Below are 57,671 nucleotides of genomic sequence, written 5' to 3' on the forward strand. Positions count from 1 at the left end.
TTAGCAGTTTCTTTAAATGGGAAATACATCTCGATTTTTGACTCTTCAAAACATCTTTATTGTCATATTTTAAAATGGTCTGTATTTCATCTAACTTTTTGTTTTCAAAATAAAATAGATTTAAAATCTGTTGGCATTGTTCTCCTAATGTTTCATAGGCTTTTTTTAATGCTATTTCTTTGGTGTTCAACGCATCTTCATTGGTAGTAAAATAGTCATCATCATTCATTTCAAGGGCATTACTATCTTCTAAGCGTATTTTTTTTACAAACTTTAAATGGTTGTAAATCATAAATTTACCTATTCCTATAAAGTAGGTATTAATACTACTTTGTAAATTGTCTATTTTGTTCTTTCTAACATTTTCAATTAATGCGACCATACTGTCTTGATAAATGTCAAGAACAACATCTTCGGGTAATTGAAATTGATTGGCAATTTTAAAAAAAGACAATTTGTTATCTAAATAAATCTTTTTCAACAAAGCTTCATCATTATTTTTTATACGTTCAATTATGGATTGATTACTCATTAGTAGAAAAAAAATGTTTTGGTAAACTTAAAAATAAAAAATTAAATAGTGAGGGTTTACTTTTTTATTCCTGCTATACCAATGGGAAATTAAAATGAACAATTATGAAATTATTCAAAACTCACAACCAAATGAAAATTACTATTTTTTTAATTCCTTTTGCATTGTTTAGCTGTAAAGATGTTCAAGACAAAGCATCAGAATCGGTTACAAATACTGTAATCGAAAAATCCTTAGAGCAAGCTGGTGTTGCAACCGAGAATATTGAAAGAGCCAATAAAAACCAAGCCACTGTGCAGCTTTTCCTAGACGAAAAAAATATTTTTGAAAAAGATGTTTTTAGTGGAATTGCAAACGTTACAGAACGCATGATTGTTTTTTCTTTAGATAGTGAAAACGATGATGCAAAAATTAATATTACGTTTTCTGGTTTGCAAGATATGCTAGCATCAAAGCCCATTAAAGGGGTTTGTGAACAAGGCAAACTGGATCCAAAAGACTTGAATGGAACAGCGGTAAGCTTACTTTTTGCAAAAGAAAATGAGTATAGTTATAATTTTTATGACGGAGAAATTACCATAATAAAATTTCTAGAAGATGAAATTGAATTATCCATTTCAGGTAAAGTAGGCACTTTTATGGAAGCCAATGAGACATCTACTTGGAGGTCTATTGAAGGAACTATTAAAATTCAATATCCAATTATAAACAGAATTAAAGTAAGTAAAGAACAATTATACTATTAATCTAATTAAGTAATAAAAAATGAAAAAAATACTTTCAACAATGTTCGCAGTTATCACGCTATTTTTAGTTTCTTGTTCTAAGGACGACGATACTACTACTAATAGTACTCCGTCTTTAGGAAATCCTAGAAAAGCAATCTTGAATAATTATTCCGGAGGAGGGAATCTAACAGAGTCATCAATTTTTGAGTTTGGCTACAACGAGAATAAATTAATTACCTCAATCAAAGAAATTAATAATACAAGAGTTGTCAATTCAATCATTAGTTATGATAGTGAAAAACGAATCAACCAAATTATTGAAACGACTGGTAGTAATGAAGTTACAAAAACTATTTCCTACACAGGCAATCAAATTACCATTTCGGTTTCTGGACAAGCCAATCCAGCTACCCTAAATTATAATTCAACAACAGATAGTTATGATTATACAGTAGGAGGTAGTACTACAACAATAAAATATGATTCAAAGGGTAATCTAATACAATATGCTCTAGGAAATCAAGTAGTGCTTTCCAAAAATATTGACAGCTCTATAAAAGGAATTTTCACGGGGCAAGATAAGTTCTTATCGATCTTTCTTAGAACTCAAAGCCTTTCAAATCCTCTATATTTTGTCTTTTGTGATGTTAATGCATTTAACCAAGTTTTTTTAGATGGCAATACCTTAACTATTCACAATGAATCCATGAATGGAAGCATAACTTCCGCGGAGTATTTCGAGATAGGCTCACAACAAAAATTATTAGATATCAGTGTTATTTATTAATTCTAAGATGTAAATTTTAAAAAAATGAAAAATAAAAACATAAAACAAACTTTACTTTTTTTAGTATCTATTGTATTGGTAAATTGTTCAAATGATGAACCAGAGCAAGAATCATCTAGCTCTAAATATGATATTACAATTAACGGACAAAACTATAAAAATGAAGATGTGGCTACTAGTGCTGCAACTTTTACAGAAGGTATAGATGTAAACTCAGGAAACAATTTTTATTCGGTTGTAACGAATTTGGAAGATGCTAGTATTCGAATTACAGGAGGCCCATTAGTCATTGAAGGAGTAATAATGGCAATAGATGAAAATAGCAATGACAGTTCGGGTTTGGTTATTTCAACAAATGCCGAAACCTATGTTGGTATTAGTGGTTCCATAACTATAGAAAGGGATAATCGTTATCAGGAAACGAATTTAGGAAATGGAGCCAAAACAGGTAAAAATGAAATTTCGGTAAACTTTTCAGGCATATTTCGAGATACAAATTCGAATGAGGTTTCCATTTCAGGAAGCTATTTTGTAGCAAAAAAAAGCGAATAAATCAATTATTAATGATAAACCAAAATAAAAATGAAAACACTATTATTGAAACCCATCTGCCTATTATTACTATTTATTATCGGATTAGGCTGTTCTAAAAAAGAAGATACTCCAGAAACAGAAAACTTGATTAAAGGGCAATGGAAGCTGACCAAATTAGTTGTAAATGGCGAGGAAGTACCCAATGAATGTCCTATTCCGTGGAAATATAATTTTAATGACGAAGTTGTTAGTATTGCAATTACCTCTTCTGTAGTGAATAACTGCAATCCAAGTACAATTCAATACCGCTACACATTAGAAGAAAATAGACTCACTTTCAAATCGTCTAATATAATTACAGAAACTAATACTGTAAACACACTTACGTCTCAAGAATTGGTCTATACTAAAGAAAATGGGAACGTTCTCTATCTTTCTAAAGTGGAATAATATGAAAATAAAATTAGTCACTGTTTTTTTTCTAATTATGCTTGTACTTGTTAGTTGTAACAAAAAAACAGAAAACAACGCATCAGAAAATACTAAAAACGAAACAGAAGTTTTAGAAAACAAAGTCGTAACTCCCAAAAATCCTTGCGATTTATTTAATGCTGAACAATTAGTTCGTGTTTTTGACATCAAAAATGTCTCAACTATTGAGATGTATGCCAGAGATCAATATGGCAGCAAAAAGCAATGCCAGTTTATATGGACTCAAGAAAAAGGTTCTGTTGCAGGAAGTCAGATTATGATAGACATCACTTCAAAAACAGAAGATATGGGCGCTACCTTTTCTAGAATGTTAGAATTGGATTTACAAAATGGCTTATCCGCACGTGAAAATAACCAAACCATAATCATCAAACCAACGCCACTAGAAAACTTTGGAGACTTTGCTTACCATTGGGAACAACCTAGCTTTCAAAGCGTTCAAAAAATAACATTTCAAGTAAATAATGAGTATAGAGTAGATATTACCTATAATGCTCATAAATCTATCGATGCATCAACAGAACTCATCTAAAGTAGACTTGTTGAGATAGGAAAAACAATTAAAGAGAAATTATGAAAGATATTTTTAGCATTATTAGAGTAGTTGTATTTATATTAATTTTTACATCTTGTACTAATGACGATGACAACCCAATTGCAAAACCAACTAAAAAACTAACTTCTTTTGAGTATATATATAATGCAAATAACTCAGGGAAGATAACCTATTCATATAACAATTCTGAGGAATGGATTGGTGGAATAAATGCTGCAGAACAAGACTATTCGTTGCAATATGAAAATAATAAATTAGTAGGATTTTGGTATAACGATACACCAACGTACAAAACTATTTATTCCCGTAATTCGGAAGGAAATATTATTGAAATTATCGATGGAATTTCTCAAGACAAATATATTTTTAGCTATGTGAACAACAAGTTGGAGAAGATAGAAATTAGAGATGATGCGAATAATCCAATTAAAGACATATCGTTTATTTATGATGGTAATCAACTAATTAGTGTTGTTTCTGAGGCAGAGTTCGGAATAGACGGCAGTAGATTCGATTATTATTATGATAATAATGGACAAGTAACAGATGTTTGGCAATATTATAGATTTAGTAATACAGAACCTTGGATCATAGCTTCAAAAAAGAATTATACCTATACAAATCGTAAAAATCCACTGTATAAACTCTATAAAGAGCATACGGCTCAAGAAAATATTATCGTAACAAATTTGGGTTTTAATGACAATCGCAGTAAACTTTTTGAGATAAATTCTAGTTTAAAACTTTTTGAATTAGAACAACATTTAATTGAAAACGTTAAAGTTTATGATGGAGCTTCAAGTCCGACTCTTTTATCTACTTCAACCTATCAATATTCCTTTGATAATAATGGATATCCATTACAAGCTACGAAAACAGATTTTGACGACCAAAACAATGTAACAGAAACAACTATTTATAAATATACCTATGAAAACTAATCTTTTATTTTTGTTTGCATTAGTAGTAAATTTAATTCAAGCCCAAGACATTGCAGGTGCAAAGGATCACGAGCTTTTAACACGTTATCCAGGAACAGAAATCAAATATTATTTTGAACGTGATTATTATGAAACGCATTATCCTATTGCACCTGCAGAATATGATAAAGAACCCAAAAAATGGTTAGACGTTTCAGGAAAACAAACCTCTATTGTTTATGAAGCACCAAAAAATAAAAGTACCATAGAAATTATGAAAAACTATGAAGATGCTTTTAAAAAACAAAATGCCGAAATTTTATTCAAATGTAAAGGAGGCGAGTGCGATGGAACAACAACTTGGTATGCAGCCCATTTTTTTAATGCGACTTTTGGAGAAGCCAACAGAGAAAGTAATGGAGAAATCAGTCATTACGAATCGTTTAATGCCTATCACGTTTCGCAACGTTATCTGTTTGCTAAAGTAACTACATCGGCTAAAATTTATTATGTTGTTGTGGCAGCTACTCCAAAATATGATGAAAATCCAGTTAAAATCTTAGTTGAAATTATTGAAGTAGATAATATGCAAACGGGAATGATAGAATTGAATGCCGATATTTTTAAAGAAAGATTGGAAAAAGAAGGTAAAATTGCACTTTACGGAATTCTATTCGATACTGGAAAAACCGATTTAAAGCCTCAGTCTGAAAAAGAATTAGCGCTAATTGGGAATTATTTGAAACAAAATCCAAAAGCTAAAATCTATATTGTAGGACACACTGACGATATTGGAAACTTTGGAGAAAATACATTATTAGCAGAAGGAAGAGCTAGTAAAATTGCCGAAGCGTTGAAGCAATTTGGAAATTTTGAATCTCGGGTAACGCCAATTGGTGTTGGACCTGTTTGTCCAGTTGCAACAAATGAAACCGAAGAAGGAAGAGCGAAAAATCGTAGAGTTGAAATTGTTTTAAAGAAAAAATAAGGTTGGTTTTTACTATTTAGGGTTTACTTTTTAGTTGGTTTTTTACTAACGGAGAAAGTAAACCCTATTTTTATGAGAACAACTACATTTATCATGTTTTTTTTAAGCATTTTTTCGGTTACTGCACAATACCAATTTGAACAAGTAGCCGATATTTGGACAGGTACAAACAACAGTTCTCCAAGAGATTTTGTTGAGTATAATGGCGAAATCTACTTCAGAGCCACAAATCAATTTCAGGAAGAACTGTATAAATCAAATGGTTCAGTTGGTAATATTCAAATGGTAAAGAATATTAATGGAGGAGCTTCATCTGTGCCAAAACCGTTATTTGTTTTTAATAATCTATTATTTTTTAAAGCTACCACAACAGCAGAAGGAGAAGAACTTTGGGTAACCGATGGTACGGAATTAGGTACCCTAATGCTAAAAGATATTTGGTCAGGAAATGCAAGTTCTCAAGTTTTTGAAACACCAAGACCATTGCATCAATATTTTATAAAAAATGGTGAATTGTATTTTACTGCAAGAGACCAACCAGCAGCTTTTTCACTTTGGAAAACTGATGGAACGCCTACAGGAACTGTAAAAGTGTTTGATCCAGTTGGTTTTGTTTTTGGTGATAATTTTATAGAGTTTAATGGAAAATGGTATTTTACAGGTAAAAATACAGATGGTATGAATCCTGAATTATATGTTACAGACGGAACTGAGGCAGGAACCAACTTATTTGCTGAAATTAATCCGAGTACAAGTAATACGCTTGCAGCAGGTTCAAACCCAAGACATTTTCAAGTGTATGATGGCTATTTATATTTTGCAGCAGATAATGGTGCAATAGGTGAAGAGTTATATAGAACGGATGGCATTACAGTGGAATTAGTTGCTGATATTTTTCCAAATAATTTAAATCCAGCTTTTGGTAAAAGTAGTTCTCCAAATGGTTTTTATATTTATAACAATGATCTATATTTTTCGGCTAATGTGTATGATGTAGGTTTAAATCAAATTTTAGGAAGAGAATTATTTCGTTATAATGCTACAGACGGAATCGTTTTTATTAAGGATATTTTTCCAGGAAATTTAAATGGAAGTTTGTCATATGTACGTAATTATTTCTTCGAATTAAACAACGAACTCCATTTTGCTGCTTGCGATGGGAGTAATGGAACTACTATTTATGAAATTTATAAAACAGATGGTACAGCTTCTGGCACAGTAAAAGCAGTTGACTATTCCGCTTTGGGAAACACAAGTTTTTCTTCAGGTTTAATAGATAACAAACAGTATGCTATTATAAATAATAGAATGTATTTTAATCATGGCAGTCAACAAATTTGGGTTACAGACGGCACAAACTCTGAAACGCAACAATTAACCAATACTGGTATGCCAAACGTTCCTGTTTCAAATCTTAATTTTAAACCAATTGTATTGAACAGTAGTCTCTATTTTGGAGCAAACACCGCTACAGGAGGTGTTGAGTTATGGAAATTAACAGAAACAGCTTTAAGTAATACTGATTTTGAATTGAGTAGCAATACTACAGTGGCTTATCCCAATCCAACAAAAGATTTTATTAATATTGGTGTTCAAGATGAAGCTGTCACTACAGAGGTTTATGATGTTAGAGGTAAATTGATACTACAATCAAAAGAAAAGAAAATAGATATAAGCCATCTTGATAACGGAATTTATATTTTGAAATTAACGTCTAATTCGAGTTCAAAAATTCAAAAAATTAATAAATATTAAGCGCATCCAAAAAGTTCTCAACGTCTAGTTTGTTATTTTTGTAAAGGTTAATTCATTCGATCAAAGGGAGAAATCACATTAATAGTATGTGACTTCTCCCTTTGGTCAAAATGATAGAGTCACAGACTTTTTGCAATGAAACGAATCATTAATTGCTTTGAATATCTTAAATTTGATTTCAAACCAAATTAAATTTGATGCTTTTATATCGTTTTTTCAATAATTTTAAATATTTGCTATCTATTGGTTTTTTATTGATAGCACAACTTTTGTTTTCCCAAAATCCCAAAATAGACAGCTTAAAAATAGCACTGCAAAAGCATAAAGCTAAAGACACTGTTCGTGTAAATATGCTTAATCAATTAGCACTTCTGTCTTATAAAGAGAATCCCAAACAAGCCGTTTCCTATGCAGAAGCTTCTTTATTAATTGCAAATGCTATTCACTACAAAAAAGGAGGAGCAAAAAGTTGGCACCTGAAAGGTAAAGCAACATCTGTTTATTCCAATTATACAGACGGATTTCAGTATTATTCTGAAGCGTTACAATTATATGCAAAAATTGATTTTACGAGTGGTTTAGCCGAATGCTATAATGATATGGGAACATTTTTTTATTATGAGGGAAAATATAACGATGCAGTAAAATACTATTTAAAATCGATAACACATTATCAAACATTAGCGAATAGTCAAGGCGTATCTAGTAATCTACTTTTTATTGGATCGTCTTATCTTCAATTAGGAAATTATCCAAAGGCAGTTTCCTATTATGAAAAATCTTTAACAATTTGCAAACAAACAAATGATCAAAAAGGAATGTCACGTGCCTACAATAGTTTAGGAGCTGTTCATTCCTATCAAGCGAATTATCATTTAGCTCTAAAATATCATAATGAATCTTTATCTATCAATAAAGCGATCAAAGACACACTCAGCATGTCATTTTCACTAACTAATATTGGTGTAATTCACTTTAGTATTAAAAACTATGATAAAGCAATAAATTACTATAATGAGTCAATTAAATATCACAGAAAAAAAAGCAACAAACAAAGCACTGCTGAATTACTGAATAATTTAGGTTTAGCCTATAAAGAAAAAAAAGAGTTTAAAACGGCACTTGAAAAATTTAAAGAAGCTTTAGAAATTTTTAAGGAGCATAATATAAAAGCATACATTGGAATATGCTTAAACAACATTGGCGATATTTATTTTCAGCTGAACGATGTTGTAACAGCAAACTACTATTTTAAGGAAGCCATTAAAACGAATTTAGAGTTAGACAATGCATTGGGTTTGTGTAATTCTTATCTGGGTCTTGCAAAAGTTTATTTTAAGCAAAAAAAATATACTGATGCATTAACCAATGCCATGAAAAGTAAAGAAATATCCAAAAAGCTTAAACTTATCAATTATCAAAGTGAAGTGACACATTTATTATCTGCTATTTATAAGCAACTTGAAGATTATCCAAACGCACTAGAAAATCATGAGCAATATAAAATTTTAAGCGACAGTCTTTTAAATGAAGAAAATATTAAAAAAATTGCAGCAATAGAATATGAATACAAATACAAAAAAGAACTAGACGATGCTGAAAAAAGAGAAACAAAACTCACCAAAACTGTTGAAACAACTACAAAAGATTTAGAAAAATCGCAACGCAATTTATTACTAGGTATTATTAGTTTTTTAGTGATTGCTTTGGTATTGGGAAGTGTTATTTTCTACTTGAAGTTGAGAAATTCTAGAGCAAAAACCCAAAACATCATTACCGAACAAAAATTGTTGCGCACGCAAATGACACCGCATTTTATATTCAATTCGCTTTCAGTATTGCAAGGCATGATTTTGAATAAAGAAGAATCGAAATCGGTGAATTATTTGTCTAAGTTTTCAAAACTGTTGCGTATTACTTTGGAAAACTCAAGAGATAAAACGGTTTTGCTTTCGCAAGAATTAGAAGCTATTGAAAATTATTTGTCCTTGCAAAACATTGAGAACGAAAAGATTACTTTTCAATTAGATGTCGATAAGGCTATAGAAACCAATACTATGAAAGTGCCACCGATGCTCATTCAACCTTTTGTTGAAAATGCTATCGAACACGCTTTTAAAGAACAAAAAGAAGATTGTAAAATTGAAATAAAGCTTACTTTAGTAAATGCGAAATTAATTTGTGTCATTTTAGATAATGGAATGGGTATCGATTCTAGTGAACGAAATACCAATCAAAACAAAAAATCGTTGGCAACAAAAATTACAAAAGAACGTTTAGACTATTTGTCAAAAGATTTTAAAATGGAAAGTTCTATTAGCATTGAAGATAGAAGTAAGTTTAATGAAAAAGGAACACAAGTAACCATTCAAATCCCTTATAGTAAAACAGTATTATGAAATCAATAATAGTAGAAGATAAAGAATATATTAGAAAAGGATTATTAAATCTTCTTTCAATGATTGATGCCAATGTTGAGGTTATTGGTGAATGCGAATCGGTGCAAGAAGCAGTGATTGTTACCAAAACTTGTAAGCCAGAACTCGTATTTCTAGATATTAATTTAGCTGATGGTACTGCGTTTGACTTTTTAGATAAATTAGATGCTATTGATTTTAAAATTATATTCATTACCGCTTATGAAGAATATGCACTAAGAGCTTTAAAAATTGGAGCTGTAGATTACTTGCTAAAGCCTGTTGACATTGAAGAGTTAAAAATTGCCTTGCAAAAAATAGCAAAGCATACGGCAGAAGAACAGCAGGCTAAAATTGCTAAAACAAAACAAGTCTATAATAATGAAGGCAACCATATTATTTTATCTTTTCAGGACAGCTATCAAGTAATCAATTTAGACGAACTCATTTATTGCGAATCCGATAAAGGTTATACTACTTTTTATTGTAGTGATGGCAATAAACATTTGGTTTCAAAAACCCTTAAAGAATTTGAAGATCGCTTGTTAGCAGCCAATTTTCAGCGTCCGCATCAATCCTTCATGATAAATATGAAGTTTGTTGATAAATACGATAAATCGGGGACTATTTATTTAAAAAACGGTACAAAAATACCTGTTTCTAGTCGCAAAAAAGAAAGTTTTCTTTCTTCTTTATTCCATTGGAATAGGAAATAGTAAAATTTCCTAAATCAAATTTTTATTCACATTTAACGAATATCGATTGTAATGTATCAGATATTGGTTGGGTGTTTCTTGTTGTGTAAGTAACAGCTACTTTTGGTTAATATCATTTAAAAAATCACAACATGAAAAAACAATTACTTATTTTAATCGCTTTGAGTTATTCTACAATTGGACTATCTCAGGCATTTACAGTCGATTTTATTACTTATCAGGTAACATCTACAACAAACAACACCGTTAGTACTAACGATTATAATGTATCTGGAGGAACTTCAGTTGTAATTCCATCAACCGTGATAAATCCAAACACAAATATTTCTTATACTGTAACAGAAATTGGAACTTCATCTTTTAGTCAAGACAATCTAACAAGTGTAATTATTCCAACTAGTGTAACTAGCATTGGAAGTTTTGCTTTTACTAACAATACAAATTTGTCGAGTGCTCCATTACATAATGGAATTACTAGTATAGGTCAATATGCTTTTAATAATTGCGCTTTGACAAGTGTTACTATTCCAACAAGTATGACTTTGATTGAACAATGGACTTTTAATACTAATAACATAAGTAGTCTTATAATTCCAAACAATATAACATCTATAGGAAGTAATGCTTTTAGTTACAATCTCGATTTAATAAATGTACAATTGCATAATGGAATTACAAGCATTGGTCAATCTGCATTTTCCAATTGTGCATTAACTAGTATTAGTATCCCAACGGGTATTTCTTCTATTAATGCTTTTACATTTGCTTTTAATGATATTACTAGTGTTACAATTCCAAATAATGTAACTAATATTGGAAATAGTGCTTTTACTTCAAATAATTTAACAACTCTTACTTTATCAAATAATATTACAAGTATTGGTTCTCAAGCATTTATTGGTAATCAATTGAATACAGTTACCATTCCAGAAAATGTAACTTTTATAGGGAGTGGTGCTTTTCTTTCTAATCCATTAACAGATGTTTTTTCTGAAGCGATAACACCTCCTTCAATTACCACAGATCCTATAGGTCAATTTGATCAAGATTCTTTTGCACAAAATAGAGGTACCATTCATCTTCACATTCCACCTAGCACTAGTGGAGCATACGTTACAGATAGTGGTGCTTTATGGACTGGCTTTGCACCTGTAACTGAAGATGCTTTACTTAATTCTTCAACTTTTGAATTAGAAAACGATATTAAAATAATTGCAACTGAAAATAGTATTAAAGTGTTGGCAAGTAGCCAATTGCAATTAGAGCGTTATGCTATTTACAATTTATCTGGTCAAGAAATAACAAAAGGAAATGAAAGCGAAATAGCTACTATTTCCTATTCGAAAGGGATTTATATTCTAGTATTACACTTTGATAAAGGTTCGATTGCGAAAAAAGTTCTAATTGAATAAAACTAAATAATTATGAGAAAAATTAACATTGCAATTTTACTGTTATTTTTAAGCATATTCCTTATTTCTTGTGGAGGAGGAGCTTCAAAACAGGAAGCCACAGCTGCTGGTTTCACTACAATTGAAAATCAGATTAAAAACAAATTTGGAAACAATGCATACTATACCGATTTGTCTATTACCTATAATGAAGCCATTGGGAATATTCTTGGTGTAACCGTCACAGAAAACCCAGCGTCTTTAAAAATGGAGCAATGGAACCAAACACAAGACCATTGGAACCAAACGTCTGACGTTACTATTGAAATTCCAGAAGATACAAATGCTTCTGATTTTATGTTTCAATTGAACGAAACTATTAATTTGAAAAAATTGGGTGAATTAGTAGAAAAATCCAAAGCCCAGCTTACTAAAGAGAAAAATATTGAAGATTCTAAATTGCATATCGCTTTTATTAATTTTCCAGATAATGGAGATATTTCAAAAGCTTATTATGGAGTGAATTTAGAACCCAAGAATGGAGGAACAAGGTTTCGTTTTTCGTACACTTTAGATGGAGAATTAATTAAAATGGATTATTAAAATAATTAAAACTATAAATCAAATTACATGAAAAAAGTATTGCACACACTAGGCGTTTTTCTAATAGGGATTCACTCTATTTTAGCTCAAAGTTATGAAGCTTGTAATTTCTATCCGTTCTATGCTACAGATTATATTGTTTCGGGGAATTTCTCTCAAGATAACTCTAATGATAAAGTTATTAACGATGTTGTTATGCTACGATATAGCAATGTTATAAATCAATTTAAACTTTATACACTAACCAGTGATGGTAATGGCAATAGAACATTAAATGAAAACTACAACTTTTTTAATTATGACTTAGCCAATGTTAGTGGGAGAATGGTTAAAGGAGATTTTGACAACGATGGTCATATAGATGATTTTATATTAATAAATAAAACAGGTGCTTCTAGCATGCGTTTCGATTTGTTTAAAAGTAATGGAGCGTCTCAACCAGTATTTACTCAAAGTAGTGTCTATTCTCTTAATGGATATGATCCTGATAAAATAACGGGAAGAGTAGTTTCTGGTGATTTTGATGGGGACGGCAATTGGGATGACATAGCTGCTTTTTATGATTATGGAAATGGAGAAACTCGAATTCATGTATGGTTATGGACAGGAGCAACTTTTTCATATCAGTATTCTACAGGTTGGTGGAATAGTACAGGTTATACTGCTGGTAGAGTAACCGATCGTGTTGTTTCTGGTGATTTTGATAAAGATGGTAAGGTAGATGATATAGCAGCTTTTTATGATTATGGAGGAGGAGAAATTAGAATTCACGTATGGTTATCAACAGGATCAAGTTTCTGGTATCAAGGATCAAACGGATGGTATAAAAGTCACCCTAATGAAAATTTTATAGCTGAGAATATATCAAAACGCGTGCTCTCATTAAATATAGATAGGAGAGGAGAAAACTATGATGATATTGTTGCATTTTATAAAAGACCTATAAACAATGGAGTTACCCGCATGGAAGTTTGGACGTCGAATGGGACTTCTTTTGACAATGATGAAAATATACAACACATACCTAATTCAGATTGGCAACTTGATTTAAATCCAGACCAAATATCGGGTAAAATAGTTGAATATGATTCAAGAACCTCAGGTTTAACCCAAGGAAAGCCATCCGATATTATAGGGTTTAGTAACCAATTTTTTCCAACACGATACCATTTTTGGAAGTCAAATAAAACAATATCTAGTTATAAGATTGAATATTCTACACCTTATTATTGTGACTCAAAAAGTGCTAATAAAGCCGATTTTGATACAACGGAAGCGACGACAAACATTATTGCATATCCTAATCCAACAAAGGGTTTATTCACTCTTGAAGTACCTAATCATTGGTTAGCTACATCTACAGTAATTGAGATAAGAAACCTTTTAGGTGTAGTAGTTTATTCTAGTACAATAGATTCGTCTTTACAGAAGATTGATTTGTCTAATGAAGCCTCGGGCATATACTTATTAAAAATTAGTAATAGTGAGCAAACAGTGACCCAAAAAATCATTAAAGAATAAACAAACCTTTACAGCTGTGAGAAATTAGAAGTTGGGTTACAACGTGGATTTAAAAGTGTTACATTTGTAGCACTTTTTTTTTGACAAGCGTTGCACAAATTAAGGACTAATTCATTGCTCATAATGCGCTCCAAGTTTTTAGAACGAGAAAAAGAAAAACACAAAAAGACATGATTTCTAAATTTATTTGAAACAATACAATATCTACATATGAAAAATCTCAAAAAAATTGCGCTACTATTATTTTTAGGAAACGTGATTAGTTATGCACAAAAGAATAGCGTAGCAGCTTTTATTCCAAAAGGATATGTTTTACACGATACTATTTTTGGGGATTTAAATAAAGACAATCAAGAAGACTGCGTACTCATTATAAAAGGAACCGATGCAGAAAGTATTGTAAGCAACCGATTTGATGAAATTGTTGATCGCAACCGTAGAGGCATTATTATTCTATTTAATAACAAAAACAATTATCAAAAAATAACAGAAAATTTAGATTGTTTTTCTTCAGAGCATGAAGACGGAGGCGTTTATTTTGCTCCAGAACTTTATTTTGAAATAAAAAGAGGTAATCTAATAGTGCGTTATGGTCATGGAAGATATGGTTATTGGAGTTATACTTTTAGGTATCAAGAATCAAAATTTAAATTAATTGGTTATGACGAAACAAATGGAGGTGTAGTTATAAGGAATCAAACCAGCATTAATTTTTTAATCAAAAAGAAATTAGTTAGAGAAAACACCAATGAAGATGCAGAAGGAGGCGATGAGGTTTTTAAAGATACATGGAGTAAAATTAAAATAGATACATTGCTTGATCTTTCTCAAATTGAAGATTTTGACGAGTTAGATGTGGATTATTAAATCCAAATTAAGCATATCAATTCTATTAGATATAACATTGATAAAAAAAGTCGTTTTTAAAACGGCTTTTTTTATGTTTAAAAATCACCTTTTTTGGGTGAAAACTTGTGCTGTTAAATTATAGAAATTTGCCGAAACATAAATCACAAAAAAATGAGAAAAGCTTTACTTATTATCTCTCTAATTTTAGCAAATTTAAACATTGCTCAAAATGTAAATATTCCCGATACGAATTTTAAAAATGCACTATTGGCACATGGTGTAACAATTACAGGGCCTGGTATTTCAAAAATAGACACCAATGATGATGGAGAAATACAAGTTACTGAAGCATCAGCATATACGGGGCTTGTAAGTGTTGGTTCTAAAAACATTTCTAGTTTAACGGGTATTGAAGCTTTTGAGAATATTACAAAATTATATTGTAATTCTAATTCATTAACGAGTATAAATGTAACTCAAAATACGGCTCTAATATATTTATATTGTTATAATAATCAATTAACAAGTTTGGATGTTTCTCAAAATGTAGCTTTGACGGATTTAAGATGTAGTTCTAATTCATTAACGAGTATAAATGTAACTCAAAATACGTCTCTAATATATTTAAATTGTAATGATAATCAACTAACCAGTCTAGATGTAAGTCAAAATACGCAATTAACTGAGCTAACCTGTTATTCTAATCAACTAACTAGTTTAAATGTAACTCAGAATACAGCTTTAATACAACTAATTTGTTCTTCTAATCAGTTAACAAATTTAGATGTCACTCAAAATGTAACATTGTCTGTGCTTTACTGTGGGAGTAATCAACTAACCAGTCTAAATGTAAGTCAAAATACGCAATTAACTGAGCTAGCCTGTTATTCTAATCAACTAACTAGTTTAAATGTAACTCAGAATATAGTATTAGAATTTCTTAACTGTGATGAGAACCAATTAACAAGTTTAGATCTAAGTCAAAATACAGAATTAAATTCGGTTACCTGTGAAAATAACCAATTAACAAGTTTAGATCTAAATACAGCCATGACAATTTTATATTGTAACAATAATCAATTAACGAGTTTAGATATAACCCAATGCACAGGATTAATAAGGCTTTATTTATATTTTAATCAATTAACAAGTTTAGATATAAGTCAGAATGCTGCATTAACTACGCTTTGGTGTTATAATAATCAGTTGACTTATTTAAATGTAGCGAATGGAAGTAATAGTGATATTATCAGTTTTGATGCTACTAACAATCCTAATTTAACGTGTATTCAGATTGACAATGGCTTTACGCCGCCTTCAAGTGGCTGGTATAAAGATTCATGGGCTTCCTATAGTAACAATTGTGCTTTAAGTACAAATGATTTTGAACTTTCCAATCAAGTTGTAATTTATCCTAATCCAGTAAAAGATTTGTTAACTATTCAAAATCAAGACGCAATCTCTTTTAAAAACTACTCTGTTTTAGATATAAACGGAAGAGCATTAGTTAGTCAATCTAAAGCAATTCAAAACAATCAAATCAATCTTACGGGTTTAACTACTGGAGTTTATATGCTTCAATTAGAAACAGATAAAGGATTTGTAACCAAAAAAATTATAAAAGAATAATTCTTTTCCTTCAAAAGCCGATTTCGAATCGGCTTTTTTTATAAAAAAATCACCCATTTTGGGTGAAAACCTGTATTGCTATATTATAGAATTTTGCCGAAACATAAATCACAAAAAAATGAAAAAAACTTTACTTATTCTCTCTCTAATTTTAGCAAATTTAAGCATTGCTCAAAATGTAAATATTCCCGATACGAATTTTAAAAATGCACTATTGGCACATGGTGTAACAATAACAAGTTATGGTGTTTCTAAAATAGATACTAATGATGATGGAGAAATACAGGTGTCTGAAGCAAATGCTTATTCGGGAAAAATAAATGTTAGTTATAAGAATATTTCAGATTTAACAGGAATTGAAGCATTTATAAATCTAACTATTTTGTTTTGTAATAATAATCAATTAACAAATTTATCAGTCAATCAAAATATAGATTTAATAAGTTTGGAGTGTGGTTATAATTTACTAACCAATTTAGATGTTACGCTAAACAGTGCATTAACCAATTTAGGTTGTAATAATAATCAACTAGCTAATTTAGATATTACACAAAATACTAATTTGATTGGATTAAACTGTCAAACTAATTTAATTACAGCTTTAAATACTTCTCAAAATAGTAATTTAGAAAGTTTGCATTGCGGAAATGAATCTTTTACAGGTTTAAATGTTTCTCAAAATCTAAATTTAAAAAATTTATCGGTCTATGGTACTCCATTGACTACTATAGATGTTACCAATAATTTACTTTTAGAAGTATTATATGTGTCGAATAACGAGTTAACCAGTTTAAATGTGAGTAATCAACCAGCCCTAAGAACTTTGAATTGTTACAATAATCAATTAACAAGCTTAGACGTTACTAATAATAGTCAATTAACCTTTTTAGATTGTGGATTCAATATGATCTCAAATATAGATGTTAGTAATAATACTGCCCTTACTTATTTTGGATGTGCTTTTAATCAGCTTAGTGGTTTAGACATTTCACAAAATGTTTTGTTAGATTATTTGTATTGTAATGGTAATCAATTGACCAGTCTTGATGTAAGTGAATGTTCGAGTTTAGATTATTTATATTGTAATAATAATCAATTGACAAGTTTAGATGTAAGTAGTTGTGTTTCTTTAAAGTACTTTTATTGTCAAAATAATTATCTTACCTCTCTTAATATTGCAAATGGAAATAGTATTGGGATAGTTGGTTTTCAAGCAAATAACAATCTTACTTTATATTGTATTCAAATTAGTGGTTCAGGAGTTAGACCTGAGTGGATAAAAGATCAATGGGCTTCCTATAGTAACAATTGTGCTTTAGGTACAAATGATTTTGAACTTTCCAAACAAGTTGTAATTTATCCTAATCCAGTAAAAGATGTGTTAACTATTCAAAATCAAGACGCAATCTCTTTTAAAAACTACTCTGTTTTAGATATAAACGGAAGAGCATTAGTTAGTCAATCAAAAGCAATTGAAAATAATCAAATTGATCTTTCTGGTTTAACTACAGGAATTTATATGTTTCAATTAGAAACCGATAAAGGGTTTGTAACCAAAAAAATTATAAAAGAATAAATGGTATAAATCTTTATAGAAGTGAGAAATAAGACATTGATTTACATCTTTTTGTGTAGTCTTGTTTTTCAAACGTTAATTTAAAAGTGTTACACATGTAGCACTTTTTTTTTGGTATGAATTGTACTGATGAAGTACTAATTTAGTGATCATAATGCTTTCAAATTTACTCTAGAACTATCTTTTGAGGTTAAAAGAAGAAACTTTTGTAAACGGAGTGCAGTACTCTCATAATTGTAATAAAGCATTATATCTTTTGTATATTTTGATAAAGGGTATTAGAGTTTAATATCTTAAAATTATGTGATTTTTACTATAAATATTTGTTAAAGTAAGTTTTTTGGCATATAAATTGTTTTGTGAAAAGCAGTGTTAAACTATAAAAATTTAAAAAACATGAGTACAAAGAATCAAATTAGTATCGAAATTCCTCAAGCAGTAATTGATACGGTGACCCAAAAATTACAAGAATGCAAAACAGCTTTAGCTCCTTTCTTACAAGGACTTACCGCAGAAGAACGTGTATCGTTGTTTAAAATGGGAGACAAAACGGTTGCCACAGTGCAAAAAACAAAATCCTATGTAGAAACCAATCCAGAGTTTGTGCCTGCCTATATGGATAAAGCAGAATTTTTAAAAGACGAAGCCGTTGTTACTACCTTAAGCCCATTGACAAATTTAGCAGCACAACTCACATCAGATTTAAATGACACCATTATGCTAGCCGGTAGTGAAGCCTTACAAGCTTCGATGTTGTATTACGGACAAGTAAAAGAAGCCCAAAGCAAAGGAATTGTAACTGCAAAACCCATCTATGAAGATTTAAGCCAGCGTTTTGCGAAAAGAAGTAGAAAAGGAAATGTAAATAAATCGGAATAAGTTTTGTAATTTCTTAAAAATGAGACTCCAGCAATGGGGTCTTTTTTTGTTTAATACCTCAAACGCTCAAATTATAAGCTAAAAGAGATTATCGATAATCTAAAAGACTATAATTATAGTCTCTGACATTATAATTTGAACCTAAAAGCTATTAATTATTAGCTCAAAGACTATAATTAGAATCAAAAAGGTATTAATTATAAGGTAAAAGGGATTAATTAGAATGTTTTTGCTAGTATTTAAAACCTCTAAGGTATTAATTAGTATTTATGAGGTATTTTTTAAAATGTTTCTGTTGTTCTAGTAAATACTGGATGATGTTGATGGTATCAAAGATAAAATGTCATTACTTTCCAATACAGAAAATGACTTTTATTTATTTTAGTAGGTTTATATGTTTATAGTACTCCAATTAGTAAAATATTAATGTTTTTTCTAAAGCAAAAAACATTATCCATTTGGATAATCATTAATTATTTCTTTAAATTTTTCGATGAATAAATTTTTAGGAAATTGCTCTTGTGGATACCTAAAACTAATAGGAGACATTTGTTTCATTAAATTTCTATTAGTTGAATCTTCAAATTCTTCTAAAGTTTTTCCGTAAGATTTTCTAACTGTATTCATCTCTTTTAAGTGAATATCTATAAACTCCCTAAAATTATTATCATTTTTAGTAAAATAATCTAAACCAAAAATTATTGTATCAATATCAATGATTGTTAGAGGCTTAATATAATTTGAATCAAACTTATCTTTTAATTTATCTTTAATTAATTGCAAATACCATTGATTCAATATATAATTTACTCCAGGAATTTCCATAATTCTATCATTAATTAATAAAATTGGATAAATTGTTATATTATTTTTTCCATTTACAAAATCATCGTATTCAAAAATATTTTCGACTATTTGAGAAATTGAATTTACTAACTGACCAATACCAATCGGAATTCCTTTATTAGTTATTAAAAATTTTTCTTTTAGGACATTTAGTATTTTTTCTATATCTCCTGAACTTTTAACCTCTTTTTTAATTAAAACATCTTTGCTTTCAAATAGATAAATTCTTTTGTTATGTCTTAAATAATAATCAGGTTCATTTGGTTTATTTACATTTTCCTTTTTTTTAGCAAAATATTTTTTATTGAATAATCTATCCAATGCGTCTTTCATTAAAAATTCCTCTGAAAATTTAGCATTAAAGAAACTAAAAAAGGTTCTATCATTATCAGGCAGATTATTTTTTCTATTAAATGAATTTTTCAATATAAATCTGACACTTTTATAGAATTTATCTACAATAAAAAAGTGGTCAATAATAGAATATGTATCATCATCTAATTTATAAATAGGATATTGTTTTAAAGAGGTAAAGTCATCTTTAATTTCAATTTTATTCGATATTAATGAATTCAAAAAAAGTTTTGATTCTTCATCTTCAACGACAAATTTAAAACTGTTAGCAGTCTTTAATTGTAATAATTTTGAGAATAGATACTTAACATGTTTACTTAATTCATCTATTGAATCTACATTAAAATGTTTGTATAAATCTTCCTCTAAGTATTTATATTCATCAGTTGAGTTTAGAAATTTTATAAGTATTTCAAATCTCTCAATAGCACAAAAAACTAGTTTACCAAATTCATATATATTATCTTCAAATATTCCTAAATCAGATGTAGAGAAAGACATTGAAATCATCATTTGTGAAAGTTTTTCTCGATTATCAATATCTTCTGATGTAGTGAGTTTCTGTTTACTATTTATAAGTTTATTTATTAATAAAAATGATTTAAACAAATTTATTTCGTCTAAATCATCGTTTTTAGGATTATTGTTTTTATCTATCAAATTCTCCTTATTAGATAGTATTATTTCAGCTAATTTTAGGCTTCCTTCTCTCGATACTACTTCAGGTTTTCCTTTAATTTTATTTTCGAAACAATATTTACTAACTCTATTAATAATATCTTTCTTTAAATTTTCATTTGCGATGAAATTATCAAAATTTGGTTGTGGATATGTATTAGTAAAACCAATAATATTTAATAGAGCATCTTTAGTAGCCAATTTCAAATGCTCAATAATCTCTTTTGCGTTTTCATTAGGGAATACATGCTCAAATTCAAGCCTTAGTTTATTTGTAAATTTCATCAATCTTAAATTTAGTAGTTAGCAACGGCTCTAATTTTTGTATTATCCTTTTTATAAATATCAAAACTATTTATTAATCCTTTTGTTCTCAATTTCGTCAATAATTCTCTGTTATAACTATTATCATTAAACAATGGTTTATGTTGCTTCACAAATAACTCACTATGATTATGACTTAAACTTTTCACTAACGATACAATGTTATCATTATTAAGTTCTGTAAAATATAGATTGATGAATTTAACTTTATTTTCTGTAGTATCTAAATTTTTTGTAATACTTTCAATTACATTAAATTCAAATTCAACTTTAGTAGATTTACTTAAAATGATTTCACCAACTTTTTTTGCAATTCCTTTGTTATCAATGATTGTCTGTTCAGTTAATTTTGGAATATACTTAAATCGGTTATCAATAGTAATCTTATCAGATTTTAATATCATTAAAATATCATCTTCATCAGTTTCAAAATCCTCAATTTTTTCAAAGAATTTATTAAAATCTCTTTCAATCAATGTTATATGATTATCAGCAAAATTTGCTCTCAACTTATCATAATTAGATTTAGTTGTAGTAAGTTTTCTCACGGACAAATTAACTACCTTATTTTTACTTAAATTTTCAAAACTAAGTTGCTTATATAAAAAATATATACTGTCCAATAGCTTTTTGTATATATCGTCATTAATCTCGTTACAAACTAATAGACTTTCTTCAAATTTTTCATCTGCTTTTTGTAATTTTAATTTAGATAATTCATTGCTAACTATTTCTGTATTCAAATATTCGGCAAGGTTTTCATCAATCTTATTTTCACAATTAGTGTAATAATCAATTACATTTTTCCAATTTGCGACTACTTTTAAGTTAGTTAATAATTGTTTTTTTATTTCAATATCTTCAATGTTACTTAAATCAGATATAAGAGTATCTACTTTCTGAATTATTTTAATTTTTAATTTTTTTTCTAAATCTACATTATTTAATAGTTCTAATAGAGATTCTTCACTTTCAGAAATATTTTGTTCTAACTTTAAATACACATCTTCTACATAAGTATTTATGTTTGAATTTATATAATCAATTAAAGGTTTACAATTAGACTGTAATATTGTTCCGTAGTTAGAAGTTTCGAAATCATTTTCATCATCAACATTTCCATACAAAGTAATCATTTGTAGAATATTACCTTTGTTTATTTGGTAGTAACTGTTGTTAAAAACAAAATTAAATAGTTCTTTTGTTTCATTATTTGGATTTTCTAACTCTTCGAATTTAACATTAAGTTTCTCTATAAGTTTCGTTATTTTACTATAATAATTTAATTCTTCTGTGTTTTTTACCAATGAAAGAAAATAAGACTTTTGCATTATTGCAGTAGTCAAAGTATTATTATTTTGCGATGATAGAATTTCGTCTATTAATCCATACTGAATAATTAATGACAGATATTTGTCCTCTTTGTCAGATGTATAGTTGCTTTTTAAGTAAATATAATCCCAAAAACCTTTCCAATTTTTTACTAATTTCTCAATAAATATCTTTAATGGTCTTTCTTCTATCGATATATATTTATCAATGAATTCAATTGATTTTTCCTTATCATTGGATAATACACCAATAATTGCATCATATTTTTCTGTGTATTTATTATAGTTATTTCCTAAATAATTAAGCAAATCAAAGTTTAATATAGTATCTCTTTTAAAATACTTTAAATCAATGTGATTATCAACTAAATTTTCAATGTGTGTTAGTTTATATTCAAAGCCTTCATAAAAACCACTTTTTACATTTCTTTCAAATTTTTTATCCTCTTTTGTTAAAGAGACCTCGTGGAATAACGAAATATAATCATTATAATTTTCATTAATATATCCCTCCAAAATGAGGTTTCTTAATAAGCCATTATTCGTAAAATCATTTAGATACTGATTTATATCTACTTCTTTAAAAACTTGTTTTAAATCCCAATTTTCAATTTCTGATTTTTCAGACCTTAATTTTTCAATCTCTTTTTGTAATAAATTTTTCTTATTCTTATCCTTACTTTTAATTAATTCGACTCTTTCATTATAATTAAAATCTGGATTTACTTCATTTTCAATTTCTGAAAAAACAATAGGGTATTCACGATCATAAAGTTGTCTGTAATAGTTGTCATATTCTTTACATTTCACTACTTTTTTATCTCCTAATTTATTAAATATGTCGTCATTAATATTTTCATTACTTACTAAGTAAGTAGATGGAAGCTTGTTTATTATTGTTTTAAGATATATGCTTTTTAATTCTTCGACGTCTGAAATATTTTCATTATCAATATTTTCAATTTCATTTTCTCTATCTATAATTTTATTATTTATTTGGGTTAGCAATGCTTGTGTATATTTCTTTTTTTCATTTATCAATTTATATAATTTACCCTCTTTATTGTTCAACTTATTAAAATCCTCAGGGTCAATATTCTTATAAGTTATCATTGCAAATAGCTCTGATTCATTACCTTTTAAAACATCAGGTTTTAGTATGTTTCTGTAAATAACAAATTCGTGGAAGATATTGATTAACAACCTCATATCAATATCATCAATAAAAGTGGTTATATCAGAAAGAAACTCTTTAGGAAATACGTTTTCTTCTAAATCAGATTCTTTTATTAATGTTTTTAATTGTTCATTGGCATTAGAAGAATTAATAAATGGAATAACAGGAATTATATATTCAAAGAATTTTACTCTTTCCTTTTTATCATTAAATAAATCATCTCCAACTGCATATAAAAATTTTATACCAAAATCTTTATAGCAGTTTCGGTTATTTATTGAATCCGCATTATTAAGTAAAATGTTTAGTTCACGAAGTTTTGTAAAAATATTTGTATTGTCAAATCTATCTAAATCTTCAATTACAACTACATTAAAATTGTTTTTTTCAAAATAATATAGAATCTCATCATAATGCTCATTAAGTATAGATTTATTGGAATTATCTCCAATTTCAATTTCTCCTTTTAAATTTACTTTGTTTATTTTTGAATTACTAAATACTTCAACAATCCATTTTGAAAAGAAAACAAACCCTGCAAATGTAATCATAGATATAAAAAAACTTTCCCAATCAAAAGCTAGACTATTATCCCATTTTTGTGGATTTAGTTTGTCTAAATAATTGTATTTAAAAAGTAAAATTGAACTCCAAACCCATAATAGAGTGCATATGGAAATTAAAAAAAGTTTAGCAGGCTTTATATTTATTATTCTTCGAAATCTTGATTCTGGTATTTTGTTTGGATTTACCTTATAAATTATTTGTTGTAATATACTAATCTCAAGTTGCTTTTCAAGTCCTTCTTTTAGACTGCCTTCATCGTCTGTTTTGTTGAAAGCTGCTAACGATATATTTAGAAAATTATATCTATCAATATTCGAATGTTGGAATGTCTTCAATATTGTGCTCTTTCCTGAACCATATCCTCCAGTTAAAGCAATATTGTTGATTCCTTTACTATCTATAGTCTCTTTAAGTTTATCTAAATATGGTTGTATCTTTTCTAAATCTTCATTTTTAGTTAAAACTTTAGGAGCAAGTGAGCTAATTAATGTCATTTTCTTAGCTTCTACTTTTTTAAATGTAAATAGATTTTGTAGATATTTATTCATATTGTTAAATTTATGATAAAATATCAAATATCCTGCCTTATATTAAAATTTCTTTAAATGGCAGTTGTATGCTAGTTCTTAATGATTTATAATGTCATTATGTCATATTTTACAAAACAATAAACACTCCATAAAAAAGAGGATTTTTTCTGCATAAATACTAACTTGTTTTGTTCTAATTCTAAAAATACAATCAATGCTAAAGACTTTTAGCAAATTATTATGTTTATTAACTAATGAGATGCTTTCAGCATGACAAGTTTGTGTATAAACTAGATTGTTTTGCATCTAACAAAAACATTATTCAGAATACAAAACTATTTAAACTGATATTCCGTTAATCGTTGTTCTCCAAATTTAGTTAGAAGGTTTTGTTTTATCTCTCATTTTTACACCTTTTAGTTTGCCAGTTACTAGGCTGAAAATACCAACAAACACTAAGAAAATAAAGATTTTAAGGAATAAGGCAAGTATATAATTAGACGGATAAATGTCTAAATCGCTATACATGGTCCAAGAGCTTGGCAAATAATCACGATGAAAAGCTGTAATGATAATTATCATTCGTTCAATAGATAGGACTAAGAAAATACTAAATAGCAATCGTATAAAAACATTTTTTTGAATGATTTGAAATCGTAACAATTGAGTGAGAAACACCCACAATAAAGGCTGCACCCAATAGCCAAACCAATATTTACCAAACATTCTGTGAATAAGTTCGTTTCTATCTGTTTGATTTAAACTATTTAACTCTACTAGTATTCCCGTTATCCATATGAGTAAATAGAGTATACCTACAAAAGAGATAAAGGCATTGGCTTTTTCATCTATTTTTTTGAGAACTGGATTTTTAGTAAAAATCGATAGCATAAAGTAAAGCAAAGTATATAATCCAAAAGCGGTAAAAAAATCTATTTGGATGGCATGCAATGTAAAGAATAGTTCTTTTGTCATGGGTTTGGTTCAATATTGTTTGTTTTTTTTGAAGAAGATAGCTCGTTGTATAAATTTATACTTTATTAAACTATTTAAACTGATATTCCGTTAATCGTTGTTCTCCAAATTTAGTTAAAAGGTGTTGTTCCACTGCCCATTTTAAATCTCTACTGGCTGTGGGTGCAGATATGTTTTTAAAATTCTGCATATAGTCTTTTCTACTAAATGTATTCTTGCCTATTTTGGCTGCAAATAAGCGTATTCTATCTTCTGTATGAAGTGTTACAGATTGAGATTGTAAAAGCCCGTCTAATGACTCTAAAATGATTTCCAACATAAACTCTATAAAAGGTGTTGAATTTCCTTTTTTATCGGATTCGGATAAGGTGTTGTAATAGTTGCTTTGCTTTTGCTTAATTAGTGATTCCACAGGTAGAAATTCAAAAACAGGATATTGTTGCATGAGTAGTAAGGTTTGCCACAATCTGCCCATTCTTCCGTTTCCATCTAAAAAGGGATGGATAAACTCAAACTCATAATGAAACACACAACTTTTGATTAAGATTAAATCGTTGTCTTTTTTCAGATACTCAAAAAGGTCTTTCATCAAACCGTTTACCATGGTTCCGCTTGTTGCAATGTGTTCGACTTTTGAACCTTTTACAATACCCATATTGGTGGTCCTTAATTTTCCTGCATTGTCAATTAATCCATTCATTAAAATAGCGTGTGCTTTTTCTAAGTCTTTTAATTTTAGTGGATTAAATGTTCTGATTTGGTCATACACTTTAATAGCATTTTGTACTTCTACAATATCTTTTTGAGGAGCAATTACTCTTTTGTTTTCTAATAGTGCAGTAATTTGTTCTTCCGTTAATGTATTGCCTTCAATTTCTAAAGACGATTGAATGGTTTTAATTCGGTTTTTTTTTCGTAATTCAGTAGTAGGTTTGTATAAATGGGTGGCGTTAATTGCTCCAATTCTTTCTGAAATTGAAGTAATTAAACTTAAAATTTTATGAGTAATTTGATAGGGTGGTTTATACATGATAGTATCATTTGATAGTATCAAAGATAATCATATTACTTTTTGATACAATATTTTATTTATTTACAAGGGTTTAAAAGGGTAGAGGTGTACAAAAGGTGTTACAAATAGGTGTAAAAAACTAATAATTAGTATTTATTGTTTCTTCAAAATCTTCTTTTATAAATTCCCAATATTTTCCTTTAAAACAAATTGGATCAAAATCATCATCTGCTTGATCAAAAAGAGTGAAGTTTTTAATGATTAATTCTTCATCATGGTCATAAGGATATCTTTTTTTGTGTAGTTCAATCATTTGACTGATAGAATAGGAATTAAGCAAATCATGTAAATCCCAAAAATCTTTTTTTCTGCCACCTCTTTGAATAACATCTACCTTCATAGCAATAATTTCTTCTATAGATGCCATTCGTATTCCGTCCTCTTCTATATAAGGCTGGATAAACGGATCTGTGTAAAAAATATCTAATTTAATTGTATTTTCTTCATTATCTCCAATAAAGTAGGACTTACCCAATGCAGGTGGAATATTTAATGCGTCAACGTATTTAAAAGTAGTCTTTAAAAAGGAATCAATTTGTTCAAAATCAATGGAACCATAGTCTACATCACTGAATAAATCGATATCGATGGATTCTCTATGGCCAATTTGTAAACTGAGTGCAGTACCTCCCACAAGTCTAAAATTATCAAAAATACTAGCGTTCATTATGGTTATGAGCGTATTTTTTAATAACTCATTTACAGAATTGTAATAAAGCATTATATCTTTTGTTTATTTTGATAGATTGTATATGGCTTTCGCTCTGTACTTTGAAGTACAGTTTTAATTTTAGTGTGTCCATAAAAAGTTTCTAATTCTTTTTTCTCAGCCTCATTACCTCTTTCATACACACGTTTAATAATGGCTTTATATTGTTTGTCCCAATTGATCTTAGAAATATCGGTATCCCAAAAAAGAGATTCTCGGAAATTAGATAGGTTAGGAGAGTGAAGTGCTTTCTTTTTTATTTGAGCAATTTCATAATAGGTTTGAAGAAATGCTAATGCTCCTTCTTCCAAACCTAAAGCAGCTTCTATTTTCAATGCTAATGCAGTAGTAAGATTTCTTCTCCCTTTTGTAATAGCATTAATAGTTTGTGGATGTTCTCCTATAGAAATTGCAAAAGGACGCTGAGCAATCTTTTTTTTAGCTAATAAACGCTCTAAAATGATTCCTGGATGAATGCCTTTGTATTTTTCTAATTGAAAATTCATAATACAAATATAAACAAATTTGTTTATATGTTGCGGAAATGCAGACAGATTTAGATTAAAAGGTGAAATTTATGTATCTAAAAAAGCAAGAATAGTATCTTTATTTTCCGATACAAAAATTAGCAAAAATATTTCCTAGCAATTCATCATGGGTTACAAATGAAGCTTTTATTTTTCAGGTTTCTGTTTGGTACTTTTAAAGGTAACTATTTCAATAGAATTCTTATTGTTGTTTACCCTATATACAATATAATTATTCTTGTCTATAATGGCTTTATGTAAATTTTTATTCCTAGAAGAATTAGGGAATAATTTTGGATGAATGATGATTTGACGAATTACCTGATTTATATTTTCTTCTAATTGGATTATTTCATTTATTGTCCAGTTATTTTCTAAATATTCTAATACGTTTTCTAGCCCTTTTTCGGCTTGTAATGTCCAATAAATTTTTAATGCCATTTTTTAAATTTATTCATTACCTCTGCGTGGTCAATGAGTTCATTGTTGTCGGCTTGTTTAAGACCTGTTTCAATTTCTTTTTGTTCTTCAATAGATAGTTCGTTAAACCAATCTTTTTGATTTGTTTTTAGAAATAATTCAAGTTTTTCTAATAGATTTTCGTCAATAGAACTTAACTCTTGTATGAAATTATATTTTCTTGCTGCTAAATCCATAATTACTTGATTTTTGTTTAAACAAATGTACAAATTTTATTTTCAACCTTTTGCAATACAAAATCCTATTTTAGTAAGAAACGAGAAGAATTAATTACTTCCCGATACAAAAATTAGCAAAAATATTCCCTAGCAATTCATCATTAGTCACTTCTCCTGTAATTTCACCAAAATAAAACAAGGCTTGTCGAATATCGATAGCCATTAAATCGGAAGAAATGCCTGCATCTAAGCCCCATTTCACTTTTTGTACTTCTTCCAATGCTTTTAATAACGAATCGTAGTGACGGGTATTGGTTACAATGGTTTCATTATTTCTAAGTGCACCTGTATTTACAAATGAAAGTAAAGTTTCTTTTAGAATATCGATACCTGTTTTTTGTTTGGCGCTTATTGTTATAAGTTGTAAGTTATAAGTTGTAAGTTGTTCTTGTAGGTTTGTAATCTCTTTTTCAGTTAATAAATCGGCTTTGTTGGCAACCACAACAATTGGTTTTAAAGGAAACTTATTTTTGATTTTTTCTGTTTCAATCTTTAAGCTTTTTAAACTGTCAACTGTCAACTGTAAACTGTCCACTAAATACAAAACCACCTGTGCTTGTTCAATTTTTTCAAATGTTTTTTGGATACCAATGCTTTCCACTACATCTTTCGTTTCGCGAATACCAGCGGTGTCAATAAATCGGAAACCTATGCCATTAATCACCAATTCATCTTCAATGGTATCGCGAGTGGTTCCTGCAATATCCGAAACAATGGCACGTTCTTCATTCAATAAGGCATTCAATAAAGTAGATTTTCCCACGTTGGGTTCGCCCACAATGGCTACAGGAATTCCGTTTTTAATTACGTTTCCTACAGCAAACGAATCAATTAATCGTTTTAATACAAATTCAATACGATTTAAGAGTTCGTAAAAAGCAGATCGATCCGCAAATTCTACATCTTCTTCCGAAAAGTCTAATTCTAGTTCTATTAAAGAAGCAAAGTTCAATAATTCTTCACGCAATTTTGCAATTTCATTAGAAAAACCACCACGCATTTGTTGCATGGCAATTTGATGACTCGCTTCGTTGTCACTAGCAATTAAATCGGCTACGGCTTCGGCTTGTGATAAGTCGAGCTTACCATTTAAAAAAGCACGCAGGGTAAATTCTCCTGCTTGTGCCATTTTTGCCCCTTTGCGAAGGAGTAATTGTATGATTTGTTGCTGTATAAAAGTAGAACCATGACAAGAAATTTCTACTACATTTTCACCTGTATAGGAATTTGGCCCTTTAAAAAGAGACACTAAAACCTGGTCATAGGTTTTACTATCGGCAACAATATGCCCTAGGTGGATGGTATGTGTTTTTTGTTGTGCTAAGTCTTTCTTAGATACCGATTGAAAAACGGAACCCGCAATAGCAATAGCATCTTTACCCGATAAGCGAATTATAGCAATAGCACCAGCTCCAGATGGAGTAGCCAAGGCCACAATAGTTTCTTGTGAAATCATTTTTATTGAAATATGCTGCAAAGATAAAGGTTTTTGATGAATTAGTGATTAGCTCTTAATACTTAGTAATTAGCGAATTGTATTAAATAGACACTTGTACTAATCACTAATTACTGACCACAGACCGCTTATTTTGAAGCAATAAATTCTTTACTATTAAATTTCATTTGACTGTTTAAACTCCAATTGTATTCTAGATATTCAATAGTTGCGTTTTCTTTAATTTTAGTATCTGAATATTTATTGATATAACTAATAATAGAAGGGTTATGCTCTAAGAAATGGGCAGAGAACCAATCAAATATTTTAGACAATTTTACTTCTTTTCTAGTAATCTGGTTCTTTGTCATATCGTTAATGAAGGCTTTAGCAGCAACCTCTAATTGTTGGTCTACCGTATCGGCATAGAATGGCACACGGTTTAAACTAGGACAAGAAATAGAAGCACAGTTGATTGCGAAATGAATACGCTCGTCTAATGTTGTGCTTAGTAGTTCTTTTTCAATAAAATTCAAACAAATCAATTGATTTTTATAAGGGATAAAGCGTTTGTCAAAAGATTCACTAATGTCTTGAATACTGTTAATTGGAAAATTATTGACGATGAGTTGAATAGAGTAGAGGTTATAGGCATTAATCCAGTGTGCCAATTTTTGGTTAGTACTCCATTGATCGTCTATAACAACTTCTTCAAAGCGTTGAACTACTTTTTTTAAATCGCTTTGGTTTTCATAGATAGCATCATAATCTACATTACCTTCTACAGAAACATATTTACTTAAAAAATCTTCATAGAATTTGTAATTAACATATTGTCCAAAAGCAATTGATTGTGATAAAAATAGAAGTAATAGTATAATAGTCTTTTTCATAATATATAGTTTTTTGTTTATTGATACTTCAAAATTACTTTACAGTTAGTCAAAAAAATGTTAGACAAATTACATTACTGGGTTTTAAGAAAATTATAACATTTATGGAGTATTGAACATTGTACTCAGACTATTGATACTGAACACAGATTCATTATATTTGCGCTATAAATTTTACAAATGAATCAATACATAGCACTAAGAGCGAAACAACAAACAGCGATAAAAAAACTAAAGCAAGAATTGAATATTTTTAGCTTTCTGAGGTTATTGACATTGGTTATTGCCATGTTTTCGGGATATTATTTCTATGCAACTGAAAACTTAAACTATCTTTATGTTAGTTTGGCTACAATTGCTGCTTTTTTAGTTTTACTTCGTTTTTATGATAGGAAAGCATCAATAAAAAAACATAAAGAAGCTATTGTTGCCATTAATACAGATGAATTGGCTTTTCTAAACGGTGACAAGATTCCTTTTAATGATGGAGTTGATTGTATTGATGTGCATCATGAATATGCTTATGATTTGGATATTTTTGGGCACAAATCGTTATTCCAAAACTTGAACAGAACCTATACCTATATTGGTAAGAAAACATTAGCAGCTGCTTTATTAGAACAATTACCCAATGAAAGTATAGTAGCCAATCAAGAAGCAGTAAAAGAGTTGGCTGAACAAATAGAATGGCGACAAGATTTTATGGCAAATGCCAAATTGGGTAATGATGAAGCTTCATTTTATACTAAATTATTAGCTTGGAGCAAAGTTAATAATGAAGAATTACCAAGGTTAACAATGGTTTTATCTTTTGTATTGCCCTTTGTTTTTATTGCTTTATTTGTTGCAGATTATTTAGTAGATACAAACGATTTTTCACCATATATTTTTGCTTCTTTTTTAATTAATTTAGGATTTGCTTTTAAACATGTGCAACGCATTAAACAAGAAAATGAAGTTTCGACTGCTATTGACAAAATAGTGAAACAATATGGTTTAATGATACATGATATAGAAGAAGCCACTTTTAAAGCTCCTAAATTAGTTGCCTTGCAAACCAGATTAAAAACAAATACGGACAAAGCAAGTGTTGCATTGCAAAAATTATCGAGGCTATTTTCAATATTAGACAGCATTGCGAATCCTTTGGTTGCATTGTTGTTGAATGGTATGTTTTTGTATCATTTGCATAGTTTAAAAGCAATTATCGCATGGAAAAATAAAAATGCGAAACAGTTAGAAAACTGGTTGGGCATTATAGGAGAATTTGAAATGCTGAACAGTTTGGCTAATTTCTCCTATAATAATCCTGAATTTACTTTCCCAACTTTGAATACAAAGCATGAAGTATGTTTTGAAAATCTTTCTCATCCTTTGTTGAGTGTGAAGAATAGAGTAGCTAATACGGTTACTTTTCAACCGCAATCGTTCATTATTTTGACAGGTTCTAATATGTCAGGAAAGAGTACGTTTCTAAGAAGTTTAGGTGTGAATATGGTATTAGCAGGAATGGGTTCGGTGGTTTGTGCTACGCAAGCCAACATGCATCCCATGCCAATTTTGGTTTCTATGCGATTATCCGATTCTTTGTCGGACAGTGAATCCTATTTTTATGCAGAAATAAAACGTTTAAAACAAATTATGGATGCGTTAGAGAAGCAACGTTCTTTTGTGTTGTTAGATGAAATATTGCGTGGTACAAATTCTGATGATAAGCGTTCTGGAACGGTTGAAGTGATTAAGAAAATGATAGCACAAAAAGCAATTGGTGCTATTGCTACACACGATATTGAAGTATGTTTATTAGCAGATGAATCGCCAAATGATTTAGTAAACAAATGCTTTGAAGTAGCAATTAACAATGACGATTTGCATTTTGATTATACTTTGCGAAACGGTATTTGTAAAAACAAAAGTGCGACTTTCTTAATGAAAAAGATTGGAGTAATTTAGAACAAGTTTGCTGTCTATATTTGATGATGTGCTTTTCATAACAAAGTCTAATGTGTAATTTGGGTTTTAAAAGACACGTTCTTTTAACTCAACTTTTCTTCCATCATAATCTTCAATAATGGCTGTTTTTCCATAGGGTGTTAGAGTAATTTCTTTAATAATTTTCCAATGGGATAATGCCAATTTTAGCAATGTATCTTCAAGATGATTCACCTCAAACCCTAATCGTAACGTAGTATCTGGTTGCGTAATATTGTTTGGTAACGGATAGATTTCAAAAACTAGACCGTTAAGAGTTGCAGCATAATGAAAAGGTCCATTGTTATGATTGTGATAATCGAACACTATTCCTAATGCTTCATATTGTTGTTTTATCATTGCAATGGCATTGGTTTTTATCACGATTAAATTGATTTTTACCATGTCGTAATTCCGTATGTTATACCACTTTCTTTAAATACTACTTTAATTAAATCATATTTTTCGGAGCAATAGCTTCCTATTGTCAGCGCTTTATTGCTTGATCTATAGTTTAAACAATCAAAGCAAATTTCGATGTATCCTATTATTTTTTGGCTTTTATTAGCATTCTCAATAAATAGAAATTTTTAAACTTTTTATTCAGTAGACTGTTCCATTTCCATTATCATCTCAGTCTCTTGCTCAGATTGTTTTAAAATTTTTCTATTACTATTTTTATCAATAAGATAAACAGAATAAGGATCTTCAACAATAGCAACTCCTTTATAGAAATTTTTAGCGCTTCTAAAAATAGGTTCAAAAATTAATACTCCTTTTTTATTTATATAACCGCATTTATCATTAACATAATAGGCTTTAGAGGTTTTAAAACTGCGTTGCCTATACATTGCTAATCCATCTGAAAAAGAAGTCATGCAACCAGTAAAAACAAAATCAATAATCGTTTCGTTTTTACTATTTATGAATCCCCATTTATTGTCTTTTACGACAGGAGCTAGTCCTTCAGAAAATGAATCCGCATCATTGTATATTAAAGGAATAATAACGTCTCCACTTTCATTAATAAAACCATATTTATTATTTAAAGAGACATAAGCATAACCTTCGTTGAAATCTCCAATATCATCGTAAATAGGAGAGGAAATGGTTTTGAGTTTATTATTTAAGAGTCCAATTTTATTATCTTTTTTTACATAATACATTTTAGACCTTTTTTTTGTATTAAAATTACTAAAAAAACTAATACCATAACTTATATTATCATAAAACGGTTCTATGATTATTTTTCCTTTTTTGTCAATAATACCCTTTTTATTATTTACAGTAATAATTGCATAATCATTTTTAAAAGTTTCAGCATAATTAAAAATGGGAGCTATAATTTCTTTTCCTTTACTATTAATATAGCCATATTTGTTTTCTTTTCTGAATGAAAAAATACCAGAATTTAAATTTCCCTGAATATTGTCATACTCAAAAGGAGTAATTGGTTTTCCTTTTTTATTTAGGATTGCATATTTTCCATTTTTCTCAACAATTATATTTTTACCTTCATTACAAATTTTTATATTAAAATCATAATTGGGTTCAAGTATTCGATTTTCTTTATAATCTATTAAACCATATAAGTTGTTTTCTATGAACAAAAATAAATTAGGAACTGATGTGTTTTCCAGATATTCATATTTAGCTGTTATTATGTGATTTCCTTGCTTATCAAGAACTCCATATTTATTATTTAATTTGAAAATAGAATAATCATCAAAGAATTTCCCCATATTTCCTCCCAGTTCTTGATATTTAGGCTCTATAATTGTTTCAAGTTGATTGTTTACGTAGCCTTTTTTTCCATTTTCTTCGAATATATAGTAATCATTATTATATTGTGAAAAACTTTTTATACCAATAAGTATAAAAAAAAGTAATGTAGTGAATTTCATTCTGCGTTTAATTATTTCAGGCAAAATAAGTAATAATTTTTTGAATCTAAAATAGGATATTTATTATCATAACAATTAAATTTTATTAAAAACAGGTATTTCTACGCTATTTTGATTTACTTCATTGCTTTATTTTTGATTAAAATAGAAAAGCGTTTGTTTATGCCTATAAAGAACAAAATAGGATTATTAATTATATTCTTGTTGGTAGCAATTTCTTCGTCTGCACAAAATGAAAAATTAATTATTGGTAGAACAACTGGGAAATTCGTACTAAAAAAAAATAATGAATTAAGAGTATTTGGCTTTAGTAACTCACTTTCAGGACAAGTAACGTTACCAGGTTCTTTGATTGAAGTGAAACAAGGCGATAGTATCTATATTGATTTTTGGAATATATCGCAAGGAAATCCTGTTTCATTATATTCTAAAGGGATTGATTTTGAACAACGAAACGAAGCACATCAAGTCATTAAGGCAAAGCAATCTATTGATCATATGGAACATGGCTTTTATACTTTTTCTACTAAAAAATGTGGAACTTACCTTTATTATAGCCCAGAAAATTATCCGTTTAATCTTCAAGCTGGAATGTTTGGAGTGGTTATTATTAGATCAAAAATAACCGATTCTTTGGCTGTGACTACGAATAATGAGTTGCTATGGTGCAGTTATGAAATTGATACGAATTGGCATACAGATGCAATTATGGATGTGGAACATGATGATATAAACAAACCTATAAAACTTCCTGATTATCAACCGAAATTTTTCTTTATTAATGGTGTTGCAACTAAAAATGTAAAAGGTTTACAATCTTATGCTAAACGTAGTGAAAAAATTGTACTTCGCATTGTAAATGCTGGTTTGTATCGAAATGAAATTCTATTTCCGTTAAGAACAGAATTAGAAGTAGTTTTTGGAAAAAGGGATGCCATTAGTACTACTTCTAAAAATAAAATAGTGCAACTTGAAGCAGGCGATTGTATTGAATTATCTATTTCTTTAGCGGAAGTGAAAAAAAATGAAACGATCATATATCAATATATTGAATCTGAAACAAGCCAAATAAAACATAAAGCAAAAATTTCAGTTTTTAATTAAAACTTAAAACAAATGAACATGAAAACAATCACTTTTAGTATCATACTTTTCTTTTTTTCTTTTATTGGTTTTACCCAAGTAAAACCTACTTTTTCGGTTGTTGGTAATGCTACTAATAAAGAAAGTTTAACGAAAGACAAACGTTTGGATATATCTAAAATTAAAGTAGAAAATACATCCAACAAGCCTATTTACTTAGTTTGGGAAACTATATATAACTCTTTCCCGAAAGAATGGGATTGTTCTATGTGCCAGCATGGTGCTTGCCAGATAGGCATTCCAAAAGGGTCTGTTTTTAACAAATTGAACGCTGATCAACAAGGATTTATAGCCATACATGTTATTCCCGCTCAAAAAGCAGGAAAAGGAGTTGTTAAATTTAAGATTTATGATAAAGCAAATCCAGAGTATTCAGAAATTCTCACTTTTGAAGTGGAGGTGTTATAAAGCAAACAAATGACCAATTATTAATAATTAAAACAAACAAAATGAAAAAAACATTTCTTTTATTAGCTACGATTTTGATGACAGCCATGAGCTATAGTCAAAACAAAAACAACATCATCTACACGCGATTAAATGCTTCTTCACCAGAAGCACAAGCCGATTTGGAGGCCATGAATGTAGCCTTCAAGAAAATGCGTGAAATGGGCTGCGAGAATGGTTTAGCATGGTATTATCAAGGGGCGATTCATAATATCCCTGGATCAATTAATGGGAAAAACGTACTTTGCCCAGAATATCAGAATAGTGCTGATAAATTATGGGCTTGGGGAGATTGTACGCACAATGGTACTCAAAATGCGAAATTACATTTCCTACTTTGGCACAGAATGTATATTTGGTACTTAGAAAAAATTGTTAGAGAATTATCTGGGAAAGCAGATTTTGCACTTCCATATTGGAATTATGGACAAAATAATACCATGCCAGGTTTAATGAGTAACAAACAAACTTCTTTGTATGAACAAGCCCGATATAGTGTGCTTAATAATGGTATGCCAATTCCAGAAAGAAATGTTAAAGCTATTCAACAAGCTATTAATGAATTGCAAACTAATCCTTATTTTGCTGGTGATGCAGGATTTAGCCGTACGTTAGAGATTACTCCACATGGTTATATGCACGATTTAATTGGGGGAACTTATGCCTATCCACCTGAGACTTTTTTTAATGAAATTTATCAATTAGACAATTATTCAGGTTTAATGGCAAATGTGCCATCTGCTGGTTTTGATCCTGTTTTTTGGTTGCATCATAGCATGGTGGATCGTATTTGGGAATCTTGGGATGTGAGTCCTTATGGGCAAAGACCAACATTAGCTGAATTAGAAAAATATCCTTGGCAATATGAATTTATTGCTCCTAATGGAGATAAAGTGACTTACACAGTTGCACAAATGTATGATGTTGTTTTTAATTTAGATTATAAATATGATAATCTGCTTTATACTAATAATGATGTATTATTGGCTTCTAATGAAACGCTTCAAAAAAATAAAAAATCGTTACAAGACCCTATAAAGAAAGTTATTTGGGAACAAAAGATTGATAAGACATTAGGAAGCAAAGATTTTAGCCTTAAAGTAGTTAATAAATTATCTAAAAGCACCAATAAAGTATTTAAAAGTGAAGTAAATGTAAACATGGTTTTAAACTTAGATGTAGTGGTCTATAAAGAGCCAAAAGATTATTATACAGTTTATCTTCGTTATGCTGGAGAAGAGGACAAATATATTGGAATGATGACCTTCTTTGGTGTAGCTCATGATCATGGAACAGGTGAAAATCATACGATTGGTGAGAATGGCGTGCATCTTAATTATTCTTATTATGTTTCTGATGATCTTATGGATTCTGATCAACCTTTTGAAGTAATCATTAAAAAAAATGGAGAAGGAGATGTTAACGTAACTTTAGAAAAAATAAGTTTGGCAAAAATTAATTAGTAACTGGTTAGGATTATATTTTGTATAAAAACTAAATAATTATAAAAAGCGATATTCTTAAATGGATATCGCTTTTTATTTTTTGCTTTTGGGTAATAATTGTAAAAGTATCAATGAGACTATTCCGCAACTTAGAAATCCAATGAAAAGAGGTAAAGCAGTTGAGTTTATGAATTGACCAACAAAAATGGCAATGGGCACAGCAATAATTGTGGCAATAAAGCCATTCAATGCCGCACCAATTCCTGCAATATGACCAATGGGTTGCATTGCTAATGAAGTTACATTTCCAAAAATAAAACCTAAAGATAAAAACTGAATTCCTATGAAGGAAAGCAAAACATATAGATTAGGATTTAAAGTGTTATGAAATAGAATAACATAACCAAAAGCAGAAAAACTAAAAACAACTAAAGCAGACGTAGCTAGTTTTTTCATACCCAATTTGATGACTAATGATCCGTTTAAAAAAGTAGCTATACCTATGAATAAAGATACGCCTGCAAAAATAAAGGCAAATTCATCAATCAATTTATATTGGTCTTGGAAAATTTGTTTAGCGTTACTTAAATATATCATAAAACTACCCGTCATGCAGCCAGTTATCATTGTAAAAATGATACTATCTTTAAATTTAAAAAATTCTTTGACGCCATTTATAAAAAGATTCTTAGACCATTTAATGCGCAGGGTTGGTGTTAGAGTTTCTTTTTGTCTAATGCTAAACCATAATAAAATAAGGGAAGAAAAAACAACTTGAAAGAAAAAAACAGCTTGCCAATTGTATGCTTTTAAAATATATTGACCTAGAACTGGAGCAATCATTGGGACTGAAATGAAAATTACAGAAATAAAAGACATAATTCTAGCCATTTGGTCACCTTTATATAAATCTCGAATAATGGCAATACAAATAATTCTTGGAGCAGAAAGTCCGATCCCCTGAAATATTCGTCCCAATAACATCATTTCCAAAGATGTTGCATAAATGCAAACGAAACTTGAAATAATAAAAAGCAAGACACCTGCATAAACGATGAGTTTTCTTCCTAAACTATCTGAAATTGTACCAAAAAAAAGTTGGCCAATTCCTAAACCAAGAAATATCATGGTAATAATTTGTTGTAAATCGTTATTCTTGGAATTATGAATAGTTAATCCGATCGAGGAAAGACTTGGAAGAATTGAATCTATAGATAAGGCTACATTGGCCATTAAAAAAGCCATTAAAGCTATGAATTCTAGTTCAGAAGGTTTCTTTTTTATTTTAATTTCCATTAGGACTAAACTTAAATAGGGTTGTTAACAGAATTAGAAAGCAAAATAAATCTATAGTCATAGTTTCTTTCACTTTTCTGATGCAAAGTTTAGAATAAAAAAAGTCTAAAAACTTAAAGTAGATTAAGAAATTATTTTTTTCTTAAAAGGCTAAGAAATTCAGGTGTAATGCCTAAATAACTGGCAATATGTTTTTGAGAAATACGTTGCAATATATAAGGAAACTTTGTGATTAAATTTTGAAAACGTTGTTCTGCAGTTAATGTAAACGATTCAATAATGCGTTGTTGTTGTTTGATAAACGCATTTTGATAGAGCGTAATAGCATATCTAGAAAATGAAGGTGTGGACATTAAAAGATAATCCCATTTTTCTTTACTGATAGTTAAAACAGTAGTGTTTTCGAGTGCTTGAATATTATAGGTAGCTTCATTTTCATGAATAAAACTCTGTAAATCACCAATCCAATGATTTTCTGTACCGAAGAGTATGTTATGTTCTTTTCCGTTATAATCAATCACAAAACAACGAATAGAGCCATTAAGTATAAAATATTCTTGATTGGAAATGTGTCCCGCATGCAACAAGAAGTCTTTTTTTTTGTATTCTTTTTCTTCAAAATGAGATAGTATAGTGTTAATTTCTTCTGTTTTGAAGTTTCCATAAAGTAATAGGTGTTCTTTCAATTGAATACGTCTAATTTAATTTGTTTGCAGGATGGTTATTAATTTTCTTAGTAGTATAGAATGGATTGGAAAATAGTATTTATTGAATGTAAAATTAATTTTTCATTTTGATAAGAACACCTTTCCAACTTTTTCCTTGAACAGTAGAAGTATAATATATTTTATTTCCTTCAATAGTATTGATTACTACATTCATTGTTGTTCCTACTTTATAGGGAAAATTTGGTATGGTTATTTCTTTAATTGTAGCATTATACTCGCAATTGTTAATCCAATTTAGTTCAGATTTAATGATGTATTTTCCATTTTCATGATATTCAGTATGGCTTTTATCATTAATCACTACTTTAATGTCTGAAGTAATGCCTTCATATTTAAAAGTTCCTTTATGAATAATTTTACAATCGGATTGTTCTACTATTTTAAATGAAGATGATAAAATGGAAAGGAATAGGACAAAAAACAATGTTCTTATTAATAATATGGATTTAGTTTTCATTATGAAAGAATTAATTGTTTGACAATTTACAAAATTTAGACTAAATGAAAAATAGTAACTAGAAAAATTGAGCAATTTGATTCTCTATATAAAGATTAACAAAAAAGAAGGATGAATCAATATACAGAAATATAATAAATCATTATAAAACAAAAAATCCTACATTACTGTAGGATTTAATTTTGGTGGGCGATGAGGGGTTCGAACCCCCGACCCCCTCGGTGTAAACGAGGTGCTCTGAACCAGCTGAGCTAATCGCCCTTTTTGTTTGCTTGCGGTTAGTTCCGTATTGCGAGTGCAAATATACAAGGAATATTTATATCTGCAAGCGTTTTTGAAAAAAAAATTATTTTTTTTCTACTTTTTCTAAAAGTACTTTATCAGTATAGTTTATCATGGTTATAGTAACTTCTTCATTATTACTATTTTGTCCTTCAATAACGTATATTTTACCGTTTTTATAAACTTTATTACTTTTTGAAAAATCTACATCCCCATACTCTAAAGTTTTTTTAATATCGTCTAAATTAATCCAATTTTCTTCTAAAGTTACTTTTGCATTTGGTGAAAATTCTAAAGGTTTACTTCTTAAATCTTTTAGAACACGACAATTTGGTAAATAGCAAAAGGATACTCCTTTTGCTTCTGCTTTTGCACCAAGGAATTTAATTACGAAAAATATACCTAATAATAATCCGAATAAATAGAAGGCTAGGCGAATTCTTAATTTCATTGTATTTAGTTTTTTGCAAAGATAGTATTTTTGGAGCTGCATTAGCGATAGAAATGACATCCTTTTATTGGTGGGAAACCAATAAAGATAAAATGAATAGCGCGACCTTTAAGGGAATGCCCTAAAAAACAATTAAATTAATATCACGATGTTCTAAATTGAACCAATCTGCTATTGATTTATTTGTTAATAGTCCATGATAGAAATAGATTCCGTTTTTTAGGCCTCTGTTGCAACGAATAGCACTTTCAATTCCTCCATCTTCTGCAATTTGAAGTAGGAATGGAGTAATTATGTTACTTATAGACAAGGAAGCTGTTTTGGAATAACGAGAAGGAATATTAGGTACGCAATAGTGAATGATATTGTTTTTTATGAATGTTGGTTTTTCGTGTGTGGTTATTTCTGAGGTTTCGAAACATCCTCCTGTATCGATACTAACATCTACAATAACGGCACCTTTTTTCATGTGTTCTACCATAGTTTCTGTTACTACAATTGGAGTTCTGTTTTTTCCCCTCATGGCACCAATGGCAACATCGCATCTTCTCAATGCTTTAAGTAATGCTTTTTCCTGAATTGTTGAAGTAAAAATACGCTGATTGAGCGTGTTTTGTAGGCGTCTTAATTTTGTTATTGAATTATCAAAAACTTTAACGCTTGCTCCAAGTCCGATTGCTGTTCTAGCAGCATATTCTGCAACAGTCCCAGCTCCTAGAATTACAACTTCTGTAGGAGGTACTCCAGTAATATTTCCAAACAATAGTCCTTTACCAATATTTTGATTAATCATTAATTCTGCTGCAATATGAACTGATGCAATACCTGCAATTTCTGACAGTGATTTTACAGCAGGGTAGGAGCCATCTTCATCTTTAATAAATTCAAAAGCTAATGCCGTTATTCTTTTTAAGGCTAAGGCTTCAAAATAGGCTTTTCTTTGTGTTTTTAACTGAATAGCAGAGATGATTATGGTTTGAGGATTCATCATCTCTATTTCGGGTAAAGTTGCTGGCTCTACTTTTAGAATAATAGGACAAGTAAACACTTTTTTAGTATCGTTTGTAACTTCTGCTCCAGCTTCGGAATAGTCTTTATCGCTGTAACTTGAGCTTTCTCCTGCTCCAGCTTCTATCATTACTCTATGACCATGAGAAACCAATGAGCTTACGGCATCGGGTGTTAAACAAATTCGTCTTTCTTGATAAGCAGTTTCTTTTGGAATTCCAATGAATAAATCACTTTTGTGGTTTATTATTTCCAATTTTTCTTCTTGTGGAAGTAACTGCATTTTTGAAAACGGACTGTATGTTGACATGATGGGTTAATCTAAAGTTGAGCCAATTTAGGGATTTTTTTACTATTTGAAAATAGAAGTTGCATAAAAGAGTTAACATTTTTCTTTAACAACTTCTTTAAGACCATTTTTAATTATTTAAAATTAAGGTTCTGCTATTATCTTTGTTTTGTTTTATGTGTATTGATGCATGATCTATTGGGATTAGATTTGGTGTTTTCTCTGGCCATTCTATAAAACACCAATTTCCAGAGTAAAAATATTCGTCTATTCCCATGTCGTAGGCTTCAGATTCATTATTTAAACGGTAGAGATCAAAATGATAAATAATCTCGCCATTTATTGTTTCATATTCATTGACTAAAGAAAAAGTAGGACTACTTGAATTGTCTTGAACTCCCAATTCTGAAACAATTGCTTTAATTAGTGTAGTTTTTCCTGCTCCCATTTCTGCATGAAATGTAATTACTTTTTTTAATGAAGGCGTTGCTAAAATTTGTTTAGCTATGTCTTGTATTTCGTTTAGCGTAAAGTTTCGATTCATTAATAATATTGTATTGATGTGTAACCACAGCCTAAAGGTTGCTTTTATGGCTGTGATTACTTTTAAATTCTATTTTGGTTCTAAAACTAAAAAGGGAATAATCATTTCTTCTAGTGAAATTCCTCCATGTTGATAGGTATTTCTATAATAGCTTACATAATGATTGAAATTATTTACATAGGCTAAGAAAAGATCATTTTTTGCAAAAATAAAAGAGCTACTCATATTTAAAGAGGGTAATCCAATTTTTTTTGGATCTTTTATTGCAAATACATCTTTATCTTCATAGGTTAAACTTCTACCTGTTTTATAGCGAAGGTTTAAACTTGTGTTCTTGTCTCCAATTACTTTTGAAGGGTTTTTGCAATTAATTGTTCCATGATCTGTGGTAATTATTAATTTAAATCCTTGTTTTTGCGCTTGTTGGATAATATCTAAAAGTGGAGAGTTTTTAAACCAACTAACTGTTAAAGAGCGATAAGCCTTGTCATCTGAAGCTAGTTCTTTCACAACTTCCATTTCTGTTTTTGCATGAGATAGCATGTCGACAAAATTATAGACAATTGTTGTTAAATCATTACCTTTTAATGCTTTAAAGTTTTCGGCAAGTTTTTTACCATCTTTAAAGTTGGTTATTTTGTAATATTCTTGTTTAATGTTTAAGCCTAGACTTTTTAATTGTTCTGTTAAAAATTCTCCTTCATAAAGGTTTTTTCCGCCATCATCGATATCATTTTTCCAATATTGAGGGAATTTTTTTTCCATTTCTAATGGGGTTAGTCCTGAAAATATGGCATTTCTAGCATATTGTGTAGCAGTCGGTAAGATAGAAAAATAACTTACTTCTTTTTCTAATTTGTAATGATTGTTTACGATATTTTCAAATGCTTTCCATTGGTCATATCTCAAATTGTCTATTACCACGAAAAGGATTGGCTTATCTTTTTTTCTAATTTCTGGAGCTACTAATTCGCCAAATATTTTATGTGATAGAATTGGTTTGTCGTCGGTTTTACTAAACCAGTCTTCATAGTTGCGCTCAATGAATTTACCAAATTGATTGTTTGCTTCTGCTTTTTGGCTTTCTAATATTTCTACCATACTTTGGTCTGCAATATTTTCGAGTTCCATTTCCCAATAAATTAATCTTTTATATAGATCAACCCATTCTTCAAAAGAATTTACCATAGCCATATCCATAGCTATTTTTCTAAATTCTTTTTGATAATCTAATGTTGTTTTTTCAGATATTAATCGAGAATGATCTAAGTTTTTCTTTAAGCTTAATAGAATTTGATTTGGGTTTACAGGTTTGATTAAATAATCTGCAATTTTTGAACCAATGGCTTCTTCCATTATATATTCTTCTTCACTTTTTGTAATCATAATCACAGGGACAGAAGATTTTTTTTCTTTAATTTCTGAAAGCGTTTCTAGGCCACTAAGACCAGGCATGTTTTCATCTAAGAAAACAATATCAAATTTTGTTTCTTCAAATAAATCAATAGCATCTTGACCATTATTACAAGTGGTTACGTCGTAATTTTTCTTTTCCAAGAATAATATATGTGGTTTTAATAAATCTATTTCATCATCAACCCAAAGAATTTTTATTTTGTTCATATCTTATGTTCTCGTTTATTTATTATTGTATTTTAGATGCAAGTTAGTATAACTTCAACGTGAATGTATTAAAATTAGTATAAAGTTTTAATATTTGTTTTCAAAGACTATAAATTGTTTTTCATTTGCTCCTTATTTTTTTTAAAAAATAATAAAAAATATAATCATATTTAGGTCTATTTCGCTGAGTAATATTTATTTCCTTACATTTGTTGTCCAAAAATTTATACTTGTGATTCAAACTAATAAATTAAAAATTTTTAACGACCCAATATATGGTTTTATTTCTATTCCAAACACACTTATATACGATTTAATTCAACACCCTTATTTTCAAAGATTAAGACGTATCTCTCAAATGGGAATGTCATATCTTGTATATCCAGGTGCACATCATACACGGTTTCATCATGCTTTAGGGTGTTTGCACATTATGCAAAAAGCTGTACAAACATTAAAATTTAAAGGTGTTGCTATTTCTGATGAAGAGCAAGATGCTCTTTATATTGCTATTTTGCTTCACGATATTGGTCATGGACCATTTAGTCATGCTATGGAGCACAGTATTGTGGAAGAAGTGCATCATGAGGAATTGTCATTGTTGTTTATGAAACAGTTAAATGATGAATTTAATGGTAAGCTTTCTTTAGCAATTCAGGTTTTTACAGGAGATTATCATAGAAAATTCATGATGCAGCTCATATCTAGTCAGTTAGATATGGATAGGATGGATTACTTAAGAAGGGATAGTTTTTATAGTGGGGTTGCAGAGGGTAATATAAATAGTGAGCGTTTAATTCAAATGATGAATGTTCAAGATGATTTATTAGTTATTGAAGAAAAAGGGATTTATTCTGTTGAGAAGTTTTTAGTTGCAAGACGTTTAATGTATTGGCAAGCCTATTTGCACAAAACAAGTGTTGTTGCAGAACTTACATTGACACGAATTTTGAAAAGAGCAAAGGAATTAACACAGAAGGGAGTAGTTTTAGAAGCTAGTAAACCGTTGTTGTTTTTTATGAAAAATAAAGTTTCTTTAGAAGATTTCGATAAATCAATTTTAAATACATTTTCTCAATTAGATGATTATGATGTTTTAAGTGCTATTAAAGCTTGGCAATTTCATGAAGATTATGTTTTATCTAGGCTTTGTACAATGATTATAAATCGTGATTTATTGAAAATTAGAATGCTAGATGAAAAACCTAGTAAGGAAGTTTTGAATAACTATAAAGCTGCTTTTTTTAAAATTAAACCTTTAACAGAAAAAGAATTAGATTATTTTGTTTTTAGAGGTAAAGTTAAAAACCAAGCCTATAATAAAGATAGTGAGCCAATTAGAATACTCACAAAAGACAAATGTATTGAGGATGTAGTTGAAGCATCTGATCAGTTGCACTTGAAAGCTTTGTCAAAACCAGTTACAAAATATTTTATATGTTTTCCAAAAGTAGTCTTAGAAGTATAACAATTTAATTTAATTTTATACTTTTGTCAGAATAAATTAGAGTAGGCTCTATTTTTTAGACAAAGAAAAAGGAAGTCATTCCGATTTAAGTCGATAATTTAAATAAAGTAAATGAAATTTACAGCAGAGCAAATAGCAGGTATTTTAGATGGTGAGGTTGTAGGTAACCCCAATGCAGAGGTTTTTAAATTAGCAAAAATAGAAGAAGGAACAGAAGGTTCTTTAACTTTTTTAGCTAATCCAAAATATGCTAGCTATATATTTACAACTGAAGCCACTATTACAATTGTTAATAAAACATTTGAAACAGAACAAGTAATTAAGACAACTTTAATAAAGGTAGAAGATGCCTATAAATCTTTTTCCAAATTATTAGAATATTATAACCAAGTTAAATTAATGAAATCTGGAATTGAACAGCCTTCAATGATTTCAGAAAATGTAACTTATGGTGAAGGTTTGTATCTAGGAAGTTTTTGTTATATTGGAAAAAATGTAACAATAGGTAAGAACGCAAAGATTTATCCTAATAGCTTTATTGGTGATAATGTAGTTATTGGTGATGATTGCGTCTTTTTCGCGGGTGTTCGCATTTATTCCGAAACAATTATAGGGAATAACTGTACAGTACATTCAGGAACTATTATTGGCTCTGATGGTTTTGGATTTGCACCACAAGAAGACGGATCCTATGCGAAAGTGCCACAGATTGGAAATGTTGTTATAGAAGATGATGTAGAAATTGGATCTTGCACCACAATAGATAGAGCTACATTAGGTTCTACTATAATTAAAAAAGGTGTAAAATTAGACAATCAAATACAAATTGCTCATAATGTTGAAATAGGTGAAAATACTGTAATAGCAGCACAAACAGGAATAGCAGGTTCAACAAAAATTGGTAAAAATTGTATGATTGGTGGGCAAGTTGGCTTTGCAGGACACTTAGTAATTGGAGATAATGTGAAAATTCAAGCTCAATCAGGAATAGGTAAAAACCTTTCAGAAGGAGAAGTTGTGCAAGGTAGTCCCGCATTTAATTATGGAGATTTCTCAAAATCATATGTGCATTTTAGAAATTTACCCAAAATAGTTTCCGATTTAGAAAAAATAAAAAAGAATAACTAAATTTTACAATTATCATGGTTAAACAAAAAACCATCGCTAGCGAAATTTCATTAACAGGAGTGGGTTTACACACTGGTCAAGAAGTTAAAATGACGTTTAAACCAGCACCAGTTAATAATGGCTTTACGTTTGTTAGAGTCGATTTAGAAGGTCAACCAATTATTGAAGCAGATGCTAACTATGTAGTTAACACGCAGAGAGGAACCAACCTTGAAAAAAGAGGCGTTAAAATTCAAACTTCAGAGCACGTACTTGCTGCTTTTGTGGGTTGTGATGTTGATAATGTTATTATAGAGCTAAATGCTTCTGAGCCACCTATTATGGATGGTTCATCTAAATATTTTGTTGAAGCTATAGAAACAGTAGGAGTAATTGAACAAGAAGCCGAAAGAAAGGTATTTGTTGTTAAAGATGTTATTTCCTATACAGATGAAGTTACAGGAAGTGATATAACGATTATTCCGAGTGATACCTATAGCGTAACTGCAATGGTAGATTTTGGTACTAAAGTATTAGGAACACAAAATGCTAGTATAAAAAATATTAGTGAATTTAAAGATGAAATTTCTGAAAGTAGAACCTTTAGTTTTCTACATGAATTAGAAATGCTTTTAAATAATGGATTAATTAAAGGAGGAGATTTGAATAATGCAATTGTTTATGTTGATAAAGATATTTCTTCAGAAACAATGGAAAACCTTAAAAAAGCATTTAATAAAGACTCAATAGCTGTAAAACCAAATGGAATTTTGGATAATTTAACATTACATCATCCAAATGAAGCAGCAAGACATAAATTATTAGACGTTATTGGTGATTTAGCGTTAATTGGTACAAGAATTCAAGGAAAAGTTATTGCTAATAAACCGGGTCATTTTGTCAATACTCAATTTGCAAAAAAACTAGCAAAGATTATTAAGATTGAAGAAAGAAATCAGGTGCCTGTTTATGATTTAAACAAAGAACCTTTGATGGATATTCATCAGATAATGAAAATGTTGCCACATAGACCTCCATTTTTATTAATTGATAAAATTTTAGAATTAACAGATAGTGGAGTAGTAGGATTAAAAAATGTTACAATGAATGAACCTTTCTTTGTTGGACATTTTCCTGATGCACCAGTAATGCCAGGAGTTTTAATTGTTGAAGCAATGGCTCAAACAGGAGGTATTTTAGTACTTAGTACTGTGCCAGATCCAGAGAACTATTTAACTTACTTTATGAAAATTGATAACGTTAAGTTTAAACAAAAAGTATTACCTGGAGATACACTAGTATTTAAATGCGATTTAATTACATCTATCAGAAGAGGAATTTGTCACATGCAAGCAAATGCTTATGCTAATGGTAAATTGGTAGCAGAGGCAGAATTAATGGCACAAATAGTTAAAAAACAATAATATTTTATTATGAATCAACCACTAGCTTACGTTCATCCTGGGGCAAAAATTGCAAGAAATGTTGTAATTGATCCCTTTACGACCATTCATAATAATGTAATAATTGGTGAAGGGACTTGGATAGGTTCAAACGTTACTATTATGGAAGGTGCCAGAATTGGTAAAAATTGTAATATTTTTCCTGGTGCTGTAATTTCTGCTGTTCCTCAAGATTTAAAATTTGGAGGAGAAGACTCATTAGCAATCATTGGAGATAATACAACGATAAGAGAATGTGTAACCATCAATAGAGGTACAATTGCATCGGGTCAAACAAAAATAGGTGATAATTGTTTAATTATGGCTACTGCTCATATTGCACACGATTGTCAAATTGGAAATAATGCAATTATTGTAAATGGTGTCGCTCTAGCAGGACATGTAACTGTAGGGGATTATGCTATTATTGGTGGGCTTGCAGCGATTCATCAGTTTATTTCTGTTGGAGAACACGCTATGGTTTCGGGAGGATCTTTAGTAAGAAAAGATGTACCTCCTTTTACTAAAGCAGCTAAAGAACCTTTATCTTATGTGGGTATAAATTCGGTTGGGCTTAGAAGAAGAGGGTTTACTACCGAAAAAATTAGAGAAATTCAAGATATATACAGGATTTTATATCAAAAAAATTACAATACAACACAGGCTTTGAGTATTATTGAAGCCGAAATGGAAGCTACTCCAGAGAGAGATGATATTATTCAATTTATCAGAAATTCATCTCGTGGTGTAATGAAAGGTTATACAGGTAGCACAATATAAAAAATTAAGATCATAAAAATAAACATATAAAATGGCAAGTACTTCAGATATCAGAAACGGACTTTGTATTAAATACAATCACGATATTTATAAAATTATTGAATTCCTACACGTTAAACCAGGAAAAGGTCCTGCATTCGTTAGAACCAAATTAAAGTCATTAACAAACGGAAAAGTTTTAGATAATACTTTTTCTGCTGGGCATAAAATTGATGTTGTTAGAGTAGAAACACATACTTTTCAGTATTTATATGCAGAAGGGCAAGAATTTCACTTTATGAATACAGAGACATTTGAACAAATTTCATTAAACAGAGATGTTTTAGATGCTCCAGATTTATTAAAAGAAGGTGAAAATGTTATGATTCAAGTTAATACTGAAACTGATTTACCTTTATCGGTAGATATGGCTGCTTCTGTTATTTTAGAAGTAACTTATACAGAGCCAGGAGTGAAAGGAAATACAGCGACTAATGCAACAAAACCAGCAACTGTTGAAACAGGGGCTTCTGTAAATGTTCCTTTATTTATTAATGAAGGAGACAAAATTAAGATTGACACTGCATCTGGTAAATATATGGAGCGCGTATAATAAGGTAATAGTGAATAGTGATTAGTAAAAAGTTAGCTAATCACTTTTTGCTAATCACTAATTACTATTTTATGAAATTTAATAAAAAGCATACTCTAAAAGAAATTGCAACATTAATAAATGCTTCATTTATTGGCGATGAAAATTTCCCTGTTTTAGGAATGAATGAAATACACGTTGTTGAATCGGGGGATATTGTTTTTGTGGATCATCCTAAATATTACGATAAAGCGTTAGATTCTGCGGCAACAATTATTCTAATTAATAAAGAGGTAAATTGTCCAGAAGGGAAAGCATTATTAATTTCCGATGATCCTTTTCGTGATTTTAATGTTTTAGCAAAGCACTTTCGACCTTTTATTCCCGCTACGGTTTCTATTGCTAATTCAGCAGAAATAGGTGAGGGAACTGTAATTCAACCTAATTGTTTTATAGGTAATAATGTAAAAATAGGTTCTAATTGTATTATCCATGCAAATGTTATTCTATATGACAATACTATTGTAGGGAATAATGTGATTATACAATCTGGAACAATTTTGGGAGCCGATGCATTCTACTATAAGAAACGTCCAGAAGGATTTGACCAATTATTATCTTCTGGGAGGGTTGTTGTCGAAGATAATGTTGGAATAGGAGCGTTATGTACCATAGATAAAGGAGTTACTGGAGATACAACTATTGGATCAGGTACAAAAATTGACAATCAAGTTCATGTTGGACATGATACGGTAATTGGTAAAAAATGTTTAATTGCTGCTCAAACAGGAATTGCAGGCTGTGTGATTATTGAAGACGAAGTTACACTTTGGGGGCAAGTAGGCACCACAAGTGGTATTACAATTGGTGCAAAGGCAGTAGTTATGGGACAAACAGGTGTGACTAAATCTATTAATGGTGGGAAAACTTATTTTGGCACTCCAATAGAAGAATCACGAGAAAAATTAAAGCAATTGGCTAATATTAAAAAAATACCTCAAATTTTAGATCAATTAAAGAATGATGAAAAATAAAGAACTTATTCAGAAAATATATGTTGAAGAAGGCATTAGAAATGCAGAAACTTTAGATAAATGTTTTCATGAAAATGTTATTTTAGAATGGACAAGTTCTGAAGGTGATTTAATTTTGCATAAAAAAGATATAATAAAAATTGCAGAAGAGTTATTTTCAAATTATAGTACGTCTTTTATAGAGATAACGCATCTTATAGAAGAAGAAAATAAGGTAGCTGTTAAATATAATCATAAAGTTGCAACGATAGAGAATCCAGATGAAATAATGCTAATTGCTAAATTTATAGTGATTTGGGAGATGGAAAATGGTAAAATAATAAAAGGCTATCAAATAAGTCAACCAATTTAAAGAAAAAATAATAAAAAAAGGCATCGTTTTTTTTACAAAAAACTTACTTTTGCAACACAATTTAAAAACTAATATAATAATCATATCATGAGTGTTTTAGTAAATAAAGATTCAAAAATAATAGTTCAAGGTTTTACAGGAAGCGAAGGTACTTTCCATGCTTCTCAAATGATTGAATATGGAACTAACGTTGTTGGTGGTGTAACTCCAGGAAAAGGTGGGACTTTACATTTAGACAGACCTGTTTTTAATACTGTACAAGAAGCTGTTGAAAAAGCTGGAGCTGATACATCAATTATCTTTGTTCCGCCTGCGTTTGCTGCAGACGCAATCATGGAAGCAGCTAATGCTGGAATTAAAGTTATTATTTGTATAACAGAAGGAATTCCTGTAGCAGATATGATTAAAGCTTATGACTATATTCAATCTAAAGATTGTCGTTTAGTTGGACCAAACTGTCCAGGTGTAATTACACCAGAAGAAGCAAAAGTTGGTATTATGCCTGGTTTTGTATTCAAAAAAGGAAATGTTGGTATTGTTTCTAAATCTGGTACATTAACTTATGAAGCTGCTGACCAAGTTGTGAAACAAGGTTTAGGTATTACTACAGCTATTGGAATTGGTGGAGACCCAATTATTGGAACAACTACTAAAGAAGCGGTTGAATTATTGATGAACGATCCAGAAACTGAAATTATCATTATGATTGGTGAAATTGGTGGACAATTAGAGGCTGATGCTGCTAAATGGGTAAAAGCTGATGGAAACCGTAAGCCAGTAGTTGGATTTATTGCTGGTGAAACAGCTCCAAAAGGTAGAACAATGGGGCATGCGGGTGCAATTGTTGGTGGTGCTGATGATACTGCGGAGGCTAAAAAACATATCATGAGAGAAAACGGAATTCATGTTGTAGATTCTCCAGCTGAAATTGGTAAAAAGGTAAAAGAAGTTTTAGGTTAATATCTTCTAATAATACTATTAAACAAGCCCCGAAAAATTCGGGGCTTGTTCGTTATTTCTGTTATTCAAAAGGAGAACTCCATTTTGAATTTGTATATACATCTGTCCCAGATAAAGTAATGAGAAAAGCTTGGAGGGCACTCATTTCTGCTCCTGTCATATTAAGCTTTTGACCATTACCTCCCGGTTTTAATCTCGGATCAAGATTCGTATTACCAATTGCTAAATTAATTGTATTATAATGACCCACAGCCGCTTGTAAACTAGCAATATTCCCAGTATGCATTAATGTTGTGTTTAATATTCCATTTGGGTTTACTAAATCTCTTAAAGAAGGTGCACGTGTATTTGTTAGATCAATACCAGTTCCATTAATAGTCCCTATAATTCCATTGTTTAATGAATTAGGATCTATATCAAATTCTGGAGCTCTATGACAACCTGCGCATCCAACACCGCCACCAACTCTAGAACCAGTATTGTCAAATTGTGGAGGAGTTAAAAATAGATTTTTTCCTTGGTTTTCTTGTTGTGTAAAATTTGGGAAAGGCTGATTATCATTTGCAACTAAAACTCTACCAGCGTCATATTTGGAATCAAAAGATTGAATACTTCTTATGAACTGAGCTAAAGCATTTTGAATTTTAATTTCGGTTATTTCGGTCGAACCATAAACAAAACTGAATAATTCTGGATAATATGGAATCGCACTTAGTTTAGTAATCAAATCGTTAAAGGATAAATCTCCATTTGATCCACTAAACCCCATTTCGCTATGATCTTTGATAGGCATAGTGGTTTGAATTTCTAATGTAGCAGCTCTTTCGTCCCAAAAGAATTTTGTTTCATTGGAAAATCTAGCATTAATTAATCGCATCGAATGTCTTCCAGTAGTCCCGTTGACACCTGTACTTGCAATGACATTGTCCCCAAAAGCATTTGCTTGTTTATGACAACTTGCACAAGCAATAGTATTATCTGAAGATAAATTTTTATCATAAAATAGCACTCTGCCTAACGTTGCTCCTTTATTGGTAATTGGATTGTTTACACTATTATCTTTTGTAATATAATTGGGAATATTTTGATTTGCATAATTATCTAAATTTTCAAGATCTATTTTGTTATTAAATGTGGCAGAAATGTTTGGATAACTTACAATATCATCATAGGTGTCATCAGAATTATTATTACAAGAGAATAATATTGGAAAAACAAATAAACTGAACAGTACTCGATTAGTTTTCATAAGCATAAAATTTAATTAACTTATATTTTGACACTTCAAAATCAAAAAGGTTTAATTTCATTATTTTTAATTGAAACATCTTTTAGCCTAGTGCCTTTTTCAAAAAATTAAACGAGCAAATAAAGAATTATCAGTTATATCAAATAATTAAAAATTGATGTTGAGTTTTCTTTTCAATTTCAGAAAAATTTGCGCTTTAATATATGTATCTCCTGAAGAGGTATATCTATCGTTTTTCTTTATTTTGTATGCATCACAAAGTTGATCTAACGTTATAATTTCGTCTTGAGGTAAATCTTTTAATTTTTGATACATTATATTAATGTCCATAAATTCATTTTTTAGTTTTCCTGCATTTAAATTTTCTAAGGCTTCATTAATTAATTCAATATCATTTTCTATATTTTGACTAACTAATGTAGCTTCTCTAATGAACTTTATAAATTGAATTATTGCTTCATCATAATTTACTTTTTCATTATCATCTTTCAAGATATCATGAATGATTATTTCTTCGGGTGTGGTACTGTTTTTTTTTATAAATAATTCTAAAAAATCATCAATACGTATGGTATCATTCTCTATACCTATTCCGCTCAAAACAATCAGACTATTTGCTGTGTTTTCTGAACTTCTTTTTAAGTCAAAAACAACAAATCTTCTAACGCTTTGTTTGTTTTCAAAATGAAGTAGGTATTCTTCCCAAAATTTTGGGTAATCTTTCAAAATATTTTTTAAAAATGGAATATCCATACGTTTTAAGTAAAATAAGTCAGTTTAAATTTATTCTTAATGATTTCTTGAACATCATTAATGGGTTGAAAAGTGTTTTTTAATTTCACTTTGTCTAGTTTTGATAATTCTTTTAAATTTAAATAGTTACCATCAGAATTGTGTAGAAGACCTTCTTCCGTCCTGAATTTAAGCAATTCAAGAAAAGCTTCTTCACAAGCTTCATAGGTTGGAGCGTTTATAGGTTCTATTTCTGCAAGTTTCGCAAAGCGAGATGCTGTATTATTAATATTTTTAATTCCATAATCTAAAATTAAAATTCGAGCAGCATCAATAAGCTGTAATAATGCTCTTCTTTTAATATCAAAAGCATCTTTATGTTCTCCGTCACTTTCTACTAAAAACTGTCTAAAAAAACCAAGTGGAGGCGGATTTTTTAATGCTTCAGCTCCCAAATAGGCTAAAAATAATTGATTATCTTTTGAATGTTCAAAAATAGTATCTGTTATTTCTTTAACCAAAGACTCACTACCATAAACAAAATCATAATCAAAAAAGAGGGTGCTTATTACTGCCTGTTTTTCTCTTGGGTTTAAAATCCACGTTCTGAATTGATTTTTCCAATCGCTAATTGATTTACACCATTGCGGATTGCTTGCCATCATATTGTCTTCACAATAGGAATAGCCAATTTTATTTAATTTTTTTGTAACGATACTCCCAATTTGTAGAAAATATTGTTTCACTTCATCATATCTTTCATCACTAACATCTTCAAATATTAGAGCATTGTCTTGATCAGAAAGTAATAATTGTTCTTTTCTACCTTGACTTCCAATATTTATCCAAGAAAAACGACAAGGAGGTGGGGTGCCTATTTTTTCAATTGCTTGGTCTATTGCTTTTTGAGTAATAGCAATGTTAATTTCGCTAACAATTGAACAAATATGTCTTATTGGTATGTTTTTATCAATAGAATGCTGAATTAAATCTGAAACCTTTTCTCTAATATTTTTTAAATCGTTTGTGTTTTGTGCTCTTTTTGCTTGTTTTAAAAGTACTCCTGGGTTATTTGCTTGAGCAACTACAATATCGTGTTCAGAAATAATACCACTAATTTGAGAGTGACAGGTTCCATCTTTAGTTACACATAAATGACCAACGTTGTGTTTAAGCATCATCATTTGCGCTTCAACTATTGAAAGGTTTTCGGCTACCGTAATTACAGGAGAAGACATTACTTTGTTTATTGTTGTATCGATAGAGTAGTGTCCGGTAGCAATTTTAGACCTCAAATCTTTATCGGTTACAATTCCAATTGGTAATCCATCTTTATGAATAATAATACTTCCAATTTTTCTATTTGACATAATTAATGCAATATTTTTCACAATTTCTGTAGGAGAAGCTGTTACTGCATTTTTTGTATATCGAATTGGTTGATAATATTGAATTTCATTAGTGCTATCATTGTAAATTACATTTTCAGATAATAATTTCCCCTTATGATTTTTATCTAATGGATTTCTTGTATTGGATGCAAAACTTTGCAATAAAAAAGTCATTACATTATTATTTTGCAAAACAATTGGTTTAAAAACTTCAATAGGAATAGCATATAGAATACTATCTTCACGCGCTTTAGCATTCATTAAATAATTATCTTTTGCAAAAAAAGGTCTTAAACCAATAATATCTCCTTCATCACATTTGTCAATTAAGATATCATCTGAATCTGACGTTATAGTAAGCCCAATTGCTCCAGAAGCTACTACGTAGAACGTTGTGTGTGTTTGATCATTTACTTTGAATAAAAAATCATTTTTTTCAAGATAGATAACATTTATATTTTTAGCAATTTCAAATAGAGTTTTAGTTTCAATACTCGTAAAAGGATGAAAACGTTTTAAAAAGCTGGCAATACGTTCTGCAATAGGGTTTTTCATTTTTATTGGGATTAAACGAATTTACAAAAAAATCTTAAGCAAAATAAAGAAATTATTAGCTTCAAATAATTAATATTTTATTTAATAAACGATGTTATCATTGTTTATTATAGTTTGCCATAGAAGAGTAAATATCAAATCTAATTTGTACTGATATATAAGCTTTTAAAATTTCTATTTTACATAATATATATTATAGTTCATTTTATAATATTGATTAAAAGATTATGAATTATACAATATTTGTAGTGTTAAATACTATACTTTAAAATAATTAAATTATTAAGCAAGTATTTTATCCAAATAAACTATTGTTTAAAACTTAATAAAGTTTTAAATTTGCCAACCTTAATTATACACGTACAGATGGAAAACAAATATGCACAGAAATTAATTGAAAAAATTCAAAAAGAAGTTCTACAAGATAAATTCGATTTAGAGTCTATTGTTGCAGATTTAAAGAAAATTAGAGAATATTCTCTAGAAGAACAAAATCCTGTAGTAACTAAAGCTTTGAGATTAGCGTATGAACATTTAGAAAGCAATAATGCATTTCTAATTGGAATTCCAGATGATGAACCGTTAGAATCTGAAGAAAAACAAGCACAAAACGTTTCTGAAGAAAATGATATTGAAAGTTTTGAGTATTTCATGTCTCTTTTATATGATTTATCAATAAAAAACAATCTTTTAGATCTAAGAGAATATAATAAGGCTTTTATAGCTTTTAATGACTAATCGTATTTCTATTTTACATAATATTAAAATCGGTAAGTTATTACCGATTTTTTTATATATACTTTAACACAAGTATATGTAATATTCTCACTAAATTTGCTCACCTAAATCTCTATTAATGCAAAAGCAAAAAAAATCAAGATTAAAATTAATGCACCAGTACTATAAATATACTGGTTTTTATTCTTTTATTTGGAAGAATACAAGAAAAGCATTGGTTCCATTAGCCATAATTGTGGCAATTTTACTTTATGTTAATTATAAAGTAATGAATATTAATGATATGCTTTTGGAGTTAACCAGAAATTTTAGCGATTTCACCATTTTTACAGTGTTTTTAATTTCCGAAAGTATTTTAGGTCTCATACCTCCAGATATTTTTATAGCATGGACAAAAAGTACACCAACACCACTACTCTATTTAGCTATTTTAGCTTTTTTATCGTTTTTAGGAGGTGTTTTCTCATATTATAAAGGTAGAACTTTGTTACTTGTTCCTAAAATCAATAATTATCTTGAAGGAAGAATGACGAAACATATAAGAAATATGCAAAAATGGGGTGGTTTCCTTATAGCTGTTGGTGCACTATTGCCATTACCTTTTGCTATAGCTTGTCTTGCTGCAGGAATGATTAAATTTCCACAAAAACAGTTTTTCATATTTGCATCATTACGTATCTTTCGTTTTGTTATTTACGGTTATGTTATTTATTCT

54 protein-coding genes and 1 tRNA gene (2 of these 55 only partly in view) are annotated in these 57,671 nt (G+C 29.5%); 31 read left to right on the forward strand and 24 right to left on the reverse strand.

Translation table 11 applies throughout. The features are described 5' to 3' along the window. Nucleotides 1-532, reverse strand: the 5' portion of a protein-coding gene (locus ACZ49Z_RS16370) for an RNA polymerase sigma factor (protein ID WP_464305376.1). Its footprint begins 14 nt before the window's first position; 532 of the gene's 546 nt are visible here — the first part of the coding sequence; the start codon lies at nucleotides 530-532; its stop codon lies off the left edge, out of view. 104 nt (nucleotides 533-636) lie between these two features. Between ACZ49Z_RS16370 and ACZ49Z_RS16375 the strand changes: the two genes are divergently transcribed. The 17 genes from ACZ49Z_RS16375 (at nucleotide 637) to ACZ49Z_RS16455 (ending at nucleotide 18,873) form a co-directional block, all read left to right on the forward strand. Continuing rightward, nucleotides 637-1,278 carry a hypothetical protein gene (locus ACZ49Z_RS16375; RefSeq protein WP_464305377.1) on the forward strand — a complete coding sequence of 214 codons (642 nt, stop codon included), beginning with the start codon at nucleotides 637-639 and terminating at the stop codon, nucleotides 1,276-1,278. Nucleotides 1,279-1,297: 19 nt separating this feature from the next. Then, nucleotides 1,298-2,047, forward strand: a complete 750-nt coding sequence (locus tag ACZ49Z_RS16380) for a hypothetical protein (protein ID WP_464305378.1) — start codon at nucleotides 1,298-1,300, stop codon at nucleotides 2,045-2,047. Between the two features lie 24 nt (nucleotides 2,048-2,071). Continuing rightward, a complete protein-coding gene (locus tag ACZ49Z_RS16385) occupies nucleotides 2,072-2,599 on the forward strand; it encodes a hypothetical protein (protein ID WP_464305379.1) in 528 nt (175 codons plus the stop codon). Nucleotides 2,600-2,629: 30 nt separating this feature from the next. Next, a complete protein-coding gene (locus ACZ49Z_RS16390) occupies nucleotides 2,630-3,031 on the forward strand; it encodes a lipocalin-like domain-containing protein (protein WP_464305380.1) in 402 nt (133 codons plus the stop codon). 1 nt (nucleotide 3,032) lies between these two features. After that, entirely contained in the window at nucleotides 3,033-3,605 is a 573-nt protein-coding gene (locus ACZ49Z_RS16395; protein WP_464305381.1) for a hypothetical protein, read from the forward strand. A gap of 41 nt (nucleotides 3,606-3,646) precedes the next feature. After that, nucleotides 3,647-4,570, forward strand: a complete 924-nt coding sequence (locus tag ACZ49Z_RS16400; protein ID WP_464305382.1) for a phospholipase D-like domain-containing protein — start codon at nucleotides 3,647-3,649, stop codon at nucleotides 4,568-4,570. Further along, on the forward strand, nucleotides 4,560-5,537 hold the full coding sequence (locus tag ACZ49Z_RS16405; protein ID WP_464305383.1) for an OmpA family protein: 978 nt from the start codon (nucleotides 4,560-4,562) through the stop codon (nucleotides 5,535-5,537). The genes ACZ49Z_RS16400 and ACZ49Z_RS16405 overlap by 11 nt, the downstream gene beginning before the upstream one ends. A 72-nt stretch (nucleotides 5,538-5,609) precedes the next feature. Next, a complete protein-coding gene (locus tag ACZ49Z_RS16410; RefSeq protein WP_464305384.1) occupies nucleotides 5,610-7,292 on the forward strand; it encodes a T9SS type A sorting domain-containing protein in 1,683 nt (560 codons plus the stop codon). Nucleotides 7,293-7,489: 197 nt separating this feature from the next. After that, a complete protein-coding gene (locus ACZ49Z_RS16415) occupies nucleotides 7,490-9,691 on the forward strand; it encodes a tetratricopeptide repeat protein (protein ID WP_464305385.1) in 2,202 nt (733 codons plus the stop codon). Next, a complete protein-coding gene (locus tag ACZ49Z_RS16420; protein WP_464305386.1) occupies nucleotides 9,688-10,425 on the forward strand; it encodes a LytR/AlgR family response regulator transcription factor in 738 nt (245 codons plus the stop codon). The genes ACZ49Z_RS16415 and ACZ49Z_RS16420 overlap by 4 nt, the downstream gene beginning before the upstream one ends. A 131-nt stretch (nucleotides 10,426-10,556) precedes the next feature. Beyond that, nucleotides 10,557-11,837 (forward strand): leucine-rich repeat domain-containing protein, encoded by a 1,281-nt coding sequence (locus ACZ49Z_RS16425; RefSeq protein WP_464305387.1) that lies wholly within the window; start codon nucleotides 10,557-10,559, stop codon nucleotides 11,835-11,837. A 12-nt stretch (nucleotides 11,838-11,849) separates the two neighbouring features. Further along, on the forward strand, nucleotides 11,850-12,419 hold the full coding sequence (locus ACZ49Z_RS16430) for a hypothetical protein (protein WP_464305388.1): 570 nt from the start codon (nucleotides 11,850-11,852) through the stop codon (nucleotides 12,417-12,419). A gap of 27 nt (nucleotides 12,420-12,446) precedes the next feature. After that, nucleotides 12,447-13,940, forward strand: coding sequence for a T9SS type A sorting domain-containing protein (locus ACZ49Z_RS16435; protein WP_464305389.1), 1,494 nt, complete (start codon nucleotides 12,447-12,449; stop codon nucleotides 13,938-13,940). 210 nt (nucleotides 13,941-14,150) lie between these two features. After that, complete coding sequence (locus ACZ49Z_RS16440; protein WP_464305390.1) at nucleotides 14,151-14,807, forward strand: hypothetical protein; 657 nt, start codon at nucleotides 14,151-14,153, stop codon at nucleotides 14,805-14,807. 153 nt (nucleotides 14,808-14,960) lie between these two features. Continuing rightward, a complete protein-coding gene (locus ACZ49Z_RS16445; protein WP_464305391.1) occupies nucleotides 14,961-16,418 on the forward strand; it encodes a T9SS type A sorting domain-containing protein in 1,458 nt (485 codons plus the stop codon). Nucleotides 16,419-16,536: 118 nt separating this feature from the next. Further along, nucleotides 16,537-17,994, forward strand: a complete 1,458-nt coding sequence (locus tag ACZ49Z_RS16450) for a T9SS type A sorting domain-containing protein (RefSeq protein ID WP_464305392.1) — start codon at nucleotides 16,537-16,539, stop codon at nucleotides 17,992-17,994. A 396-nt stretch (nucleotides 17,995-18,390) separates the two neighbouring features. Continuing rightward, entirely contained in the window at nucleotides 18,391-18,873 is a 483-nt protein-coding gene (locus ACZ49Z_RS16455) for a hypothetical protein (protein ID WP_464305393.1), read from the forward strand. A gap of 450 nt (nucleotides 18,874-19,323) precedes the next feature. Here ACZ49Z_RS16455 and ACZ49Z_RS16460 read toward each other — a convergent pair whose 3' ends face one another. The 10 genes from ACZ49Z_RS16460 to ACZ49Z_RS16505 form a co-directional block, all read right to left on the reverse strand. Then, nucleotides 19,324-21,036 (reverse strand): hypothetical protein, encoded by a 1,713-nt coding sequence (locus ACZ49Z_RS16460; protein WP_464305394.1) that lies wholly within the window; start codon nucleotides 21,034-21,036, stop codon nucleotides 19,324-19,326. A gap of 11 nt (nucleotides 21,037-21,047) precedes the next feature. Beyond that, nucleotides 21,048-24,698 carry a YobI family P-loop NTPase gene (locus tag ACZ49Z_RS16465; RefSeq protein ID WP_464305395.1) on the reverse strand — a complete coding sequence of 1,217 codons (3,651 nt, stop codon included), beginning with the start codon at nucleotides 24,696-24,698 and terminating at the stop codon, nucleotides 21,048-21,050. Nucleotides 24,699-25,055: 357 nt separating this feature from the next. Then, nucleotides 25,056-25,655 carry a hypothetical protein gene (locus tag ACZ49Z_RS16470; RefSeq protein WP_464305396.1) on the reverse strand — a complete coding sequence of 200 codons (600 nt, stop codon included), beginning with the start codon at nucleotides 25,653-25,655 and terminating at the stop codon, nucleotides 25,056-25,058. 70 nt (nucleotides 25,656-25,725) lie between these two features. Continuing rightward, on the reverse strand, nucleotides 25,726-26,685 hold the full coding sequence (locus ACZ49Z_RS16475; protein ID WP_464305397.1) for a Fic family protein: 960 nt from the start codon (nucleotides 26,683-26,685) through the stop codon (nucleotides 25,726-25,728). A 121-nt stretch (nucleotides 26,686-26,806) separates the two neighbouring features. Next, entirely contained in the window at nucleotides 26,807-27,448 is a 642-nt protein-coding gene (locus ACZ49Z_RS16480; RefSeq protein ID WP_464305398.1) for a nucleotidyl transferase AbiEii/AbiGii toxin family protein, read from the reverse strand. After that, a complete protein-coding gene (locus ACZ49Z_RS16485; RefSeq protein ID WP_464305399.1) occupies nucleotides 27,448-27,942 on the reverse strand; it encodes a helix-turn-helix transcriptional regulator in 495 nt (164 codons plus the stop codon). Before ACZ49Z_RS16485 ends, ACZ49Z_RS16480 begins: the two co-directional genes overlap by 1 nt. A 168-nt stretch (nucleotides 27,943-28,110) precedes the next feature. Next, nucleotides 28,111-28,404: a type II toxin-antitoxin system RelE/ParE family toxin gene (locus tag ACZ49Z_RS16490; RefSeq protein ID WP_464305400.1), complete on the reverse strand. Its 294-nt coding sequence runs from the start codon at nucleotides 28,402-28,404 to the stop codon at nucleotides 28,111-28,113. Continuing rightward, nucleotides 28,395-28,619, reverse strand: coding sequence for a hypothetical protein (locus ACZ49Z_RS16495; RefSeq protein ID WP_464305401.1), 225 nt, complete (start codon nucleotides 28,617-28,619; stop codon nucleotides 28,395-28,397). Before ACZ49Z_RS16495 ends, ACZ49Z_RS16490 begins: the two co-directional genes overlap by 10 nt. Before the next feature lie 94 nt (nucleotides 28,620-28,713). Continuing rightward, nucleotides 28,714-30,117: a tRNA uridine-5-carboxymethylaminomethyl(34) synthesis GTPase MnmE gene (gene mnmE / locus ACZ49Z_RS16500; RefSeq protein ID WP_464305402.1), complete on the reverse strand. Its 1,404-nt coding sequence runs from the start codon at nucleotides 30,115-30,117 to the stop codon at nucleotides 28,714-28,716. A 128-nt stretch (nucleotides 30,118-30,245) separates the two neighbouring features. Continuing rightward, nucleotides 30,246-30,989 carry a DUF547 domain-containing protein gene (locus ACZ49Z_RS16505; RefSeq protein WP_464305403.1) on the reverse strand — a complete coding sequence of 248 codons (744 nt, stop codon included), beginning with the start codon at nucleotides 30,987-30,989 and terminating at the stop codon, nucleotides 30,246-30,248. Between the two features lie 180 nt (nucleotides 30,990-31,169). On the opposite strand from ACZ49Z_RS16505, the gene ACZ49Z_RS16510 reads away from it, so the two are divergent. Next, complete coding sequence (locus ACZ49Z_RS16510) at nucleotides 31,170-32,942, forward strand: MutS-related protein (protein ID WP_464305404.1); 1,773 nt, start codon at nucleotides 31,170-31,172, stop codon at nucleotides 32,940-32,942. 66 nt (nucleotides 32,943-33,008) lie between these two features. On the opposite strand, the gene ACZ49Z_RS16515 is transcribed toward ACZ49Z_RS16510, so the two are convergent. Further along, nucleotides 33,009-33,365, reverse strand: coding sequence for a hypothetical protein (locus ACZ49Z_RS16515; protein WP_464305405.1), 357 nt, complete (start codon nucleotides 33,363-33,365; stop codon nucleotides 33,009-33,011). A gap of 194 nt (nucleotides 33,366-33,559) precedes the next feature. Then, nucleotides 33,560-34,864, reverse strand: coding sequence for a WG repeat-containing protein (locus ACZ49Z_RS16520; protein WP_464305406.1), 1,305 nt, complete (start codon nucleotides 34,862-34,864; stop codon nucleotides 33,560-33,562). Nucleotides 34,865-35,026: 162 nt separating this feature from the next. Here ACZ49Z_RS16520 and ACZ49Z_RS16525 point away from each other — a divergent pair, with 162 nt between their 5' ends. From ACZ49Z_RS16525 to ACZ49Z_RS16535, 3 genes are read left to right on the forward strand one after another with little or no spacing between them, the layout of a single operon-like run. Continuing rightward, on the forward strand, nucleotides 35,027-35,968 hold the full coding sequence (locus ACZ49Z_RS16525; protein ID WP_464305407.1) for a multicopper oxidase domain-containing protein: 942 nt from the start codon (nucleotides 35,027-35,029) through the stop codon (nucleotides 35,966-35,968). 18 nt (nucleotides 35,969-35,986) lie between these two features. Continuing rightward, nucleotides 35,987-36,415 (forward strand): hypothetical protein, encoded by a 429-nt coding sequence (locus tag ACZ49Z_RS16530; RefSeq protein ID WP_464305408.1) that lies wholly within the window; start codon nucleotides 35,987-35,989, stop codon nucleotides 36,413-36,415. A 41-nt stretch (nucleotides 36,416-36,456) separates the two neighbouring features. Next, the gene (locus ACZ49Z_RS16535) at nucleotides 36,457-37,917 is read left to right on the forward strand and encodes a tyrosinase family protein (RefSeq protein WP_464305409.1); all 1,461 of its coding nucleotides are present in this window, start codon (nucleotides 36,457-36,459) and stop codon (nucleotides 37,915-37,917) included. Nucleotides 37,918-37,992: 75 nt separating this feature from the next. On the opposite strand, the gene ACZ49Z_RS16540 is transcribed toward ACZ49Z_RS16535, so the two are convergent. The 8 genes from ACZ49Z_RS16540 to porX all read right to left on the reverse strand — a co-directional run bounded on the left by ACZ49Z_RS16540 (nucleotide 37,993) and on the right by porX (nucleotide 44,577). Then, nucleotides 37,993-39,195, reverse strand: coding sequence for a multidrug effflux MFS transporter (locus tag ACZ49Z_RS16540; protein ID WP_464305410.1), 1,203 nt, complete (start codon nucleotides 39,193-39,195; stop codon nucleotides 37,993-37,995). 131 nt (nucleotides 39,196-39,326) lie between these two features. Further along, nucleotides 39,327-39,881, reverse strand: coding sequence for a Crp/Fnr family transcriptional regulator (locus ACZ49Z_RS16545; protein ID WP_464305411.1), 555 nt, complete (start codon nucleotides 39,879-39,881; stop codon nucleotides 39,327-39,329). Between the two features lie 94 nt (nucleotides 39,882-39,975). Then, nucleotides 39,976-40,380: a hypothetical protein gene (locus ACZ49Z_RS16550; RefSeq protein WP_464305412.1), complete on the reverse strand. Its 405-nt coding sequence runs from the start codon at nucleotides 40,378-40,380 to the stop codon at nucleotides 39,976-39,978. A 183-nt stretch (nucleotides 40,381-40,563) separates the two neighbouring features. Further along, nucleotides 40,564-40,641: transfer RNA gene (locus ACZ49Z_RS16555), tRNA-Val, on the reverse strand. An 85-nt stretch (nucleotides 40,642-40,726) separates the two neighbouring features. After that, the gene (locus tag ACZ49Z_RS16560; RefSeq protein WP_464305413.1) at nucleotides 40,727-41,113 is read right to left on the reverse strand and encodes a DUF4258 domain-containing protein; all 387 of its coding nucleotides are present in this window, start codon (nucleotides 41,111-41,113) and stop codon (nucleotides 40,727-40,729) included. Nucleotides 41,114-41,234: 121 nt separating this feature from the next. Next, a complete protein-coding gene (locus tag ACZ49Z_RS16565) occupies nucleotides 41,235-42,431 on the reverse strand; it encodes an alanine dehydrogenase (RefSeq protein ID WP_464305414.1) in 1,197 nt (398 codons plus the stop codon). A gap of 109 nt (nucleotides 42,432-42,540) precedes the next feature. Further along, nucleotides 42,541-42,954, reverse strand: coding sequence for a tRNA (adenosine(37)-N6)-threonylcarbamoyltransferase complex ATPase subunit type 1 TsaE (gene tsaE / locus ACZ49Z_RS16570; protein WP_464305415.1), 414 nt, complete (start codon nucleotides 42,952-42,954; stop codon nucleotides 42,541-42,543). Nucleotides 42,955-43,023: 69 nt separating this feature from the next. Continuing rightward, nucleotides 43,024-44,577 carry a T9SS response regulator signal transducer PorX gene (gene porX, locus ACZ49Z_RS16575; protein WP_464305416.1) on the reverse strand — a complete coding sequence of 518 codons (1,554 nt, stop codon included), beginning with the start codon at nucleotides 44,575-44,577 and terminating at the stop codon, nucleotides 43,024-43,026. 232 nt (nucleotides 44,578-44,809) lie between these two features. Between porX and ACZ49Z_RS16580 the strand changes: the two genes are divergently transcribed. The 8 genes from ACZ49Z_RS16580 to sucD all read left to right on the forward strand — a co-directional run bounded on the left by ACZ49Z_RS16580 (nucleotide 44,810) and on the right by sucD (nucleotide 52,291). After that, nucleotides 44,810-46,045 (forward strand): HD domain-containing protein, encoded by a 1,236-nt coding sequence (locus ACZ49Z_RS16580; protein ID WP_464305417.1) that lies wholly within the window; start codon nucleotides 44,810-44,812, stop codon nucleotides 46,043-46,045. 111 nt (nucleotides 46,046-46,156) lie between these two features. Beyond that, a complete protein-coding gene (gene lpxD / locus ACZ49Z_RS16585) occupies nucleotides 46,157-47,173 on the forward strand; it encodes a UDP-3-O-(3-hydroxymyristoyl)glucosamine N-acyltransferase (RefSeq protein WP_464305418.1) in 1,017 nt (338 codons plus the stop codon). Nucleotides 47,174-47,187: 14 nt separating this feature from the next. Next, the gene (locus ACZ49Z_RS16590; RefSeq protein ID WP_464305419.1) at nucleotides 47,188-48,576 is read left to right on the forward strand and encodes a bifunctional UDP-3-O-[3-hydroxymyristoyl] N-acetylglucosamine deacetylase/3-hydroxyacyl-ACP dehydratase; all 1,389 of its coding nucleotides are present in this window, start codon (nucleotides 47,188-47,190) and stop codon (nucleotides 48,574-48,576) included. Nucleotides 48,577-48,585: 9 nt separating this feature from the next. Further along, entirely contained in the window at nucleotides 48,586-49,374 is a 789-nt protein-coding gene (gene lpxA / locus ACZ49Z_RS16595) for an acyl-ACP--UDP-N-acetylglucosamine O-acyltransferase (protein ID WP_464305420.1), read from the forward strand. Between the two features lie 31 nt (nucleotides 49,375-49,405). Then, nucleotides 49,406-49,966, forward strand: a complete 561-nt coding sequence (gene efp, locus ACZ49Z_RS16600; RefSeq protein WP_464305421.1) for an elongation factor P — start codon at nucleotides 49,406-49,408, stop codon at nucleotides 49,964-49,966. A 71-nt stretch (nucleotides 49,967-50,037) separates the two neighbouring features. Further along, complete coding sequence (locus tag ACZ49Z_RS16605) at nucleotides 50,038-50,979, forward strand: UDP-3-O-(3-hydroxymyristoyl)glucosamine N-acyltransferase (RefSeq protein WP_464305422.1); 942 nt, start codon at nucleotides 50,038-50,040, stop codon at nucleotides 50,977-50,979. After that, the gene (locus ACZ49Z_RS16610; protein ID WP_464305423.1) at nucleotides 50,966-51,331 is read left to right on the forward strand and encodes a nuclear transport factor 2 family protein; all 366 of its coding nucleotides are present in this window, start codon (nucleotides 50,966-50,968) and stop codon (nucleotides 51,329-51,331) included. The genes ACZ49Z_RS16605 and ACZ49Z_RS16610 overlap by 14 nt, the downstream gene beginning before the upstream one ends. An 87-nt stretch (nucleotides 51,332-51,418) precedes the next feature. Then, nucleotides 51,419-52,291, forward strand: coding sequence for a succinate--CoA ligase subunit alpha (gene sucD, locus ACZ49Z_RS16615; protein WP_464305424.1), 873 nt, complete (start codon nucleotides 51,419-51,421; stop codon nucleotides 52,289-52,291). 61 nt (nucleotides 52,292-52,352) lie between these two features. Here sucD and ACZ49Z_RS16620 read toward each other — a convergent pair whose 3' ends face one another. From ACZ49Z_RS16620 to ACZ49Z_RS16630, 3 genes are all read right to left on the reverse strand, one after another. After that, complete coding sequence (locus ACZ49Z_RS16620; protein ID WP_464305425.1) at nucleotides 52,353-53,540, reverse strand: cytochrome-c peroxidase; 1,188 nt, start codon at nucleotides 53,538-53,540, stop codon at nucleotides 52,353-52,355. 147 nt (nucleotides 53,541-53,687) lie between these two features. Further along, entirely contained in the window at nucleotides 53,688-54,293 is a 606-nt protein-coding gene (locus ACZ49Z_RS16625; protein WP_464305426.1) for an exonuclease domain-containing protein, read from the reverse strand. Nucleotides 54,294-54,298: 5 nt separating this feature from the next. Further along, complete coding sequence (locus ACZ49Z_RS16630; RefSeq protein WP_464305427.1) at nucleotides 54,299-56,218, reverse strand: DUF294 nucleotidyltransferase-like domain-containing protein; 1,920 nt, start codon at nucleotides 56,216-56,218, stop codon at nucleotides 54,299-54,301. A 366-nt stretch (nucleotides 56,219-56,584) separates the two neighbouring features. On the opposite strand from ACZ49Z_RS16630, the gene ACZ49Z_RS16635 reads away from it, so the two are divergent. Together ACZ49Z_RS16635 and ACZ49Z_RS16640 are read left to right on the forward strand one after the other, a co-directional pair. Beyond that, the gene (locus ACZ49Z_RS16635; RefSeq protein ID WP_464305428.1) at nucleotides 56,585-56,956 is read left to right on the forward strand and encodes a hypothetical protein; all 372 of its coding nucleotides are present in this window, start codon (nucleotides 56,585-56,587) and stop codon (nucleotides 56,954-56,956) included. A 118-nt stretch (nucleotides 56,957-57,074) separates the two neighbouring features. Then, nucleotides 57,075-57,671: the 5' portion of a YqaA family protein gene (locus tag ACZ49Z_RS16640; protein ID WP_464305429.1), read on the forward strand. The gene runs 12 nt beyond the window's last position; only the first 597 of its 609 coding nucleotides appear in the window; it begins with the start codon at nucleotides 57,075-57,077; the stop codon falls past the right edge of the window.

This window comes from Flavobacterium sp. KY-23415 (assembly GCF_055384985.1).

Bases quoted from the DNA above. Each gene is read 5' to 3' on its own strand.
- ACZ49Z_RS16505 (WP_464305403.1), bottom strand. From the start codon at position 30,989: ATGAAAAAGACTATTATACTATTACTTCTATTTTTATCACAATCAATT.
- ACZ49Z_RS16620 (WP_464305425.1), bottom strand. From the start codon at position 53,540: ATGAAAACTAATCGAGTACTGTTCAGTTTATTTGTTTTTCCAATATTA.
- ACZ49Z_RS16410 (WP_464305384.1), top strand. From the start codon at position 5,610: ATGAGAACAACTACATTTATCATGTTTTTTTTAAGCATTTTTTCGGTT.
- ACZ49Z_RS16465 (WP_464305395.1), bottom strand. From the start codon at position 24,698: ATGAATAAATATCTACAAAATCTATTTACATTTAAAAAAGTAGAAGCT.
- ACZ49Z_RS16560 (WP_464305413.1), bottom strand. From the start codon at position 41,113: ATGAAATTAAGAATTCGCCTAGCCTTCTATTTATTCGGATTATTATTA.
- ACZ49Z_RS16610 (WP_464305423.1), top strand. From the start codon at position 50,966: ATGATGAAAAATAAAGAACTTATTCAGAAAATATATGTTGAAGAAGGC.
- ACZ49Z_RS16490 (WP_464305400.1), bottom strand. From the start codon at position 28,404: ATGGCATTAAAAATTTATTGGACATTACAAGCCGAAAAAGGGCTAGAA.
- ACZ49Z_RS16510 (WP_464305404.1), top strand. From the start codon at position 31,170: ATGAATCAATACATAGCACTAAGAGCGAAACAACAAACAGCGATAAAA.
- ACZ49Z_RS16540 (WP_464305410.1), bottom strand. From the start codon at position 39,195: ATGGAAATTAAAATAAAAAAGAAACCTTCTGAACTAGAATTCATAGCT.
- ACZ49Z_RS16495 (WP_464305401.1), bottom strand. From the start codon at position 28,619: ATGGATTTAGCAGCAAGAAAATATAATTTCATACAAGAGTTAAGTTCT.
- ACZ49Z_RS16405 (WP_464305383.1), top strand. From the start codon at position 4,560: ATGAAAACTAATCTTTTATTTTTGTTTGCATTAGTAGTAAATTTAATT.
- ACZ49Z_RS16415 (WP_464305385.1), top strand. From the start codon at position 7,490: ATGCTTTTATATCGTTTTTTCAATAATTTTAAATATTTGCTATCTATT.
- ACZ49Z_RS16455 (WP_464305393.1), top strand. From the start codon at position 18,391: ATGAGTACAAAGAATCAAATTAGTATCGAAATTCCTCAAGCAGTAATT.
- ACZ49Z_RS16450 (WP_464305392.1), top strand. From the start codon at position 16,537: ATGAAAAAAACTTTACTTATTCTCTCTCTAATTTTAGCAAATTTAAGC.
- porX (WP_464305416.1), bottom strand. From the start codon at position 44,577: ATGAACAAAATAAAAATTCTTTGGGTTGATGATGAAATAGATTTATTA.
- ACZ49Z_RS16395 (WP_464305381.1), top strand. From the start codon at position 3,033: ATGAAAATAAAATTAGTCACTGTTTTTTTTCTAATTATGCTTGTACTT.
- ACZ49Z_RS16430 (WP_464305388.1), top strand. From the start codon at position 11,850: ATGAGAAAAATTAACATTGCAATTTTACTGTTATTTTTAAGCATATTC.
- ACZ49Z_RS16630 (WP_464305427.1), bottom strand. From the start codon at position 56,218: ATGAAAAACCCTATTGCAGAACGTATTGCCAGCTTTTTAAAACGTTTT.
- ACZ49Z_RS16390 (WP_464305380.1), top strand. From the start codon at position 2,630: ATGAAAACACTATTATTGAAACCCATCTGCCTATTATTACTATTTATT.
- ACZ49Z_RS16470 (WP_464305396.1), bottom strand. From the start codon at position 25,655: ATGACAAAAGAACTATTCTTTACATTGCATGCCATCCAAATAGATTTT.
- ACZ49Z_RS16460 (WP_464305394.1), bottom strand. From the start codon at position 21,036: ATGAAATTTACAAATAAACTAAGGCTTGAATTTGAGCATGTATTCCCT.
- ACZ49Z_RS16420 (WP_464305386.1), top strand. From the start codon at position 9,688: ATGAAATCAATAATAGTAGAAGATAAAGAATATATTAGAAAAGGATTA.
- ACZ49Z_RS16550 (WP_464305412.1), bottom strand. From the start codon at position 40,380: ATGAAAACTAAATCCATATTATTAATAAGAACATTGTTTTTTGTCCTA.
- ACZ49Z_RS16445 (WP_464305391.1), top strand. From the start codon at position 14,961: ATGAGAAAAGCTTTACTTATTATCTCTCTAATTTTAGCAAATTTAAAC.
- ACZ49Z_RS16375 (WP_464305377.1), top strand. From the start codon at position 637: ATGAAATTATTCAAAACTCACAACCAAATGAAAATTACTATTTTTTTA.
- lpxD (WP_464305418.1), top strand. From the start codon at position 46,157: ATGAAATTTACAGCAGAGCAAATAGCAGGTATTTTAGATGGTGAGGTT.
- ACZ49Z_RS16605 (WP_464305422.1), top strand. From the start codon at position 50,038: ATGAAATTTAATAAAAAGCATACTCTAAAAGAAATTGCAACATTAATA.
- ACZ49Z_RS16590 (WP_464305419.1), top strand. From the start codon at position 47,188: ATGGTTAAACAAAAAACCATCGCTAGCGAAATTTCATTAACAGGAGTG.
- ACZ49Z_RS16625 (WP_464305426.1), bottom strand. From the start codon at position 54,293: ATGGATATTCCATTTTTAAAAAATATTTTGAAAGATTACCCAAAATTT.
- ACZ49Z_RS16515 (WP_464305405.1), bottom strand. From the start codon at position 33,365: ATGGTAAAAATCAATTTAATCGTGATAAAAACCAATGCCATTGCAATG.
- ACZ49Z_RS16380 (WP_464305378.1), top strand. From the start codon at position 1,298: ATGAAAAAAATACTTTCAACAATGTTCGCAGTTATCACGCTATTTTTA.
- ACZ49Z_RS16440 (WP_464305390.1), top strand. From the start codon at position 14,151: ATGAAAAATCTCAAAAAAATTGCGCTACTATTATTTTTAGGAAACGTG.
- ACZ49Z_RS16425 (WP_464305387.1), top strand. From the start codon at position 10,557: ATGAAAAAACAATTACTTATTTTAATCGCTTTGAGTTATTCTACAATT.
- ACZ49Z_RS16565 (WP_464305414.1), bottom strand. From the start codon at position 42,431: ATGTCAACATACAGTCCGTTTTCAAAAATGCAGTTACTTCCACAAGAA.
- lpxA (WP_464305420.1), top strand. From the start codon at position 48,586: ATGAATCAACCACTAGCTTACGTTCATCCTGGGGCAAAAATTGCAAGA.
- tsaE (WP_464305415.1), bottom strand. From the start codon at position 42,954: ATGAATCGAAACTTTACGCTAAACGAAATACAAGACATAGCTAAACAA.
- ACZ49Z_RS16385 (WP_464305379.1), top strand. From the start codon at position 2,072: ATGAAAAATAAAAACATAAAACAAACTTTACTTTTTTTAGTATCTATT.
- ACZ49Z_RS16475 (WP_464305397.1), bottom strand. From the start codon at position 26,685: ATGTATAAACCACCCTATCAAATTACTCATAAAATTTTAAGTTTAATT.
- ACZ49Z_RS16480 (WP_464305398.1), bottom strand. From the start codon at position 27,448: ATGCTTTATTACAATTCTGTAAATGAGTTATTAAAAAATACGCTCATA.
- mnmE (WP_464305402.1), bottom strand. From the start codon at position 30,117: ATGATTTCACAAGAAACTATTGTGGCCTTGGCTACTCCATCTGGAGCT.
- ACZ49Z_RS16485 (WP_464305399.1), bottom strand. From the start codon at position 27,942: ATGAATTTTCAATTAGAAAAATACAAAGGCATTCATCCAGGAATCATT.
- ACZ49Z_RS16520 (WP_464305406.1), bottom strand. From the start codon at position 34,864: ATGAAATTCACTACATTACTTTTTTTTATACTTATTGGTATAAAAAGT.
- ACZ49Z_RS16635 (WP_464305428.1), top strand. From the start codon at position 56,585: ATGGAAAACAAATATGCACAGAAATTAATTGAAAAAATTCAAAAAGAA.
- efp (WP_464305421.1), top strand. From the start codon at position 49,406: ATGGCAAGTACTTCAGATATCAGAAACGGACTTTGTATTAAATACAAT.
- ACZ49Z_RS16530 (WP_464305408.1), top strand. From the start codon at position 35,987: ATGAAAACAATCACTTTTAGTATCATACTTTTCTTTTTTTCTTTTATT.
- sucD (WP_464305424.1), top strand. From the start codon at position 51,419: ATGAGTGTTTTAGTAAATAAAGATTCAAAAATAATAGTTCAAGGTTTT.
- ACZ49Z_RS16400 (WP_464305382.1), top strand. From the start codon at position 3,647: ATGAAAGATATTTTTAGCATTATTAGAGTAGTTGTATTTATATTAATT.
- ACZ49Z_RS16435 (WP_464305389.1), top strand. From the start codon at position 12,447: ATGAAAAAAGTATTGCACACACTAGGCGTTTTTCTAATAGGGATTCAC.
- ACZ49Z_RS16525 (WP_464305407.1), top strand. From the start codon at position 35,027: ATGCCTATAAAGAACAAAATAGGATTATTAATTATATTCTTGTTGGTA.
- ACZ49Z_RS16535 (WP_464305409.1), top strand. From the start codon at position 36,457: ATGAAAAAAACATTTCTTTTATTAGCTACGATTTTGATGACAGCCATG.